This is a genomic window from Arsenophonus endosymbiont of Aleurodicus floccissimus (assembly GCF_900343025.1).
Lineage (GTDB): Bacteria > Pseudomonadota > Gammaproteobacteria > Enterobacterales > Enterobacteriaceae > Arsenophonus.
Genome location: NZ_OUND01000001.1, coordinates 230,687 through 288,357, shown reverse-complemented (window position 1 = coordinate 288,357; position 57,671 = coordinate 230,687). Strand labels below are relative to the sequence as shown.

Genomic DNA, 57,671 nt, shown 5'->3' with positions numbered 1-57,671 from the left:
ATACCCAGGAAAGTTCCGACCATCGCATTACCGATTAATATTCCCATCTCGCCGGCAGGTCTATCCGCAGAAGCAAGGGCATGCACCACCCCCATCACCGCGGCAACTATACCAAAAGCAGGTAATGAAATGAATCACCTAACATACTTAAACTAATCGCAGGTATTTCAGCCTCTTGTTCAAAAGTGGCAATTTCTTCATCCATCAATGCTTCAATCTCATGGGTATTCATATTGCTAGTAATCATTAATCGCATATAGTCAGTTAAAAATCTCATTAAATGCGGATCATTTAATAATTTAGGATATTGAAAAAAAATGTCACTCTGATGTGGATTTTCAATATCTCACTCCAACGATAAAACGCCTTTTTGGCGCGATTTTGTTAGTAGTAAAAATTGTAGCGCAATTAGATCCATGTAAATTATTTTATTATATCGCGAACTTGTTAGTAATTTTGGTAATACGTTCAATGTTGCTTTAATCACTTTGCCATTATTAGCTACAATAAAACCACCTATACTAGCCCCTAAAATAATCGAAAACTCGGCCGGTTGATAAAGAGCAGATAAATGCCCCACAACAAGTAAATAACCACCTAATACTGCTCCAATAACCATAAGATAACCTAAGAATACAAGCACTTGATATCCCCCTTTATTGATAATGATGAACTAAAGATCCGTATTCAAAGCTAACATACCGACCTATAAGAGAGCTATGGTAAACCTAAACCATAATTCTCTATTTTATAAGCTCAGTTGCCCCACTACTGAATTTTCCCCAATACTTGCGGATGAATATCGGCAAATTGACAGGAATGTTTACGTTTTTTGATCGACCTTGAAGGTGGTTGGCATAAACTACAAGCAAAACTGTTCAGCGGTTGGTGTGCATGGGGTAATAAAAGTTCCACCATAGCAGCAACAAGTTGATGGTTGCAACATGCCACTATCAACAAATCGAACTAGCGTCCACGTCCTTGTCAAAGCAAGTATAAGGTGGGTTTACTTGGTGCAATGCCGCATTGTTCTAGATACAAACGATAAGCCCGTACGACAGCATTTATTCCCCTATAATGACCACTGGTTAATAAAAAGCGATAAGCATTATAAAACATAGAAGAATGAATATTTTGTTCCAAGTCATAAACCAATCGGTTGAAAATGGCAACATACCTTTAGGTGATGGATTACCCCGTAATTCCTTATATAACTTAATTAATCGTCCTCGGCTGAGTTGAGTTTCACTTTCCAACATTTGAAGACGTGCACCTAAATTAATTAAATCTATAGCCAAATGGATGTCTTTTGCTTCTTGAACAATACTTTCACTCGCCATAATTATGCCCTTCTTTTTATCGATTTATCATTTTCCGATAATTGCTGGAACAAATGAGTTGATAATAAAATTCCAGTGTGAATTTGTTGTAGATCATCAACACGAGAATCTTTAGTTAATTGTTCAATTGTTTCGCTATTCTTAAATCTAAAATTACATATTAATTTATTAGTTTCTGCTAACTTAACTAACTATGGTAATGTCAAACTAATCAATGAATCTACCGTTTCCTCGGTGATACCCAGTCGAAACATAGCGGAAGCTTTTTCTTTCTTAATAAGACGTTGTGCAAGTAATAAATAAGAAAGATTAATATCGTAAATTTACTTCAATAAATCTGCTGTGTTCATATTTTTATACTCATTTATTCTATTTAGTTAAATTTGCTGGTGGTTGGCTAAGAGTACTTACCATTAATGACATATAATGGGTTAAATTCTTTTTATTCGGCCGCTAAAAATTGCTCTATAAATCTATCTTAAAAACTAGAGTGTTATGGTCATAACTTACTTCAATATTTGTAAATTGAATAAAAATTCACACTTAATAACTAGAATAAGCCGCATCTTTATAGATAGCTGATTCTTACAATTATTCAGTTGTACTTAAGATATTTAAATTTAACGTTATGTTATATCAAAAATAGCCGTCTTTTGTTATTAAACTCAATATTAATTTTTTATTAACATATTTACTCATAAAAAAGAATAATAACTAAGGTTATTTTATATATTTAATCAATTAATAAATATTAAAATAACCATTAATTAGCAATATTTGAAACAATAAATACAATATAACGACAACAAGCAGATTATAATGCTATTAAGTTAGCGGGATTCAATACACGACAAATAAGAAAACAAAAGTACGATATTTATCATTGTAAATTATTTTTTATAAATTTTATTTACGTTAAAAATGAATAATAATTCTGTTACCCATCCATGCATATAATTGATTGATAATAATATTTAAAAAAATACTTATACTTAAAAATTTTTATTAAATAAAAAGCTAATTTGATAAATTTTTAGGCTAAAAATAACATTGAAGATATTTTTATATAAAAAGTTACTTATTTTTCAATAAAAAATATATTATTCTTAATAGAGGTGTTTTTATTTATAATACATAATACATAATACAAATAATTAAATAAATATTTTAAAAATATAATGTAAAAATAATATTTTTTAGTAAGTAATACCTTATCTTATAGGCTTATAAACCATATTTAGTTATAAATTATTTATTAAAACAATTATCAATTTAATTAGCTTTAAAAGCCCTTTACCTATGGTAAAGATATTTAGTACAGAAATAATAATTCACTAAGTTTTAGGAAGATGTTAATTTATATTTAGTCACTCTCTTTTGGTATTACATAAATAGCCGTACCTGCTGTATTCTCATTAAAAAACCAAATACCAGCAGGATATTTCAGATAACTCAATTAAATACATTATCACCTCATTAAAAGGCTCTATTAATCTAATAATACCTTCACGCATCTGCTCGCCATCAGTCTTTACTAAAACGCTATAATTGATTTTTATCGGTTATGCCAAAAAATTAAATATTGTACCAGAAAACTTTACTACAAAATAATAAAGAAGCCTGCCTCCTTGCACGACAGGCTTCAAGAAATCCATTTATTTAACTAATCTTAAAGAGCAGTTACATTCGCTGCAGCTGGGCCTTTCGAACCATCTTCAATAGTAAATTCTACATTTTGCCCTTCAGCCAGGGTTTTGAATCCATTTCCTTGAATGGCAGAAAAGTGAACGAATACATCTTTGCTACCATCAGAAGGAGTGATGAAACCAAAGCCTTTAGATTCGTTAAACCACTTCACTTGACCCTTCATTTTGTCAGACATGTGCCTTTTCCTATATAACTAATAAACATTACTGCTTTCGGCAGGTATACAAAAGCCTAAATCACTATTTAACTCATGGAAGCACTCAGCAAGAAACGGTCGGAAGGCTATCAAGGATAACGCTACTCATAACACATTAACTTAAATGTCGTAAATAAAATAGATCTGTTTATTAGGCTTCTTCCCATTAACGCACGAGTAGTTAATAATATCAATAGTTTTATGCTTTTGTTTAAGAAAAAAGTCGAATTTTTTCAAGAATATTCTTCGTTAACCCAATAAATTAATAAAAAAATCAAAGTGATCTAAATAAATTCATAAATATAAATTTTTTTCTGTTTGGGACAATTCCTAATCAATAGAAATTTTGTTTAAAATAAGAGAAAAAAAAGATTAAGGGAAAAAAAGATATTTCGATAACTCAAGCAATTTAATATACTAGTCTCAGGGTTTAGATTCATCTATAAATCTAATCAATTAAGGTAAATATCATGAATATGATAAAAGTAATCCTAAATGAAAATCTCTGCCAAATAAATAAACAGCAAAACCGTAATAATAGCCCTTATCTAAATTGGCAGTTCATTCCTACCCATCCATACCTATGTATAGGAATGGTCATGACTTACTTGCTAACAGCGATTCTAATCTATCATACCTCATACTTTGGTTTGTACTGGACAATCGGTTTTACACTATCTTTCTTTTCTTTTGCTCGCCGCTGCATTACTGTTTGATATCAAACCAACATACCGCTTTAAGGATATTGGGATTCTGAATTTACGTGTATGTTACAATGGTGAATGATTTGTTACTGAAAAAGTATCGGATACTGCAATTAACAAAATACTTTCTGAGCCAACTATCAACAATGCAATCAAAACCGAGTTAAAACGTCTTATCAAGCAAAATAACATTTTATGATATATATCTACTTGCATACCCGCCTAATTCAATAAAAAAATCGCTCATAATTCGTATAAAACTCATATAATATCAGATAAATAGTTTATTTTTGATGCAATGTGGTTACAGTATAAACAAACAGTAAAAATATTATATTTTTAACGTTGACAGTGGTGCAGGACATCGTTAGTATGCAGCCAGCTTTTTTAGCTTGCTTAATTCCTCCATAGTTCAGTCGGTAGAACGGCGGACTGTTAATCCGTATGTCACTGGTTAGAGCCCAGTTGGAGGAGCCAAATACTAAAAGCCCGCAATCATCTTGCGGGCTTTTAGTATTTAATTAACACACCATTAATTATACGCCACCAAAATTTACTTGTTTTCATCCAATTCTTTTAGTTAATAAAAAATACAACTCTCGATTTGGTCAATTTTTTAAGCTTCTACGATATAAGACTCGGATTTTTAAATCTAAAATCTTGGTTCTTGATTACCTTATGACCAAACAGTGATTATTTTCATTTTTACACTTTACAACTAAGATAAGTCTCGCTATTATTCCGCTCGTTGTGAAGCGCGCGGGCAATTCCTCCATAGTTCAGTTGGTAGAACGGCGGACTGTTAATCCGTATGTCACTGGTTCGAGTCCAGTTGGAGGAGCCAAACAATCTTAACTTATACTTTTGTTATTACTTTTATAACTTATTAGTTTGATACATGTTAATCTGCTATTTAATATAGCTATTTTGCTTTATCATCTCTAGTTAACATACTCACAACTCATCTTTTTCATTATCTACTTTTAAGATGGAGTCAATTTAATGACCCAAATCACGACAACTATTAAAATTCGCCGCCCAGACGACTGGCATGTTCATTTTAGAGATGATGATATATTAAAACTTGTTATGCCAAACTTGGTACCCCCAATTACTGATATTGATCAAGCAAAATCTTATCGAGAAAGGATCCTTGACGCGACCCCTGCAGAACATTCATTTACACCATTAATGACCTGCTACCTAACTGATTCCACTGACTCCCAAATAGTAGAAGAAGGCTTTAATCAGGCGATATTTACTGCCTGTAAACTTTACCCAGCCAACGCAACGACTAACTCTAAGTATGGTGTATCAAAGATAGCCAATATTTATCCCGTTTTTGCCAAAATGGAAAAAATAGGTATGCCACTATTAGTTCACGGTGACGTCACAAACAATGATATTGATATTTTTGATCGCGAAGCCTATTTTATTGATCAAACGATGGAACCTATTAGAAAAGATTTCCCCAGCCTAAAAATTGTGTTTGAACACACATTACCACACTATAGAAGCCGTTGAATATGTATTTGCTGGTAATGAAAAGCTGGCTGCGACTATCACACCACAACATTTAATGTTTAATAGAAATCATATGTTAGTTGGTGGCATCAAACCTCATTTGTATTGTCTACCTGTTCTAAAGCGCGACATCCATCAAAAAGCATTACGTGAAGCAATAACAACAGGTTGTCAACGCTTTTTCCTTGGCACAGATACTACACCTCATACACAAAATAGAAAAGAGTCTGCCTGTGGTTGTGCCGGTATTTTTAATGCGCCTACTGCCCTTGCAGCTTATGCTACCGTTTTTGATGAAATGAATGCGATAAAAACTTTGAAGCGTTTTGTTCATTAAACGGCGCTAAATTTTATGGCTTACCTGTTAATGAAGGGTTTATTGAACTTAAACGTAAAAAAGTAATTATCCCTGACAAAATTTCCCAAGGTGAAAATCATTTAATTCCTTTTTTAGCAAATGAAGATGCTAATTGGGAAATCAATGTACTATAATTCTCTACTATAAAGTTACCATGGCAATGGTTGATTATTAATTTATCAACCACAGCCATCTTTTATCATATGATTTGTGCTTAAAAAACAGCTATTTCATTAAAAATAACCCTATTATCGAGGTTTATTTTACTAACAATATATTATTTATAATCAATATAAGATCATACATTAGTTAATCTGTTTAGCAAAAAATTCTATAAAATAAACAATAAAACTAATAAAAATCCAGAAAGATAATGGATATACTTTCTGAAAAGCGTTATTAATAAAGCTAAATTATATAAATAAACTAAATCAATTAATAAACAATATTAAGCTAATATGGGTATTCAATTAAAAACTTACTATGATATTTTAATTATATAACAGTAAGACATTTACAAAATTTTATCGTTATTTCTTATTTAAATTATAGCAAGAAATCAATAAGAAATTTATCGTTTATCTATTACTAGACAAGGATGTTTTGTAATGAAAGTTTTAATCATTGACGAATGTTATTATACAAGATTAGGCATCAGTGAATATTTATCAAAAATCAATAAACTACAGTTTATTAGTCAAGATAATATTAACTCTGCCATTAATCATATTAATAATTTTTCTCCTGATGTTGTTTTAGCCAATTTAACACATTATTGTCATCATGCAGAGTATTGTAATCAACTACAAACATTTATTGAAAAACTACATAATGTACGTTTCTATATTTATCTTGATTCTCCTTACCCTTTCACGAATCGGCACATCTTACTAAAAAATTAATGTCTTATTATGTCTAAAAAATATTAAATCATGTATTAGAACGTTTAATAGAAACTAATAGCATATTAAAAAATATCACTTATTTATCTAATGACAATGCATCTATTTTTAGTTATCAAGAGCAAAAAATTATCAAAAATTGGATGAATGCAGTACCTAATCACGTTGTTGCCAGAAAATTTGGAATTAGTAATAGCACTGTATATTCCCATAAAAGACACATTACTGAAAAAATTTTTGTTAATAATTGAATTGAACTTTTTTTGTTTATAATATTTTTAAATATATATATAATCAAATAATTAAAATATTTTCTATTTAAAAAAAGAATACAACTTAATCATATTATAAATAATATAATTAATTTTATTCTTAATTTATATCAATTTTCTTGCTTTGTATTTATTTAAAATAAGCACGACCAAGCATTCTCGTGCTCACTATCTTTTATTTCATTTATACCTGATATCATTGATAAAATACTTCAATATATGATCTTTAATAAGTTATACCAACTGCTAAAAAAGAAAGACCATATTAAATTACAGAATATCGCCCTCATCAACGGAAAAACGTATAGTAAACCCCTCTTAAAGCAAACCAATGTTAAGAAGTGAATGGCGATTAAATATACAATTATAGTTTTAGCTTTGCTAAAAAAGTGTCACAATAGATAATATTAATACTGACTAAACAAAACGCAGATGATAAAAGTAACTCCTTTTAAAATTTCATATTTACATCCCCAATATTGGCTAACATGGTTAGGAATTGTGCTCCTTTATTTACTGGTTTTACTGCCTTATCCTGTTATCTATTGGCTAGGAACTCACCTTGGACGGTTATCCAAATATTTTCTAAAAAAACGCCTACAGATTGCAGAGCGTAATTTAGAACTCTGCTTTCCGGCAATGAGTGCGCAGAAACGCCAGCAAATGATCGATAAAAATTTTGAATCGGTAGGTATGGGATTATTTGAGACAGGTATGGCCTGGTTCTGGTCTGATAAACGAATACAGCGCTGGTTTACAATTAAAGGGCAGAATAATATTGAAAAAATTCAGCAGACAGGGCAAGGGATCACCGTAGTAGGAATTCATTTTCTAACGCTCGAATTAGGTGCTCGTATCTTTGGTATATTAAATCCTGGTATTGGTGTTTATCGCCCAAACGACAATCCAGTAATGGATTGGTTGCAAACCCGAGGACGGTTACGCTCTAATAAATTTATGCTTGATCGCAAAGATATAAAGGGCATGATACGCAGCCTAAAACACGGAGAAATTTTGTGGTATGCGCCAGATCATGATTATGGACCAAGAAAAAGTGTTTTTGTGCCTTTTTTCGCTGTCAAACATACCTCTACCACTATCGGTACCCATATTCTGGCAAAACTTGCCGATCCAGCCATAATACCTTTTACCCCCAGGCGGTTAGCTAACGCAAAAGGTTATGAATTGCTTATCCAACCGGCAATAACCCACTTGCCACAGCAGGATGAAATTTCTACTGCAGCTTTTATGAATAAATTGATTGAGAAACAGATTATGCAAGCGCCCGAGCAATATATGTGGCTACATCGTCGATTTAAAACCAGACCCAAAGATATGCCATCGCTTTATGGTGGGCTTGATAACATACACGATTAATAAAACTATCAGTGACTGTGTTATCCGACCAGTCACTAGGCTTATCCAGACAATTTTTTGCTAATCCACTATCATTAAATTAACTATTGATTAAATGCTAAAATATTACCCTAATATGTGATTAAATAATAACTTTATCATTTTTTTACTTCAAATTAATTTTATTATAAACAATATAATAACAATCAGAAAATAAACATTTATCTTATTGATTTATATGTTTTTAAAATTTAACAACAATTAAATTCAAAAAATTATAATAACTATATTTTCTGTTTTTAATCTATCTAAGATAGGAAAAACAATATTTTTGTCGACTTTTTTATAAAAAATGGTTTAAATAAAAGTAGATATAGCTTTCTCATAATCAAACAGAAAATAATATTGCACGATATTGGATTAACAGCAATATTTGAACTGAAAAAGATAATATTTTACAACCTAAGGCTAATATTTTTTACTTTTATAATTTCACTGGTAGAGTATTGATGGGTAATATTTAGATGCAACGCATAGTAACTAAAACTTTCTTTAGTCATCCCTATCCTATGAGCTATCTCTTCTTAACTGAGATGTGGGAGCGTTTTTCATTTTACGGCGTGCGGCCACACTGTTGATCCTCTTTATGAGTGCAACCTTATTGCAAGAAGGAATGGGATTAACAATCGAGCAAGCATCAGCTATTATTGGTATTTTTGCCGGTGGAGTTTATATTACCTCACTCCCTGGTGGATGGTTAGCTGATAACTGGCTTGGGCAACGTAAAGCCGTTTGGTATGGATCACTAATTATTGCATTAGGCCATCTCTCCATCGCGTTTTCTGCAATTTGAGGTAATAGCCCATTTTTTATCGGATTACTCTTCATGTACTTGGACAAGTTTATTTAAAACCTGTGTTACTGTTATGGTTGGCACTCTGTATAGAAAAGATGATACACGCCGTGATGGCGGATTTTCACTGTTCTATATGGGAATTAACATGGGCTCATTTATTGCACCGTTAATTATTGGCCCACTTTATGAAAAATATGGTTGGCATATCGGCTTTGGCCTTGGTGGAATTGGGATGCTGGTTGCTCTACTTATCTTCCGATTTTCTGCTGTCCCTCAAATGCGTCGCTACAGTAAAAAAACAGGTATTGATGCTAGTTGGGAACAACCAACCGTCAAGCGTAAAAACATTGGTAAATGATCACATTTGTAATGGTATTATTGGCCGCTATCGTGATACTTATTGAGACCGATATCGTGCCATTTAATGCTACCATTATGGCCAAAAGTTTTGCTTATATCATTGCAACCTTTGTTAGCCTCTATTTTATTTATATGTTTTTCCTGGCAGGATTAAATAAAAATGAGCGGATGCGCTTATTGGTCTGCCTCATCCTACTTATTTCAGCGACATTTTTTTGGTCAGCTTTTGAGCAAAAACCGACCTCATTTAATATTTTTGCGCGTGACTATACTGATCGCCATCTTAATAATGGCTTTGAAATTCCAACTATTTGGTTTCAATCAATTAATGCGCTTTTCATCATCACACTTGCCCCGCTATTCAGTTGGCTATGGCCAACAATGGCTAAGCGCAGTATAAACCCGACTAGTACCACAAAATTTGTCATAGGTATCTTATTTGCTGCTGCTGGGTTTGCCGTTATGATGTTAGCCGCAAACATAGTTATCATGCATAATGTCAATGTTTCACCTATTTGGTTAATCAGCAGTATATTATTATTAACCTTAGGTGAATTATGTTTAAGTCCAATTGGACTAGCAACAATGACACTACTGGCGCCTAAAAAATACGTGGACAAGTCATGGGGCTTTGGTTCTGTGCTAGCGCGTTAGGTAATCTGGTAGCAGGAATTATGGGCGGAAATATCAATAAAGAACAGTTACAGTCTATGCCGGCCCTCTTTTCCCACGTTTCTATTGCCCTAATAATTTGCGCTGCGGTATTGGCAATCTTAATTATTCCTATCAGAAAAATGCTACAAAACTCCGATCAACAAACAATTTAGGCTAAATGATGAATTCCTTCCCCTCAATCGAAAAATTAAGGGGGCCATTAATAACGAATAAAAATCAAAATCTTGACTATTTTCAGCATCAAAACCATAAGCTAGCCACTTAGAATAGCTATCAACCTAAAACTATATTACAGTAATAAACTAGGTTCAGACGACTCATTTGATATGACAAAAATAACTATCATCTTTTTTGATAAATCGTATTAATTGATTCTAACTTTATTTACCAGCTTACAAGACAATGACTATTGAATATGCAGTAATTAGTGGGGATGTTTTTGGTGTACGGAAGCGATATTTAAACAGGTAATTGGTGTAAAATCGGTAGAAAGCGGATATACCGGCGGAACTGTAGAAAACACCACTTATGAACAGGTTTGCTCCGGTAATACAGGACATGCAGAAGCTATTCGCATCGCTTTTGATCCACAACAAGTAAATTATAATGAGTTGCTAGCTATCCACTTCGCTACCCATGATCCAACTCAGTTAAACCGACAAGGCAATGATATTGGTAGCCAATATCGTTTCGCTATTTTCTTCACCTCTGCGCAACAAAAACAGGCCGCCGAAATAGCAATAAACAACGCCCAACAAACCTATGCAGCATCGATAGTAACGACCTTAGCGTCTTTTAAAAAATGGTGTCCAGCAGAAAAATATCATCAAAATTTTTGACAGAATGAAGGTCAACAGAACAGTTATTGTTTAGCTATAATCCCCTTGCCAAATTACAAAAACTACGCTCCCTTTTTGCTAAGAATAACCGCTCACCATCGTAAGCAAACAGTGAACTTTTAACAAAAGAAATAATTAGCAAGGTATTGGGGATTTTTACTGCTATTTTAATATCGGCAATTATTAATCTTTTATAAATGCTTATTAAAATAACTGCTATTTAATCGCTATCGCATACTAATTATTATCTTTTAAGTGATAATTTCGCGATTCAGCTATGTTTGTTACTATACTTCGATGCAAGACTTTTAATTCGCCTACAGTTGTTACTTGTTTTTTTATATCATAATAATTAACGTCATTATGATTCATTTTATCAATTAGTTTATCTAAATCCTTTTTATTAACATTTATTTTATCAGAATTAGTAACCACTTCATAAAGCTTAGTTATTGCCATTCTCATTGTATGCTTACCATTATCTCGATTACTACGTCCATAGTTTTCCATGCATGAATTATCTGGTTGATAATTAGCAGCGACACTATTTTTTACACTAGCCAATTTATCCGATAATGCGTTAGTGTGGCTAATATCCTAACTGTAGCATTCATAAAACTGTCACTTGATAATCGAATATAACCATGTTTATTACCAATACCGAAATTATTCATACACTATTACTTAATATAAATTAATTATTAATAAATATATGGAAGCGTAAAATCTATACTATTTCATATTAGGCTAAAACCAAAATCCGCTTAATAGAACATTTAGCCTTTATTAATCAGCTTCTTTTTTTAAACAGTATTGACGTTTTCGACTAAATTAAAAATAAAGGTTCCGTCCAAATAAAACAGATAATCGATAAAATCAATAGCTGTTTACCATAAAATTGCTATCAGTTGCTTTGAACAAATTGAAGCAATCTTACTGGGATAAAACCAAAAAATTATTCTTAAAAGGATATTTTAATGATCAACTGTAAATATACAATTCTCTGGCGCAGTTTTTTCACAGGAATCATCAATAAGTCCAAAAGGCCCATCTGCTTTTTTCCATAGGTTCCCTACAGTTTGGATGGTAAACTCTTTTTCATTTTCATTCTTTAAAACAAACTTCATATCTAGGGTTTTATCATCACCAACTAAATAGGTACAATGCTGAAACTTGCTAGGAGCCGACTGACTTTCCTGTATTGCAAGTGCCATTTCAAAAGATTGTACCGCTGCTTTTTCTGCAATAATGCCTTGCAACACTACACGCCACTCTACATTTATTCCATCTGCGCGGAAAACACCGCTAGCACCTGCAATTTTATTTAATACCGGACAATTTTCAGTAGTCTGAGATGTTAGAAAAAAGCCAGTTAATGATGCTGCTATTATCAGAGTTACTATTTTTTTCATGTCAAATACACCTTATTTATACACTTGTAAAAATTACTATTTATATATTTAAGCAGATTATGATTTGTATACAAAAAATACATTAATACAAGATTATATTAACTAAAATATGGCTTGATTAATTTACAGTAACAACTGTTTTAGAAAATGTTCTGTGATATTAAAATAATTTAGTGTTATTAAATTATTTTATTCACTATTTTGTTAATAAAATAACTATCTATATCAGTTTTCAATTTTTTAATGTATATATTACCTGGTAAAATAATACTATTTTTTATGCTAATCGCTTGCTGATACTTTAAATCCTATAAATCCAGAAAAAATATGTTGTAAGCAGGAATGAGGTTTGACTACTAAATTATTGATTATTTAAGATTATACTTAACATCAAAACTGAATAGTAATAAATAAAAAAATCGAAGGGTATTTGGCTAAATATCGATATTAAAGTAAACATAAATTAATATTATCTTTAAATTACAATAAGTATTAATCTTTATAATTAGTTAAAATGGCTAGCAAAATATTTTCTTTCTTGGTGAATATTAAGAAAAGCAGCGTTAACCACGCTGCCTTCATTTTACTTAATCAAACATTAAATTTATCATCTTAATGCTTGTTGCATGCTCTTTTCAAAGTCGCCACAATTACATAAGCCACTTTCATCAATTTGGCAATTCTCAAGCGATAAAGTGACCTGTTTGGGGGGTATTTAATGTCAATGGCGTGCCATCGCGCAATTGATTTACTGACTGATAAATATATTCAACTTTTAGATAATCTTTATTAGTTTTCTTATTATGCCAGCGCTAAAACACTAATTTGCCACGAATGGGTGTGTTTTCATATTGTTCAGGCAACTGATAAGGGGCAAAATCCAGAGCAGACATGACTGATGCAATATTTGCATCATGACCAAACATAATCAGTAATTTTGATCCTTCATTCTTATTTTGTTCAACAAAACGCGAATTTATATAGTTTAATAAAGGCTTAGCTATATTTTTAGCAACAATTTTAGTTGTAAATGCAACTGCATGATAGCCATTTTTAATTTTATTAAGTGTTTTCCATTGCTCGGGTGTATTAATTGCTCCCCAAGCAACGTCTTTTGTAGCAAATCCTTGGTAATATTGCAGATCACATACATCTACTGCGGCTGTCGCTAATCCTAATGGTCCAAACACAAGTGGCTGTTTATCGGCACTAATAATCATCTTATTAGGGGTACTAATCAAATCACACAACTTGTCTTTTTTACATAGTGTTGAATTTTTAAAATCCAAAATAGTTGAAACTTGTTTATAAGCTTCAGCTAAATCCAAATGTGCTAATTTTTCTGTCATAGCGGTTATGGCTTGCCGTTTAAATTCGGCACTGTTGTCAGTAATAACTAAATCAAAAATAGGATCGAATTTTCCTTTAGCGATATCTGTTCGATAAAAAGCTTTGATCGAACAATCAAGAAAAGCGCCAGTAATAAAAGATTGGGCTGTGGCAATAGTGCGCTGTAGATTGTTCACATAAATATAAACATTATTTGAGTCTGGACATTGATCTGGCCGCAATAGCCCTACTCTATCAAACCAAGACCCAAAGTAGTTTCCCATATAAATCTCTAATTGACGGCCTTTATTGGTAAGATTTCCATCTTTAGTATGCCAAATAGGCCAAAGTTTATTTGTTGCACGGGTTAATATATCCTAATATATTATTGGTGCTCTTAAATTAAGCCTACTTAAAATTAATACCTGAGTCAATTCATAATCTTGAAATTTTTCTAACGAATAACTTACTGGCGATATTAAAGTTAAAAGAAGCCATATCATTAATCTTTTTTTCATGTTTTCAACGCTCTTTTAAAGTTCATTATAATTTATTTTATTAATAATAACTTTATTTAGATAAAGTCAATTAAAAATAAATTTCATTTACCATAAAATTTTGACTTTTCTTGTTTTTAAGAATATTTATTAATTTCCATTTCAATTACATGAAATATGATGGTATTTAGCAATACATTTTGTATGTAATAAATTTTTCTTATATTACAAGCAACATAATCATTAACATAATTAATATTTATTCAATATCAGATAATCCTTTACATGCCTTTAACAAGTTGACATCACAATCAGAATAATATACCAATTATGGCAATATGTTAGTAACAAAAAAAATAAAACACTACACCAATTACAACGTATTAATTACAATACTAATATTACAAAAATAATAATATATATAATATCTATTATTATATAAAATAAAAATTCTCGATTACTAAATTAATAAAATTTAATTTTCACATAATTGCAAAAAAAACCAACATCGCCAAAATGACTGGCTTTAAACACACAAGCAAAAAAATATTTTTTGATAAGATGACTTATCTTAATCTCATAAATGAGAGTAAAAAAAGCATTATTTTAAATAGTGTTTATTTTAATCAACATCTAAGCATATAATTCATTATTAATTAATAATGAATTATATGAGCGATAAATTAGCAATCAAAATTATTAAAAATTTATTAAGTGACTTAAAATTATCTTTTATATCTGTGCCTTAACCATTATTAAATTTTCACAAAAAACACTCATATTGCAAAAAATCATTATGTAAAAATAGTAATAATCCCTAAGTGTTGGCGCCAATCATGCCATAAAATAATGCTGGTTCAGACTAAAGCTATTTTTATTGTTTAATATGCTTTAGTAAAAATTATGCTAATAAAATATTTATCTATAACTTTTCTAATTATGGTAAACACAAAATACCGATAATCAGAAAAATCATAGCTCAGAACAGCTGACGATTTAACACTATTAACAATGTAGATACCATATTGCTTAAATGCGTTAGCGGTACATTTTTAATTGTCCTCAAGTTGAGTAAAATTTAATACATCAAGTAATAAACATAAAAAGAAAATATAAATCTTAGTTAATGTGATCATTATAAATAAAACCAAAAAAAAATTATCAAATAAATCATACCTAAAATAATTATATAAAAAATTGATATAAACGATCAATACTTTCATGTATGATAGACTTAAGCTATTGTAATGCAATTATTGATGGTTTATATCAATAACTTACGCTGAATTTATATTTAAATAGAAAATTTTTATGATAAATTTTTTATTTTTAAAACCCATGCTTCTATTTTACAACTCGATAACCATAAAAATATCAAAACTTACTTTAAAAGAGTAAGCGATTTTTAACTAAAAAAATACTAAATTAAACAAGTAAATTTTAACTTTACAATATCGTTTCTAAAACCATATTTGAATTTATAAAAAGCAAATATAACCCATTTGCCATTCTTACTGATATTCAATTACTAAATAATTTTTTTGTGTATTGCTGACACAATTTGCGTCGTGCCCCTTTGTCATTAAAATATCTATCAACGTAGCATTTTTTATCCTTTATGTCACAAAAAACTCCATTATCAAATGTAAAGGTGGTTTTATCAAATGATATCTTAAGACAATAAGCGCTTAGCTTGTATTTTGCCTAAATATTTTTCTGTTAAACTGGCTGATACTCCTTCAATTCTATCAGTACATATGTATTTATCACACAATACATTAGGGGCTGGTGAAGTAAGTAGTTTCGATGATATAGCTAAAGTAAAAGCTGAATAGAAATATAAAACCACATTTAGTAACAATAATATAAAATTTTTCATAAAAATATTCATCATTTAACCTCTAACTAAAAAATATAAATAAAGTATTTAATACAAAACAGATAAAGCTACACATAAATTTCTATTTTACCTTTTGCTGAGTACAAATAGAGCAATGGCACAACACAACAGATTATTTAACATTAATGTAATAATATGTTATTTACAATTAATCCATTAAGTTTATTTAATTAAATTATGTATTAAATATAAAATACCATACGATGATAAAATTATCGATTTAATCATTTTAGATAGCTATTATATTAAATATTTTAACAATTTTATATTCATTATCAATGAATTGCATGATGGTTATAATACTTGTCTAAATTTAGTAAAATGAGCATTAATTATGTACAAAATAGTGTTAACATCATCTCATTACAATCTTTATCTCTATTATTTTTATAATCATAAACAAATAATCACAAAATGTAGAAAATGATCCTATAAAAGCTACATTACGAAAAAATAAGAGGGAAAATCACTATAAAAAATACTACAATTAGTTAAAGTAAGCATAGTTAACACATTATGCTTTAGTGCCTTGGTTTAACAAAGTTATAACATTATATGCAGAACTGTTTTATTACAGATGACTAATTCCTAACGCTAAATTTTTTGGCAAAATAACATAAAAATTAGAATATTACGTCATTTATTTATTTTGTTAATTGAATAGCAAGTCAATTAACAAATGGGCTAATTATCAGGGTATATTATGAATACATCCATTATCTATACCGAATCTTCGATGAACTTTGGTGGCCAAGAAGCTCAAGCTTTACTACAAATGAAAAGCCTAATACATCGAGGCTTTAACCGTAACTTTAGCTTGCCATATTGCACATGAAGCAAAAAAAAACAACATTCCTATCTATCATGTTTCATTTACTAATAGTGCTCATCCTACGTCAATCATACGTCTACGCAAACTACTACGCCAGCAGCAAACAATTCTAGCAGTTTGTCACAGTGGCCATGATGCGAATAACCTTGCCATCGCAGTAAAAACTCTAACTAAGAAACAACGACCATGTGTACTGCGACAAAAAACCTATCTGTCAGGTAAAATAAAAGCCTTCAGTATGAGTTATTTATTCGATTACGTCATTGTACCCAGCAAACCAATACGGAAAACATTATTGCAATCTGGTTGTATGCTACAAAAGGTGAAGGTTGTTCATACTGGATTTGATTTTTCTAAAATGGTTGCCGAAAATCATACACCTGTCGCTGATAGTATTTTAACTTGGATAAACAATGGAACAGCGCCAATAATAATTCAAGTCGGTATGCTAAGAGAAGAAAAAGGACATGATATTATTTTAGTAGCACTCGCCCAATTAAAGCGTTAAGGCCTTTCATTTCGTTATTTAATTATTGGTGATGGCGCCTGTAAGGCTAAATTACAGAAAAAAATTATCGACTATGATTTAGAACCTGAAACACTCCTAGCCGGTATTGTTTTTCCTTCTTCTGCCGTATATTCATATGCATCTTTAACCGTAATTTCTTCTACTAAGGAAGCGTTTGGTATGGTAGCGGTTGAATCACTTTTCTTTGCTGTGCCCGTCTTTGCTAGTAATGTGGGTGGGCTACCTGATATTATCCAACATAAAAACAATGGACTATTACTACCACCATCTAATATCAACAATTGGGTAGCAGCTATTGATGATTTTCTGCAACAACCTAAAAAATATCAAGAAATGGCACAACGAGGACAACTTCAGGTAATCCAAAAATTCTCAATCGAGTCATGCTTATTCCGTCTATTACAAATTGGCAAAGTATCTGATATTAATTCTCATAATAAAGCCTCTCTGGAGCGAACAAATAATTAATTAAAATTATTTAAATTAAATAAAAATTCTGTACTGATAGCTAGTTTATAAACTGATGCTGGCAGCTAATCCTATTTGTCTTATAACTACAAAAATTACTAATATTCTCTTTTTTTTATAATTATTTGATCGATTAATTATATAACATTAACATTTATGCGATATTTAAATACTTGCTATTATGCTAACAATTGAGTAAAAATAGTTAATTACATATTAATCAATGATTTTATTAATATAATGAATGCAACAACTATTCCTATTCTTATGTATGATCATGTTAGCCCGTCTCCCGGGTTAGTTACTTTATCACCAAAAACTTTCACCCAACAGATGACATGTCTCACTAATAGCGGCTGAAAAACCCTTTCTGCACATGAATTAGAATAATTTTATCAGGGAAAACCTTTTCCCCGAAAGAGTGTCATGATCACGTTTGATGATGGTTATTTATACAATTGGGTTTACGCTTTTCCTGTATTAGAACGATTGCAGCTAAAAACCAGTATCTTTCTGATTACAAAAGATATATGCAATGGCCAGGTTAGAAAACTATCTAACATTGAATATTCACACCGTGAATGTGAAGCAAAAAATCCGTAACGGCCAAGCCGATGATGTTATGCTAAGGTGGTCAGAAATTGAACATATGTAAGCTATTGAATTAATTGAATTCCATAATCACACTCACTCACATTTACGTTGGGATCAATTAGAAACTAATATTGAAGGACGTCATGCAGCATTAATTACAAATATTGAAAAATGCCGTAATACCCTTATCCAACAACTTGGTTATTGCAGTCAGCATCTATGTTGGCCACAAGGATTTTATGCTCGAGACTACGCCCAAAATTGCAAAAGAATTGGGATTTAATTATCTCTATACAACAGAGCGCCGTATGAATAAAGCTTGCCAACCAGAAACTTCGCGATTAGGGCGAATTAGCACCAAAGAAAGAGAAGATACTCAGTGGCTAAAACGCCGTCTTTTCTATTACACTACGCCAGTTATATCATCACTTTATGCTTTACATAAAAGCCCCAGATATACTTAACTAAATAAGTTGTCCTTAACTTAAGAATAGACAGTTAGATAAAAGACTACCGTTTACCATTATTCTAAATAATTTTTATTTGCGGGTACGGGTTTCTAATTGAATAGTTAAGTTTTCAATGCGCTCGGCGATTTCTTTGGTTAATTTGGTTAACTCTGTATTTTGTTGAAGTAATACAAATAACTGTTCAGCGTTATATTCCGCAATAGATTATCTCTGTGCCATTGCTTCAGCTAAATCTTCTCTGTGTTGAGCATCTGCAATCGCATGTGCTTGATCACGTTCAGATTGACGAGTTTGAGCAAGTAATATTAACGGAGCTGCATAGGCTGCCTGCAAACTAAAAGCTAAATTCAGTAAAATAAATGGATAGGGATCAAATTTTGTTATCCCAGCTATATTAAGGTAGATCCATACAGCCACAACAACAGTTTGCCCAACTAAAAACCAGGGGTGCCAAAAAACACGCAAACGCTTCTGCCTTAAGAGCAAACCATTCATCACCAAATGTATGACTGAAGCCCTTTAGAGGCTGATAAAAGCGAAATTTTTTATGTTCCGACATAACTACCTACTCCTGTATGATGAAAACCACTCTAATTAGCTAACTGCAAACCGCGTTTAAAACTAAAAGCAATAAAGTGAGCAAATACAATATAAATAAAAAGTACAAACCAATTTTCTGGCATTACAGAAACAGTGCTAACTAATCTGATTATTATTTTATTAAGGTAATTTTATTTATCATCAATTTATTTTTAAATACTCATATATTTATTTCATAAGCTTTAATTTAATATCCACTTCAAGAAATGGCTTATCACAATCAACATAACATTATCTACTATCAAAGAAATAAACATCCAAATGTTAATTAAATGAAAAAAAAAGATTTATGTCGAAAAAATAAATTTATTAGATAATATAATTTCACCATATTGACAACATTTAGTAAATATATAAAAATATTATTTATTTTGTCTACATATAGAGTGAAAGTAGTTAATCTTTTTACAAAATAGTGGGGAAATTTATATGGATCAAAAAAATATGTGTCTAATTACTGAAAAATGAATCAAAGATGCTGTCTGAATAAAATGGAATAATACCGTTTTAAGCAAATAGTGATGCAAAGATACTGAGCTAGGATAGCCGAAACCAGATAAGGATAAATTTCCTTTGATAAAAAAAGATTGCTAATAGAGAATTGTAAAATAAATTTCAATAACCTGCTGTTTTTTATTATCTAAAAATAAACTATTTTTAATCTGATCTAATAGATAACAAATTACTGTAAATCAGCTATTAGATCAAAAGCAATTTATATTATTATATTAGCTTTACTATTTTAATTAAATAACTTTCATCATAATTAAAAATAGTATTCCATAAATTAATAGTGGAAATGTTATTCATATCATAAATAAAATAACTTTTTTAGTTTGGCAATTTTGGCCATTCGATATTAGGCGCAATTGATAAATTTATACGACTTAATAGTACATGATAGGTTTTCCATTCCATTAATTTCTTATATTCTTTATCGGTTGCTATATTTCAATCAATGGCATCTTGTAAGGGTGCGATGATCCCTGCTGCATTTTGCATTAATTCAATTTTTGTATTTTCTGCCTCTTTGATTAATTCATTGTTAGTTTTAGATGGAATATCAATCAAAATCGGTGCACCATTTTTATCTGCACCTAACATTTTTCCTTCCGGCGGCACGCAAAGTGCATACTCTTTATATATACTAAACGGAATTTTAGTCGCGTCATCATCCCAAGTCCCCGCACTGATATAACTATCTTTCAATGATTCAGATAACCAACATAATTTTGTTGCGCTAAAATAATAAACACTATTTTTTTCCATCCTTACCATCCTATTGTAATCCATCTCATATCAACTAATGGAGAAGCATTACTACCATTAATCACCTTAGTTTGGCGCATTGTAAATCCACTATTATTTGCATCGAATATATTAGGCGTATACAATTCGGTAAGATTTGAATTAGAATTGAAATTAACAACTCCCCTGCTGGCCAAAGTATTAGGGAAAGCGATAGGAAAGAAATTTCTTGCACTGTTTTTTCTAGCAACACATCCCCATTGAATAATTATGCCGGTGTAAGGCGCTTGCATCCAGCCATTTACTGCTTTTTTAGCGCTCCATTGAGTACCAACTAATTTAGCATCAATCTCCTGTTTATTATAATTATCCTCTTGCACAGCAAATGTTCCTTGCTTTTTTGGCAAATAAATAACTTGATGCGTGTTATTATTACGGATAAAAAATTTATGGTTACTCCTTGCACAAACTAAGTCATAGTCTCCTTTATCTGCTCCTAATCGGATAACAGCGTCGCTGGTAGGATGAATAGCGTTAAATCCATAAGCAGTTATATTATCTAAAGTATTGGTAGCAGCTAATTTACTTGAATAAGTGGGAAATATTATTGAATACTTAATGGCAGTTATTATTATTTTGAGCCACCAGAGTATAGGCACTATTACCAGAAACAGATAAAGATACACATTGGACATTATTTTTTATTGACATGCCAGCATAATTATCCGTTCTCACTAAATCTAATGTAGCAAATTGCACAGCTCTGCTATCTTTAACTTTAATAAATTGATTATCAATTTCTCCTTTTGTGTAGGAATTAACGATTGTTTGTATCCAGGCGCCAGCCTCTATCCCACCTGTCGACTCAGGGGTAGAATTTTCAGAAACCTGTTTTGGTAATTTACCTGTCCATAGGTAATAACTACCTTCTTTCTCATAATGCAATACATGATAACGGCTTGTTATTTCAAATCCGTTTTCGAATGAATCGACTAAAATATAGTCAATCACCCCCAATTCATTAAGCTCAAACAAGGCCGGTTGACCATCTTGATCAAAACCAAGCTGCTTATTTTTACGGCTTTCCACATCCGGTAATGCTGGCATATCAATGTCATTAACCCGTATCGATCTAATATCCATATCTTTTATAACAGATTGCAATAAAGCTAAGTTAACCGCATCATTATCAGGTTGACTAATGTTAGAAATGTGATAATTCTTAGCATTAAAATAATTTGCAAAACTACTGGGCTGCTGTAGTATTAGCGACATGTTTGCTAACACTTGTTGAACTAACATCGTGACATAATCAAATGCGTTTTAATGTTGTTTTGCGTTATATTGTTTGAAATTTTCAAATGAGACTTCTTGTTTTGCTAGTAAACATCTCTCTATCAATAAATGATTTCCATTGAATAAAGGTGATGACAAGATTATTTTGCCTCCTTTATCGTAATTAACACCTGTTACTGTATAGTCCTCATTTAATGTCAATCTTTCCTCGTGATCACCATTACCATCAGTCATAATGACAACTAAATGGTGCTCACTAAATATTTTAAATTCATAATCAAATTCAGTTGTAGCACAATCACCGATATATCGGTTGGCACTAACTTCAGTAACTACCGTCATTATTGCTATCCTCCCTTTAACTAATAATGCAATAGTGAGAATAAATTTTATACAGATATAACTAAATGAAGCTTAAAATTATCATTATCCTATTCCTTTAGTTAACCTCAGTGATATGATAATTACTACTATCTTTGTACTAGCCGATAAAGATAATAACCACAATAAATCTTTTAAGAAATAATCAAACCTAGGTATAATACTATTACTAATATCTTTACGTTAAATAGAGTAATTAGATTATTACCAATTTATCTTCAAATATATCTATTTTATCTGCCTTATAAATACTTATTATTAATATATCAATGTTAACTAACTCTTCTACTATAATTTATCGCTACTACCTGATAACGATAGAAAATTATTAACGTTTTTTTCTAGTTAAATTTATTTTATTTCCTTGCCTAAGGAATAAATAATAACGTAGATATCATAAGCACCACTATCAGATCTATACTTATGCTGATTAGTAATTATATACCCATGATATTTACCACTTTGAATAATATAGAATGAATTACCGTTTGTTATAAACTCTATATCATCAATAGTTACAGGTATATTATTAACAATATTAATTATCTTATTCCAAGTTATTTTATGTATTGCTGCCGATGTGGCCAAAGCGCTGGATAAGAAATAAATATCTTTATTTATCAAAAAAAAAACATCAACTTGTCTGATATTTTCAATATTTTTTTTGATATCTTTATTAGGCATTTCAGCTAAAATATTCACAACCCCACTCGGCGTTGCCAGCATTAAAAATGAACCTGCCACAATGTCAGCTGCAAAGACAATAGTTTGATTATCTAATATGCGAAAACTATTAATATTCAATTGTCTTTTCAATACTTTACTATCAATATAATTTAATGTTGATAGACTTAAATCATTTCCGTGTATGTGAAAACTTTCTTTATTCGACATTGAGCAACTCCGCCGCTAATTCAAAAAGTAGAAAATAATATCATTAATATAAAAACATAAAACTTTTCTTTCAGCCTATACCCTCTATTTATGCTTTTCCAATGTGTTCTAATGGTAATAAATAAAATAAATTGATAAAGTGAATGATATATATAAAACGCATTTGGTAATTATATTTTAATAATATAGGCTGTATAGTTGTTTAAACAACACTAAAAGAGATATACTTACTAATAACTTTATATGCAATTAGTAGCAAAAATAACTAACTTTAGATGTTAAAAGCGCCAAGCAATTCCTGCCATAAACATATCTTGGTCTTTATCATTAAACGAAACAACACGATTAAAACGAAAATTAGTACTTAAATGCCTAACTAATTGATAATTTATTTGTAAGCTAATAACACCGGCAAAATCATTCTTATTGTTTATCTCATGCCTATCATAAGTATAATAAGGCCCAGCTCCAGCACTAAACATCCAATAGGTTGATATCGGTATGACATACCAAATCTGTTCAACAACACTTTGCCTATTAACCTAACCATTATCCCCTTCATAAAGATAACTGACTGAATAGGCGGTAGCATCATTGATAAAATGCTTAAACTCTACTTGCTGACCTATTTTTAATGGTAATTTTGCTCAATTAGTTTGCGAAGTGCCTAACCCATAACTTATTTGCATATCTTTTTTAGCAGCAAACGAAAATCGCAGTTCATTTTGAAAGTTGTTACCAATACCAACCATGACTGAATCTGTTGTAAATGAATTAAACATTTACACATGATTATATTGGGCTTTCAAATAAAGTCTATCAGGAATAAGGTAATAAATAAACGCAACTGAACCGTAAATACCAACTCGTTTATCATTATGTACTTGTTTATTACGGCGAGTTGTATTCATACTAAAATAGGGGCCAAGTGAAAAATCTAACTTTATTCGTTGATTGAAATCAACTACTCCAGTGCCGATAACGGCAAAACCATCGCGGTAATTATTATTTGGATGTCCTTCATTTAAATAAGCTATTGAAGCAAAAAAATTATTGGCTATTTTTTCTCCAAAGCTTACTTGATAACTGCCACAATTCATTTCGCCGCCTTGACTAGCCCAACCATTTCCATAAGCCAAGTTGACAATAAATTGTCGCGATTTTATGTCGTTATTTTCATGGGAAATCGCAAAGGAAATAAAAATAAATAGATGACTAATTAAAACAACGGAAAAAAACATAGCTGTTTTTTATTTATCATTTTACCTATCTTATAATTCAAATAATTAATTATAGTCAAAATATCCTGGCTAACATTTTGCAGCACCAAGTGGCAAAATACTTGCTTTTATATTAACTGTGATCAACTGCCAATTAAGGTATTAATAGTATTTGTATTGCTCATTTTGATGTTAATGTTGCATCACAATTTTAATGCCAAACTGTGATATAAATAATTTATTATTAATAGTAAAAATTATAAAATGACTATTGATAGTCAGTAATTTAAAATATTAAAAACATCTAATTCTTCATGCATTCATATAGTTAACATATAAATACAAGGAATTTTACATATAATTAATTTTTTACTATCTTTTATTACTGCTAATTTAGCCGTACAAAAAACACATAAACAATTTAGCTAAGGTTATATATTATGAAAACGTTATCTAAGGTTTTATTGGTTACTATACTGTTCTCTTTTACTTTTTTTAATAGTTCAGCAGAAGCTGATAGTAACAATTATCGTAGCAGTTATATTGGTCATGGTGGTGATCATCCTGCTGCTCATATCCCAGCTCATGCTTCTGCTCATAATACTGGACATGGTGAACATAGCACCCGCGAACAACAAAGAACATGCAGGACTTAGTAGCCCAGATCCCTCTTTTTATTTGCAATTTAATAATGCCCTAGCTCCTTGCCATGATGATCAATATAATCTTTCGCATGGTAATTGTGAAGATAATTAGCAACAAAATCCTCTTATAATTAGCTGTCCTGGCGGCAGCTATCATCCGGTTTTGCTAAAAAAACTACTCCAACAAAAAATTGTCGCAAAAATCACACAACAAAATATTACTGAAAATAAAAAAATAAAATTATTATCGAATATGGTTTTCAACCAACCCAAGAGGACAAGTTATGAAACGACTAGTTAAAATATTTGCTATTACATCTGTTTTAGGTATCAGTTTTCTGGCTTTTACAAATAAAGAGAATTCATCAGATGAAAAAATAACCACAGAGGAGATGTGAGACACTCAGTTTGGCCCCGGACACAACCCACAAGGCTGTACAACTGAAAATGAACAAAAAATAAAGATTTGCCCTAGGTTCTGATAAAATTATGATAGTTGTTGAATTCATCCTAGCTGTTATGACAAAAAGGTTGTATCGAGGATAGAAATAAGAAGCAATATCCGAATGGAATAATGGTGAAAAATAATACTAATCAGCTAGTTTCATTGGTGGCTGATTAGTATTATTTTTGCCAACCAATCAATGATTTTTCAAACAGCTTTATAGATCGATGGGATAAAAAATGACAGTGAACAATTCAATATAATAAATTGTAGCAAGATATCAATAACCCATCGTCATCGTCAACAATGAAATTTACTAATTTGCTGGATTGATAACGATTTGTCTGTGTTTAAAAGACATGACTAAAACGAAAATGGCGGAGGAGGAGAGATTCGAACTCTCGGATGGTTTCCCATCGGCGGTTTTCAAGACCGCTGCCTTCAGCCGCTCGGCCACCCCTCCACAATGCCAAGAACTATAAACACAGCTTGAATGGTTGTAAAGCCTTATATAATTTAATCGCTAAATATTTATGCTATTAAGTGATTATTTACTTAATTTATCGGCATATTTACCTAATATACTTGGGTAAAGAGTTCAATTTTGTTAAATTAACCATACATTTTTTTAAGCTTAGAAATATCATATGTTTATATTTGAAGATCGTGAAATTAACACTGATGCCGATGGTTACCTTAAAAATAGCCAAGAATGGTGTGAATCCATGGTATATCTACTAGCCAAACAAGAGAATATTACATTAACAGAGCAACACTGGGAAATTATTCGCTTCATTCGTGAATTTTATCTCGAATTCAATACCTCGCCGTCTATTCGTATGTTAGTAAAGGCAATTGCTAAAAAATATGGTGAGGATATTGGTAATAGCCGCTATCTTTATCGCCTTTTTCCAAAAGGACCAGCGAAACAAGCAACAAAACTTGCAGGTTTACCTAAGCCAGCAAAATGTATTTGAGTTATCACAGCGAGTGTCTAATATGAAAATCTACTACCTCTTTTTCAACATGGCACTCTTCACTTTTATAATATTCAATTTTAGCACCCACTGGCACACCAGCTTTTAGCCAATACTCTAGCTGCTGAATTTGCTGTAATGTACCGAAAGCTTTGTAACGATTATAAACATAACCATATAGTCCATGTTCTTTCCCCTAATGCAAGGTATGATAACGAAACCCTACACGCTGAACTCGCCCATATATAGTAATTTCTACCTATCTTTCGCATTTTAGTGCTCTCTTATAATAAATAATAACCTTAACATATTGTTTTTTTGTGTAAACAACAGATGCTATCATAGTATAGAGTTTTTAATCTACATGGATTAGAGTTATTAAGAAACTAGCGTAACAGAGTGACCTGCTTGAATTTTATATTATTACCCACATATCATTACCTATAGAATATGCAAGGCTTCTAGGAGGTAGCGCTATGATGACTACCAGTAAATTTAGTATTGGGCAACAAGTAAGGCACAAACTCCTGGGTTATCTTGGAGTAATCGTCGATGTTGACGCTGAATACTCTCTGGATAAACCACAGGATGACGATATTGCAGCTAATGCAGCTCTACGCTCAGCTCCCTGGTACCATGTCGTTATGGAAGATGATAATGGTGAACCTATTCACACTTATCTGGCTGAAGCCCAGATTACTTATGAAACTTCTAATGAGCACCCAGAACAGTCATCATTAGATGAGCTATCGGAATCAATTAAAACTCAACTTAGAGCCCCACAATTACGTAATTAACTAATTTTAAATACAATCAATGGAGATGGTTAGTCTATCATCTTCCTTGATCTATTTCTCTAAGCCTAAGTGAGGTATCTCTATTTTAGGGCAAACGTTCATCACCACCGCTAATCCTGCTCGCTCAGCCATCTTTTAGCCTCTTCATTAATAACACCTAATTGTAGCCAAATTACTTTTGCATTAATTGCTATTGCCTGTTCGGTAACTTCAAAGGCAGCGGCTGAATTTATAAAAACATCAACCATATTAATTGGATATGGAATATCAACTAAATGGGCATAAACTTTTTGACCGAGTAATTCTTTGCCCGCGAGTTTTGGACTGGCGGGGGTCACATTATATCTTTGATTTATAAGGCATTTCATCACCTTATAACTCGGGCGATCAGCTTTATCACTAGCGCCAACTAATGCTATAAATTTTATTTTAGTTAAAATATCTGTCAGTTTCTGATCATCTATTTACGACAACTCCATAATTTAAAAAATAATTACTAAACTATGATATAAATCGCAATAAAGTGCTACTACACTTGTCGAATTTGTTGAGTTAACTCAATTAATATTGGCATAGTGCGTTAGTTGCTAAACTAGTAAATATCTATCAATGTAAGGAAATTTATGGAATCCGTTATTCGCAGATTGAAAAAAAATAAAAATATTGCTTTGGTTGCCCACGATCACCGTAAATTATCACTACTAACATGGGTGCAAAAACATATTTCTGTGCTAAAAACACACAAATTATTTGCCACTGGTATAACAGGTAACTTGATTTATCAACATACCGGATTAAAGATTATTAATATGCTTATTGGCCCAATGGGTGGAGATCAACAACTTGGCGCAATGATTGCCGAACAAAAAATCGATATTTTGATCTTCTTTTGGGATCCATTAAATGCAGTTCCACATGATCCGGATGTAAAAGCGCTGCTTCGACTTGCTAGTGTATGGAACATTCCTGTTGCCACGAATATAGCTAGTGCTGATTTTATTATCACATCTCCGGCTTTTGATCATGAAACTGAAATCCCCAATTATCCAATTATCCAATTATCCAATTATCCAATTATCCAATTATCCAATTATCCAATTATCCAATTATCCAATTATCCAATTATCCAATTATCCAATTATCCAATTATCCAATTATCCAATTATCCAATTATCCAATTATCCAATTATCCACAATACCTTGAAACCCGAATTGACAAATAACATTAAGTTATAATTAGCAAAATATATTTTTAATAGCAATAATCTAGTTAAATAATAAAAAAGTTACAATAAATAACAGTCATGCTCTTTTTTATTGCGATACACCTAATTTTTTAAATTGCTCAACAAAAATAGACGGTGTTAATTTATCATACAATAAATAAACTTGCTTTTTAGCTCTAGTAAAAGCAACGTATAATAAACGTCTATCTTGTAGGTTGGGGAAAATATTAAACTTTGGTAATAATGCTTTTTCTATTGCAGACTCAGATTCACATATAGGAAAACCATTTATTCCATGGTCTAATCCAAGGATGATAACATAATCGGCCTGACACCCTTTCGCGGCTTGAATAGGCATAAAATTAATCTTTAATTTAGGCCAACGGGTATTAGCTTTTTTAATCACAGCCGGTTGCAAATAAAAATAACGCGATAAAATAAGAATCATCTTTTTTTCAGTAACATAACCACTAATTTTATTAAGCAGATTTTCCAGTTGCTCTTCTGGTAATAAAACTATCGATTTTTTATTTGCTTTAACAAAACTTTTTAATGGTCTAATCTGCTGCTCAGGATCTATTTGTATAAATTGGCTAGCAATTTTAGCTATGTGATCATTAAAACGATAAGTAGTATCAAGTGTACAATAAACTCCCTGACCAAAATAATGTTCAAAAGAGGCAATTAAATTTAATTTTGCTAGCGGAAAACGATAAATTGCTTGCCCATCATCACCAACTGCAAACAAGTGAGTTTGTGTACTCTGTTCTCGTAATAACTGCAGTAACTGCATTTCTAATGGCGAAAGATCTTGGAATTCATCAATTAGAATGTATTTCAAGGGGCTAATAAATTTGCCTTTCTGTAATAAATTAATTGCCTGATGTATCAGCCCTAAGCTATCAACTGCCCCCTCGGCTTTTAGCATCGTTTTCCATCTTTTAATAATGGGTGCCACTAATCGCAGCTCCATTTGCAGTTGCTTGCTCTCTTCTGGCGTTGCTAATTCACTTATTGTTTTCTGACTGCCAACATGTATACGTAATAAATTAAGCCAATTATCTAAACGAACCACTAATCTTTTTGCTAATTGCTTGTCATGCCAAAACTCACCGCTAGCTATATTCCCAGCTAATTCTCGCGTTAAATACTCACGCCACCCTTTTGCCGGCGCTTTTCGCTCATGGCACTGCTTTTGCCATTCACCGATCAGAAAATTATGTCTTTTCGTTCATTTATTTCTAATTCACTAATAGCGACATTTTTATTACTGCAACTTTGAATAATATGCAGTACTAAGCTATTACAAGTTTTTGCCTGAAATACTGGCCACCCTAAATCAGTATGAACCAATTCATTCATTTTTTTGCTGTTTTCTCATCAAACGCAAGTAATAAAATCTGTTCAGCAATAGCCTGTTTGCCTGATTAAAAGCCAACCCATTTTCGCTATCAAAATAGACGTTTTACCGCTACCTGGTCCCCTACAATATTAAAATATTTTGTTCGCCATTGACCACACAATTGATTTGAGATTGGTTTAAAGGAGCAATAGTAAATTGCTAAAAAAATTCAGAGTACTGCTTAAACAAGCGAGCGACCCAATATTGATTAATATCACATAGTGCCTGATGGCTCAAATGGAGCCAATGCTGACAAACAGCATAATTTTGGCGACAACTTGTAAATTCATTTAAACGCGCAAGTGGCATTGGAAGGGCATTTAATCTGCTATTAATTTGATTTTGCAACTGAATAAGTTGCGCATGAGTAAACCAACTATCCTGAATTAAGTATTTCTCTATTTCTTGCACTTGTTCAGATAAAATATCTGAACAAATCGAACTCATCTCTTGACTCCATTTTTTCCATATATCAATAAGATAATGAAAAAAATGTTGTATTTCGTTCCATTCGGTACCGTGTAAACGAACTACCTGGTTGCTTGGTAATTCACATTCAAGCTCTCCCCAAACAATACCTCGTTTACAACGTATATCAACAAGTTGATTAAACGGAATGAGATACTGATGTTTTTCACCACTCACCTCCACACCCGCATTCAATAGACAAACTCGATTATAAGGATGTTGAGCGAAACGCTGACCTACATGTGTCGATTTCAATTCCATTACACACTACCTTAGCTAAAATGTCTTAGGCCATGGCAAGAAAAAGTTTTTTCTCTTTGCTAAACCTTATAGGCTATTATGGATGCTTTTATACTATTAATCAGTATGCTGACAAATTAGGGGTTATTGTGCTCACCATGTTCTCTAGCTTTCGCCATGTATTTTATAATAGCAACATCCTTTATTATATCCGAATACTAATTGCACTCTCAGGAACAACATTACTCCCTTGGATTTTAGGTGAACAACTTAAAATAACTATCCCTTTAACACTGGGTATCGTTGCCGCTGCATTAACTGATCTTGATGATCGAGTTATTGGTAAGCTTCGTAATATCGCCATCACGCTATTATCATTTCTGATTTCCTCGGTCACTGTTGGGCTACTATTTCCCTATCCGTGGCTATTTTTTATTGGATTAGCGTTATCAACTTTTAGCTTTACATTGCTTGGTGTTCTCGGGTTACCCTATGGAACAATCGCCTTTGGCGCACTTCTGGTCGCAATCTATACCATGCTTGGAACGATTTTTACAATTGGGTATCAACAACCGATACTGTTACTTATGGGGGCTATTTGGTACTATTTATTAACGCTTATCAGTCATATTTTTCTTCCTATCCAGCCCTTACATAATAAATTAGCCGAATGTTACCAACAACTTTCTATCTACCTAGCTAATAAAGCCAATTTATTTAAACCCGAGATTGAAGAAAATTATCAACAATCGATCTTTGATCTTGCAATGGCCAATAGCAAACTGGTCAATACGATGAACCAAATGAAAGTGACATTGCTTAGTCGCTTGAAAAAAAATAAAAACCAATCAAGGACTAACAATAGCCTACATTACTATTTTATTGTTCAAGATATCCATGAACGAGCAAGTTCAACACACATTAAATATCAAAATTTAAATTAGTATTTTCCGCATAGTGATATAGTGATATTCTTTTCCGATTCCAGAAATTATTATCAATGCAAGCTGAAGCATGCCAATTGGTTGCTCACTCCATTTTATCTCATACAAGGTATCAGCATAATGCAAAATTTAAATATGCATTTGCTAATCTGGAAAATTCATTGCAACACCTTACTCAACAATATTCCAACAACAAATAAATAAACGCACTTTATAACCTATTAGTTAATCTTAAAGAGATAGATACTCAACTTAATAGTATTGCTTTTGAGCAAATAGAAACTCCACATAGCTAATCATTGACAGAAACACCACTTTTTGACAATTCATTGTCTAACATCATTGACTTTTGGCTTACACTTACCAGTAACTTAACACTTAATTCAACACTGCTTCGCCATGCGATTAGAATGTCAGTAGTATTGTGTACCAGTTATATTATTGTTCAATGCTTTAATCTAGCTCAGGGTTATTGGATATTACTGACAAGTTTATTTGTATGCCAACCAAATTATTTTGCAACTAAGAATTACTTAATCTTGCGTATTATTGGAACCATCGTCGCTATTCTAATTGGGTTACCTCTGCTCTATTTCGTACCCTCTATCGAAGGACAACTCTTACTCATTATTATTAGTGGCGTCCTTTTCTTTACCTTCCGCAATAGTCAATATGCCCAAGCCGCCTTATTTATTACTCTGCTGGTTTTACTTAGTTTTAACTTATTGGATGAAGGTTTCAACGTTATGCTTCCCCGAGTAACTAATACAATCATTGGTTGTAGCATTGCTTGGATTGCAGTAAATTATATTTGGCCTGATTCGAAATTTCGACAACTGCCTAAAGCCCTGCAACAAACATTAAACAGTAATTGCCGTTATCTTGCCGCTATTTTATTTCAGTATCATCAAGGTAGAAATAACAGTGTCGATTATCGTATTGCCCGTCGCGATGCCCACATTAATGATGCAGAACTAGTTTCTGTAATATCTGATGTGCTTGCCATAACTAAAACTAACAATATCTTCCCAGAAAAAATTTTTAGATTACTCTGCCTTAATCACAGCATGTTAAGTTATATTTCCGCCTTGGGAGCACATCGCGAACAACTTAATAATCAAACTATTTTATCTATTCTTGATAGTATAATCGCCTATATTGAGTCGGCGTTGAATTTTGCCTTATTAAATAACCAAACAGTCAAAGAGTTTGACAATCCATTGATTCAACGCTTCCAAACCATACAATTAGGAGAAAATAACAAAGAACAACTCATTGTTGAGCAATTATTATTATTAATTAACCTGTTGCCAGAAATCACCTCTCTGATTATTTTTATTAACCAACAAGAGCCAGACTAAAATAGTTATAATTAGTAAATTTTATTAAATATAAAACTGGCCATAAAATCATTTTTTTTGATGTATTTCTTTACGTTAGGCTATTGTACCAAGTAATTAATTCAATTTTTATTGATTCAGGAAGTACTGCGATATGATAGCCTTCAATAGCCCCAGCTAATTCAAATAGTAATTTAATACTCAGATTGACTTTTTTCTGCCTTAATTTTAAATAACAAACTTTAGCACCTAACATTTTCAAATAGTCTACATCGCTAATTCCTACTTTACCTAATGCCCTTTCTATCGATATATTCATATTTGGTAAGTCTTTGATCCTGATATTTGAATGCTGTTTCTGAGATAACTCTTCCACGGCCGCTTTATAAGCTAGATCAATGTAATAACATAAAAGTAAATTATCATTCCAAAGCATTTCATTGATAAAAAAATACTTTAATATAAGAGGAACGCCTTTCTTGGTATAAATCAGTTTTTGCAATCCAGACACTTCAAATTGGAGTTCAGCAAATAAACAACCTCGCAAATAAAACTCGCCATCCAATACCTGCCCAATAATGACATGATTGACTAGAATACAATAACCCCCAAAATGCAGTTTTTTCTTTATGTGGCCATAATTTTCCATTATGCTTTGCAAACAAGAAAAACGAGAATCAAATAAAAGCATAATTGCCACTCTCCATGTGAACGCTCACAAATCTAATATTTTTATACTTCTCCATATTTTAATCAGTTAAAATAGTAAGAAAATTTATTAAGTTATTTCATCCATTTTAAAAACCTCCTTGATTATTGCAAAACCGTGTATATAAAAGGCCACAAATAAAACCTTAAGTATCGTTTAATATTAAATTAAATATAGCTAAATAAATATCTTACCAATTACAAAACATAATTTAACAGTTACCCTTTATATTTAATATTTATAATAAATAAACTGTCACATATATCCACTTAACTCATTAATAGTTAATAAAAATATTCTACTTAACAGGCAGAATAAAAAATACGTAATCTTATCCAAACTGTACCAATTAAATGTTCAATTAAGCAGAAAAGTTAATTTTTTGCGAAGCGCTTTGTAAAAATCGGCTTGATATTATATGAATATATAATTACTGTATATATGTACAGTAATGAGCTGGGGTCAATATGAATACCAACACATGGAATTACCCAATAAAAACAAAGAATCAACCTAGTAATGTCCAAAATTTACTATTGCCAAATTATAGAAATGCGCCAGTTTATTCAAACGGCGGAATTAATGAATGGGTATATAATAAAAATAATCCTATGGTTGAAGTACTTATGAATCATTATTACACCGGCTTTGCGATGAATCTCGTTGGCTATTATGGCTAAATCCTAACCGAAAATTAAGCCGTAGTTGGTTGATTAATTCAGAGCTACAATTAAATAAAACAGTACAAATAAATTCACTAAGCCCAGAAATGAGCGTTATTGCTATGATAAAAGCATTATCTAGCGGCAATTGTAATATTGTCTTAGGCTGGTTACCGACTTTATCACCATCATGTTTACAACATTTAGAGCATGCAGCACAGCTAGGAAACAGTATTGGCTTTGTTATGCGGCCTGAAAATATAAATTGTGCCCGCGGACATTCCTAATCAGCTAAAAATTCATTCTAATTATTATCACTAGCCTAGATTAGGATTATTCCTAACCTATTTAATGAGTTGTAAACGACAATAGACAAAAACAAAAAAATAATATAAATCATTTGGTTAATTCTTTAACCATGGCAATATAGTTATAAATTATATCTAAATTCACAGATTGCCTTTTAAAAAGTTAATGAGATTAATGTTTCCTCTACTTGTAACTTTTGAAGTTCGTTGTAGACTTTACAACGTTAAGATAGTGCTTTGATTCTACTTTTTATTTGAATAATTCAATAGGCAAATAAAGTAAAAACGAAGATAGTAGAGCGTAATAACTTAACCAGCATTTTAAACCATACGGCTTATAAAAAAGCTCAAGAAGCTGATGCCTATATTGGATGATAACGAGGCGTAAAATGAAAAAGATAGCTATCGCAGTAGCAGTGGCGGCTTTCGCAACTACAGCTCAGGCGGCACCCAAAGATAATACCTGGTATACCGGTGCTAAATTAGGTTGGTCACACTTTGAAGATACCGGCTTTCATCCTTACGATGAAAATGTTGGCAGTGGTAAAACTAAGCGCGATCAACTTGGCGCAGGTGCCTATGTTGGTTACCAACATAATCAATATCTCGGTTTCGAATTAGGTTATGACTGGTTTGGCAGAATGAGATATTCTGGTCAGCCAAATAATGGTAGCCTGAAATCGATGGGTGTTCAATTAACCGCTCGTCTAAGCTATCCACTGACAGACGAATTAGATGTTTACGGTCGTCTCGGTGGTATGGTATGGCGGACTGATGCAAAAGCAAACGTAGAAGGTCAATCCTCTTTTAAAGAGCATGACACTGGTGTTTCTCCAGTTTATGCGCTAGGGCTTGAATATGCTATTACCCCAAAATGGGCAACTCGTTTAGATTATCAATGGGTAAGTCATATTGGCGATAAAGATTCACTATCTGTTCGTCCAGATAGTGGGATGTTGAGCGTTAGTGTTGCATATCGATTCAATCAAGACGCAGCGACTGTGATTGTACCAGCGCCAGCACCAATCGAAAACAAACGTTTTACTTTACGTTCTTACGTTTTATTTGAGTTCAATAAACATACCTTGAAGCCAGCATGTAAAGCTGAACTTGATAAGTTGTATAGCGAACTAACGAATCTTGATCCAATTCAAGGTCGTGTGATGGTTCTTGGCTATACTGACCGTATTGGTTCACCATCCTACAACAAACCTTTATCTCAGAAACGCGCACATGAAGTGATGAGCTACCTGATTTCTAAAGGTATCCCAGCGAACGCAATTAGTTCACAAGGTCGCGGAGAACAAAATCCAGTAACAGGTAGTACTTGTAATAACGTAAAACCTCGCGCTGCATTAATTAATTGCTTAGCACCAGATCGTCGAGTAGAAATCGAGATCCAAGGTACTACAGAAGTAACTCCGTAACCGTAGTATCTGTTTAAAAAATTATTTATTTACAAAAAAATAACCCTTTTCTTCAAGGGTTATTTTTTTGCTTAAAATTTATTGCTATGGTGGCTAAAAAATCCATATTTAAGATACTATTTTTTACTCTAGTCACCCAGTATATTTTGCAAATCCTGCTTAAATGTCGACATTTGATTTGCATACTGGTCTTTTCTCTCTGCATCTTCAATAAGATGCACAATAGCGTCAGACAGCGTGCAGCCTTGTTTTCTTGCTAAAATAGATAGTCTTTGCCAAACAAGAAAATCTAAATCAATAGATTTTTTACATGAGTGCTGATGCTCGGCATTAAAATGTCGCTTTCTGCGGGCTCTAATCGTTTCCTTCATTCGATTGGATAAATCTGGCGACATATGATTTTTTATCCAGTTTATCACTTTTGTTGGGGTATTTTCTAATTTCAACAATTGCTCAATCACATCCTGAACGGCGCTTTTTTCTATATATTTAGTGATATTCTCACCATATCGATACTTTTTAACCAAGTAATCCCATTTCCAACCACATTCAAGATTTTCAAGCTATTGATATTTCATAATCATCTCTGTGACAACGTAACTTATGTAATTATAATAACATTTAAAAATAAAAACGTTTGGTTTTTTAGCCAACTTAATAAAATCTTAGTAAGAAATCGCGCTATATTGAAATGTTAGCAAAAAATATAATTTTTCCTATTATACAAGTCAATCGATAAAAAATCATAATTAGTGCGATAGAATATGATTATTCACATTTATAGCTAGTAATTTTCACTATGTTCTAAATTAAAATAATACATTGTATCTACTGTGTATTAGTGGTTTTTGTCATTAGTTTACTAGCTCGATACTAACCATTAGTTACTAATATGCAGTCCAAAATTATTTACATTGAATAGACTTTTACATTTTCTATTGCACTTATTACTACAGTTTATAAATAAAATTATATTTAAAATATATAAAATTAATAGTGGCATAAATTTAAACAAACGTTAATATAATGATTTCATCCTAAAAATTTTATAGTGCTGAAAATGGATATCTTGTTTTCATAGTAAAATGTACCTGTTTCTCCAAACACAATAGCGTATTTCTAAAATGTCTTCTATCTTGACTTCATACAATCAGGATATTGAGGATAATTTGTAAACTTTTTATCTAAATTATAAGTTGAAAAATAGCGTGATTAGTAACGAATTAATATGGCAGAATTTAGCACCTGATTATGAACCTTATCTTAATCTTTTTGCTGCGGCTGATAAACTAGATAATGCCACTTTGACCATCATTCAACCTAGATTATATAATAGTCTTGAAAGGTTTTTATTAACACCAACCTATTCTCCTTTTGCTGTCATTAAAGCATTAGAATGCCAAAGCTACTTATCTGAGTTAGCAAAATGCATTAAAAATATTAATCCATCATCAGTAACTATCACTGGAGATTATCAACAATCAAATGGAAGATTTCATTGGCAAGGCACTAAGGAATCATTTACGCCCTGTCATTCAGTCTATTACTGTAATTGGATAGAAATGCCTCAATTATTTGGCAGTGTTCATCAACATCAAAATAGTGTTCACTTAGAGCCCGGACTATTACACAAAATCAATGGCGGAGTATTATTACTTTCTGTTGGTACATTATTAGCGCAGCCATTAATGTGGCAGCGTTTAAAACAGATGGTGATGCAAAAACGGTTTGAATGGCTTCCAGCCAATGATAATCAATTTTTACCCTATCCAATTGATTCAATGCCACTTGATATTAAGCTTATATTGGTCGGCGATCATTTCAGCCTTGAGGAACTTGAAACAAAAGAACCAGAGCTTTTTTCTCAAGCTACCTATGGCGAATATGAATTTGAATTGAATTTTGAACATAGTGGTCAATTATCGCTATGGATGCAATTTGTTAAACAAATTATTACCGATTGCCAATTTCCTGCTTTAACGACTGATGCGTGGCCAACCTTCATTACGCAAGCAATTCGATATACGGAAGACAAATCTATCCTACCGCTAGATAGAATGTGGCTCATTCGTTATTTAGCTGAGGCAAATCAATTTCAACAAGATGACCAGTTAACTGCGAAATCGTTCCAAACAGCGACGCAACAGCGCCAGTGGCAACACGGTTACCTAGCCAAATGCAATCTGGATGATATTCTGCAAAAACAAGTTTTTATTAAAACTGAAGGTGAAATGATTGGCCAAATCAATGGATTATCAGTTATGCAGTACCCAGGACATCCAGAACTTATCGGTGAACCATCACGTATTACTTGTGTTGCTCACTTCGGTGATGGTGAGTTTACTGATGTAGAACGTAAAGTTGAGCTGGGCAGTAATATTCACGCTAAAGGCATGATGATTATGCAAGCCTATCTCAATTACGAATTAAAGCTTGAACAACCACAACCCTTTTCTGCCTCAATCGTATTTGAACAGTCTTACAATGAAGTTGATGGTGACAGCGCTTCATTAGCTGAGCTTTGTGCATTAATTAGTGCACTTTCTCTTCAGCCTATCAATCAGCAAATTGCGGTTACCGGTGCAGTAGATCAATTCGGTTATGTACAACCGATTGGTAGTATTAACCAAAAAATCGAAAGCTTTTTTAATGTCTGTTTCCAACGTGAATTAACTGGTCAGCAAGGCGTTATCATTCCTGCGGCTAATATTCGTCATTTATGCTTAAAAGCCGATCTTATTGCGGCAGTCAAATCTGGCGTATTTCACATTTGGCCGGTTGAACACGTTTCAGAAGCCATTTCAATTTTAACTAAACACGCTTATTATAAGCAACAATATGATACAAATAACTTACATCTGTTAGCTTTAATACAAGAACGAATTACTCAGGCTAATAACCAAGAAAGACCGAAATTCATGGGGCTGCTAAAGTGGCTAAATTAAATTTAAAAAAACAGCTGATCAGAGTTGCTCAGCTTACAAGCGTACGCTATTCTTTAGCCTTATTATTAATAATAAGGCTATTTAGTAATATGGTTGATAAACGCAACTCCTATAAAAAAGAAGATTTGGATGCTTCCGGCAGAGGTGAACTTTTTGGTGAAAATGGGCCGCCATTACCTTCCGGTAATATGTTGATGATGGATCGCATCACAAAAATGACCGAAACTGGCGGCAATTATGATAAAGGATCTATCGAAGCAGAATTTGATATCAAACCTGATTTATGGTTTTTTAGTTGCCACTTCACTAATGATCCCGTTATGCCTGGTTGTCTAGGTTTAGATGCAATGTGGCAACTCGTTGGTTTCTACCTGGGATGGCTCGGTGGTAAAGGTAAAGGCCGGGCACTGGGCGTAGGTGAGGTCAAATTTACTGGACAAGTTTTGCCAACCGCAAAAAAAGTAACCTACCGTATCCATTTAAAACGTGTTATTAATCGAAAATTAATTATGGGTGTGGCTGATGGTGAAGTTTTGGTTGATGGTAATTGTATTTACACAGCAAAAGATTTGAAAGTCGGTTTATTTCAAGATACAAGCAGCTTTTAAAGCCAGATTTTTTTGTCATAAACCCCTTCTGTTATCAAGCTGAAGGGGCGAATATTTTATACATTCAAGATAATTGGTTCGCTATAGATTGTCCAACCTGAGCCCAGCCTCTTGCTAACGTCCTAACTAATGCCGAATAGCCATTTTCATCTTGATCAAGCAGCAGACTAAAATCTCGATTGATAATGGCTTTATCACTTTTATAAATCCAGTTTCCCTGGATGATCACTTTACCATCATAACGGCCATGAAAAGCGGCCAAAAAAACATTAAGGCTATCAGGTCTGTTTTCCAGCGGTTGAACCGATACTAATCGATTAGGCAACATTATTGATAACTGATTGACTAAATTTTGCATCAATTGCTGTTCTAACGCGCTTACCCATAGATGATTGGTTGCATTAACATAATTAACATCGTTAGTTTGGTAAGTAATACCATTATCTGCCAATATTCCAGACAATTGCACTGTCTGTACCCAAAGCTGTTTTTGCGTTAGTAAATCACTTTTTTTAGTCACTAAGCTCGGCGTTGTTGGTAATTGATAATAAGATTTTTCAATACCACTACTACAACCGATAAGTAAAAAACACAAAATCCATGCCAAATATCTCATTATTTTGTCACCTTCTTCGGTTCTGGATCCTTCATCGATTTTGCTTCAAAAACAAGTGCATTACTCTTATTATTTAATATCTTGATAACGGGTTGAATATCTCTTAACACCTGATCAAGACGCTGCATATTATTGATCATTCTATTATAGGCAGGTGATCCTGGCTGCAAACCTTGCATGACCCGATTCAATTCAAGCAAAGTCTGTTGCAGATCAGCAGGGATCTTTTGAAAGTCTTTGCTAGTCATCAGTTTATTCAACTCAGATAAAGTACGCTGTGCTTCACGAATGGTTTTCTGACTTTCTGCTAGCGTATTTGTTGCTTGACTTATCATAGGCTCAATCGGCAAACGATTGATTTTATCTAATGCCTCAACTACTTTTTGTTGGATCTGTGATAATCCAGCACTAACCGTTTGAATAATATCGTAATTAGCAACTTTTAATGGCCCTTTTCTGGATAGAAATCCAAATCGACATATAATGCTCCGGTAATTAGGTTAGCCGATTTTAAAGCTGCTCTTAATCCTTGTCTTAGTGCTGCAGCAAACCCTTTTTCTAAATCAATATCGGTACTAACACGACCAGGCTCAATATGAATTAAAACCGGAATACGGAATTCATTATCCAATTTTTGACGTAATTTCTCAGAATCAAACGGAACCTCCATCACGGTTCCTAAGCGAATTCCTCTAAATTCAACCGGTGCTCCAGTTTGTAATCCGCGAACTGAATCAGAGAAAAACAAAATAAACTCTTTATATACAGTATATAAAGAGTTCTGAATGCTTCTTTGATCTTCATAAAGTCTGAATAGTCTTTTATCATCTACTCGTTTACCTGGTTGCCAACCCTCTACAACATCAAAACTAACCCCACCACTAAATAGTGTAGCCAAAGAGCCCATCTCTAAGCGAACACCTTGTGCCGATAGATCAAAAGCAATACCACTATCCCGCCAAAAACGAACATTTTCCGTTACTAGCCCATCATAAGGAGCATTAATAAAGAGTTGATAATGCATATTGTGGCTTTTAATATCAAACGAACTCGCTTCTACCGACCCGACTCGATAACCATGAAATAGCACTGGGGCGCCAGTATTTAATCTACCAGCCTGATCACTAGTCAAAATCACTCGAATACCTTTAGCATCAGGTGAAGCTAATGGCGGCGAACCCAATAAGTCAAATTTCTCAGCATGCTGTTCACTATTGCCAAGTTGTACTTCAATAAATACGCCAGAAAATAGCGTGCCTAAACCAGTTATTCCCTCTTTGCCAATAGCCGGTTTAACGATCCAGAATGCGGTATCTTTCTTTAACAAATCCCCCATGCAATCATTTAGACGTGCTTTAATAATTACACGCTTAAAGTTGTTATCAAGAGAAACTTTTTCCACCAAGCCTATATCAACACTACGATTTTAAAGTTTGGTTTTTCCCGCTTCAACACCTTCAGCATTATAGGTAATCAATGTCACTTCAGGGCCTAAATGGCTAAAATGGTAAATTAGGATCCAGGCACCAATAAAGATGGTGATAATTGGAATGATCCAAATCGGTGACCAACTTTTTAGTTTACTGATCTTTGCTTGCGCGTCAGTGTTATCTTTATTAGCCACCTTGCAACCCCTTTTCTAACCGAATTCTACTCTGCGATACAACATTACAGCGATCCCAAGTTAAACGCGGATCAAAAGTCATTGCCGCAAACATGGTTAAAATCACAACAGCGGCAAATAAAATCACCCCAAGTGCCGGTGAAACGCTCATTAATCGTCCCATTTGCACCAATGACGATAATACTACAATCATAAAAACATCAATCATTGACCAACGTCCAACCCATTCAACAAGTTCATAAATAAAATGCATCCTCGCCGGATCCCGATTGCCATAACCTTTAGCATCAAAACATAACCAGCCTACCGTCACTATTTTTAAGCTAGGTACCATAATGCTAGCAATAAAAATAATAATGGCGACTGGATACGAAGCATCACCCCATAACAAAATAACACCGGACATAATAGTAGAGTCTAGTCTACTACCTAATGTATTAGTGATCATAACAGGCAAAACGTTTGCTGGAATATAAAGGACTAATGAGGAGAGCAATAATGCCATGGTATTTTGTAAACTATTAGGCCGCCTAACATAGCCTTTGGTATGGCAACGAGGACAGTATTTACGTTCAGCTGGCAAAATCGCCATACAAAAATATGACATGATCTGACGTTTTGACTAATGCCACTTTTGCCTTCTTGCAGCGGGATCTCAAGCTTTGGCATTTCACCTATTTGCAGCCATAACCAATGTCTATCTAAACATTGAAATGCCCTGACCTACAACAAACAAACAAAACAATAAGGGACAAAACTGATACCCAAAGTCATTTCACCATAGGCCATTAGTTTTACAAAACTAACCAACACCCCAGCTAGAAAAATTTCTACCATGCACCAGGTTTTCATTTGAAATAACGTCCTGGCAAGATTTATTTTTAACCAAAGCGGGAAATTAACTCGTTGACATAATAAAGTAATGGCAACCATACAAAAAGCGGGTACTGCCACGATAAAAAGGAGAAAAAACCAGCCAAGACTAGCATAATTTACATCAAACATGGCATGAACAATATTAAACAGTGAAATTTGACTTTCAATGCCCATGACACTCATTTTTACGTAAGGAAATAAACAGACAATAAGCAACATCACTAATGCGCTAATCGCTATTGCAGTTGGTTGATTAGCTGGATACTTCCACTTAGCAGATAAAACAGTATGACAGCGTGGACAGCTGGCTTTAGTGCCTTGTTCTAAAACCGGTAATGCTACCAATAAATCACATTGCGGGCAGAGTATCTTATTATGACAACTTTCATTAAAATGATTATGAGAGCACAACTTTTCTCTCCTCTATACAGTTATAATGCCAAATTATTGGCTATCTTTAAGTGATTCTAATTCTTGCCAACGCTCAAATGTCATATTCATTTCTACTTCTTTCTCAGCTAATGCTTTTAATACTGATTCAGTAACGCTATGGGGCTGATTAAAAAATTCAGGTGCACTGACTTGAAATTGCAAGATGGCAATTTCAGCTTCTAACGCTTCTAACTGCAGCGGTAATTGTTCTAGTTCTCTTAATAAATGATAACTAATTTTATTACTTTTTCGTTTTGGCTGCTCTTTAGCTGTTTCCACTGCCGCAATATTGGCTTTACTAACAGTAGTATGCGATAAAGAAATTTTTTGTCTACGCTGCGCAGAGGCGTCATAAAAACCACCTACATACCGCTCAACTTTACCATGATCTTCAAACATCCAGCACTCAGTTACAGTATTATCAACAAATTGACGATCATGGCTAACCAATAATACTGTCCCTTTATAACTATCAACGAGCTCTTCCAATAGTTCAAGTGTTTCAATATCTAAATCATTAGTCGGTTCATCAAGGATCAACAAATTACTGGGTTTAAAAAACAAACGTGCCAATAATAATCGATTTTTCTCTCCACCTGAAAGAGCTCGCACCGATGTCATGGCTCGTTTAGGATGAAACAAGAAATCTTGTAAATAACCAAGCATATGACGCGACTGTCCATTAACCATTACTTCATGTTTACCTTCAGCTAAATTATCCATCACGGTTTTATCCGGATCTAGCGTCATTCTATGTTGATCAAAATAAGCAATCTCAAGTTTGGTACCGCGGTAAATATTACCACTATCCGCCTCAAGTTGTCCTAACATCAACTTGAGCAATGTTGTCTTTCCGCAGCCATTAGGCCCGATTAAGGCTATTTTGTCGCCACGTTGCACTTGGACACTAAAATTATTAATTAATCCTTTATTACCAATGCGATAATTAACATTTTCAAGCTCAAACACTAGCTTGCCTGAACGACTTGCATCGGAAACCTGCATCTTCGCCGTCCCCATTACCTCGAATCGCTTAGAATGTGCTAGGCGTAAGGATTTTAATGTTCTCACTCTGCCTTCATTACGAGTACGCCTGGCTTTTATTCCCTGGCGGATCCAAACTTCTTCCTGTGCCAATTTACGATCAAACTCAGCATTCTGCTGCTCTTCTACCCGTAATGCTTCTTCTTTATTGATCAGGTAATCGTCATAATTACCCGACCAGGAAGCTAATTTACCCCGATCAAGATCAATGATGCGAGTTGCCATATGGCGAATAAAAGAGCGATCATGGGAGACAAACACGATACTACCCTGAAAATCTTTTAGAAAATTTTCTAACCATAAGATGGTATCAATATCTAAATGGTTGGTCGGTTCATCAAGAAAAAGAACCCGGGGGCCACAGACTAAAGCACGCGACAATGCAGCCTTGCGTAACCAACCGCCGGACAATGCAGATAACGGACTGGCAGCTGGCAGCTGCAATTGCTTAATCACATCATTAATTTGTGTATCGAGTAACCACAAATTATCGCGATCTAATACCTCCTGCAATTCAGCTAACTTATTAAGATTCTTTTCACTGGGATCTTGTTCGACCATTTTTGCTATTTTATGAAAAGATTTAATATAATTTGCCTGCTCTTTAGCACCTTTAGCGACAAAATCAAAAACAGTACCACCGATATCACACGGTGGATCTTGCTGTAAACGAGCAACCTGCAGATCCTGCTGATAAACGACCTGACCATCATCAAGCGGTTGTTCTTTGGTCAATACGCGCATTAGGGTTGATTTGCCTGCACCATTACGGCCAACCAAACAAACCCTTTCATTATCTTCAATATGCAACTCTGTATTATCTAATAATGGCGCATCACTAAAAGCCAGATAGGCAGCTGACATATTAATTAATGACATAAATTACTTTTCCTTATCTGCATGACCAATCAACCCGCAGTTATGGATCTGGCGATTACGTGTAAAATCAAGTAAAATGGTTTGCTGAGTGATTTCCTTGGCAGTTAATCCTAATTGAGTAATGCTTAATATATCCATTTTAAAACCACGCTTATTATTAGAAAATACCACTGTACCACCGCGCCGGGACGCAGCAAGTGCTTAATCTGCATCATCAAGTTGATATGATCACGTTGCACATCAAAGGTGGCATTCATTCGTTTTGAATTGGAGAAAGTGGGTGGATCAATGAAAATCAAATCAAATTTTTCTGTCGTCTGCGCTGACCAAGCTAAACAATCAGCCTGAATAAGCTGATGCTGCTGACCGGTTAATTTATTGGTCTGTAAATTTTTTTCTGCTCATTCTAAATAGGTGCGCGACATATCAACACTGGTGGTTGAACGAGCACCACCAAGTCCCGCATGTACCGATGCCGACGCCGTGTAAGCAAACAGATTCAATAAATCTTTTCCTTTACTCATATTCGCTAACATTTTACGCACCAAACGATAATCTAAAAACAACCCTGTATCCAAATAATCAGTCAAATTTACCCATAATTGGGCATTATACTCATGTTGCTTATCGGCTTGGCGCTGGCGTGTTTTTAACACCAATTGGCTGGAAGTTAATGCCAATACCTGCATGGTTGCACCGATCACATCAAACAGACGTTGTTTAGCTTTATGGCTATCTATACTCTTGGGCGGCGGCGGCGCATACTCTTGAATAACAATATGTTCGCCATAACGATCAACTGCAACATTATATTCAGATAAGTCAGCATCATAAATGCGATAACAATCAATCCCCTGTTGTTTGGCCCATTTATTAAGTTTTTTCTCATTTTTTTCAGCCTGTTAGCACAGTCTTCGCTAACCATGCTATGGGTGGCCAACCGTTTTAGTGGATAAAAGATAATTTTTCTGAATGCAATTTAACGGTCCATTTTTGGCTTTAAACTCACGTTCAGCTCGCAGCCCTAAGCAGGCTAATAGTTCTGACGAACCACTAAATAGCGAAAAACGCCAGCATGGAAACTGATTTTTTAATACTCGGGCTAAGAGACTGTAAAGCGCGATTAAAGCAGGTTCACTTTCCAAACGCTCACCATAGGGTGGATTGCTGGTGATAAACCCCTGTTGAGCGAAGGTAAATGGATTCTCCAATTTAACCGCATCACCAGGTTGGAAATTTATTAAAGAGTGAATACCGGCTTGTTTAGCATTCTTTTTGGCTATTTACAAAATGTGGCGATCAATATCTAAGCCATAGAAAAGCGCAGTCGCTTGCTGAAGCCCCGTCTGAAACCGTTTTTCCGCTTCAGCAATTACAGCAGCCCAAACCGTTGGATTATAACCCGACCAGCATTGAAATCCCCAAAATTGACGCGCTAAACCAGGCGCACGATCACAAGCCATCATTGCTGCTTCAATTAATAATGTGCCGGAACCACACATAGGATCGACCATTGGTAAACCAAGCTGCCAACCTGAGCGTAAAACAATGGCAGCCGCTAAATTCTCTTTGATAGGTGCTTGTCCTGCGAAACTACGATATCCACGGATATGGAGCGGATCACCGCTTAAATCCAACGATATTGAGGCGTTATCTTTATATAAATGGACATTAACCCGTATATCGGGTTGCTGTTTGGCAATGTTGGGCCGTTTATTCATTTTACGCGTAAAGCTATCCACAATAGCGTCTTTCACCCGTAAAGCCCCATATTGGCTATTGCGGATAACTTGGTTAGTTCCATTAAAATAAACGGCAAAAGTATCATTAACGGTAAACAAATCCGGCCAATCAATTGTCTGTGCTACAAGGTAGAGATCCATATCATTAAAAACCTGGCAGCTAACTAAGGGTAATAAAATCCTCGATGCTAAACGACTCCATAACAGACTCAAATACATGCCACGTTCGTCAACTTGAAAATGCACACCACCCTGAGCAATATGACAATACTTTGCTCCTAATGCTTCTAGTTCACTTTTAAGTAATTCTTCCAGTCCAAATGCCGTTGTAGCACACAGAGTTCTCATATCGCTGTCACCTGAATAAAAAATTGCTGCACATTATAGCTAACCCTGCGCACATATCATAAAGTTACTAACAAAATTATCGTGCTTAAACAGGAGTTAAGAATGATCCGGTTATCTCGTCTTTATATCCATCCAGTTAAATCAATGAAAGGCATTCGTTTGTCACAAGCTTACGCAGAAAATAGTGGCCTGGTTTTCGATCGCTATTTTATGGTTACCAATGATCAAGTTGGGTTTATTACTGCGCGGCAATATCTACAAATGCTGTTATTTAAACCAATAATATTTGAAAATGGCATTCAAATACAGACACCTGATAAGCAAAAAGCAACTATTTTATATAAAGACTTTATTAACCATCGCTTACCAACTGAAGTGTGGGGCAATCATTTTACCGCGTTTGCTGTACCAGCAAAGATTAATCAAGCCTCATTTAAAGCGCTTCAAAAACAATGCCCATCTGATATTAAGTTAGAACAATTTAGAGGCAATTTGATCATAACCAGTGCCAAGGCTTTTGCTGAAGATAGCTGGCATACGATACAAATCGGTGAGGTTATTTTCGAGCTTGTTAAACCTTGTAGCAGCTGCATTTTGACGACAGTAAATATTGATGATGGCTCACAGCACCCGACTGGAGAACCGTTAACAATACTACAAAGTTTCCACACTGATGAGCATGGAGAAATTGATTTTGGCCAAAATGCCATCGCCAAAAATAGCGGTCTGATCTGCGTTGGAGATACGGTGAAAATTTTAACTAAAAAACAACCTAAGCAATATAAAACGGTAAAAACAACTAAGCGTCAGATAATTAATCTAAAAAAAGAAACCACATTATTAATCGATGTTAATGGCACAGAATATTTAGCCAATAACCAAATTGTTATCTTGGAACAATTGGAAAAGCATGGCTTAAAATTTCCCTATTCTTGCCGAGCGGGCATTTGTGGTTGTTGTAAAATGAAACTAATAGCAGGTGAAGTAATCCCATTGACAAAAACAGCAATCAAAGAAGATGGCGTGATCCAGAGTTGTAGTTGCATTCCCAAAACAAATATTAAATTACTATTAGGCTAATTCTTATCCATCATTCGTCATTAATGAATGATGGATATTATTGTTGGTTTAAAGATGCCGCACAAAATTTAGTTATTATATAAACTTTGAATATTGATTAATTCAGGTTATTTTTTTATGAAACAGCTCTTTCATATATTAAACTACTGGCTGGTGGTTGATAAATCATTAAGCGATTATTCATAATCTTAATCGGGTCACAAAATCTCATTACCCGATCTTTCAAAACTAATCTAGGCTCAATTAATAAACATAAGCTGGCATATTTTCCTGCCTCTGCCACTAAAAACAATGCTTTCTGTCCACTATCTTCAATATGAACCTGAACAACATCCCCCAACACCAAATCATCGTGGCAATTTACTGGCAAAAAATACCAGCTTCTAGGCATCTGCGGCTTTAAAAAACGAAAAGCAACTAATGCATTTAAAATTAATTCCGCACTATGCTCATCAGAAAGTAATAATTTTTGCAGTTGTTCTTCAATACAATGATATAACCCCGCATCATCGATATTAAAAGTCATTTCTCCATAAGCAGATGCCACCAACATTTTTGCTGGAAAACATGAACGAAATAACATTCCATTAGCCAAATCTAACATCATCCTTTCATGTTCATCATCGTAATACCAGCGCCACTGATTATTGGGTTTTATTTTCATTTATCACCCCTCAATCTGATCACACTATTTACAAGCTTAAAATCCATACTAATTAAAATTAAGATAAAAAGTACTTCTATAATAGAAATAATAGAAATAATAGAAATAATAGAAATAATAGAAATAATTTCGAGTTTTTACGTAAAGATATTCAAAGAAAATCCTGAATTTAATAAATTATCAAATTACAAAATAAATATTAATATATAAAAAATCAGTCAATTTTTTATAATCCTAAATTAAGATTAAATATAATTAACAATATTTTTAATTAATTTAGGCCGTGATAAATAAATCCGGAATAAACTTGTAACAATGATGCCCCCCTGCTGCCAATTTTTCTCTTGCTGCAACCAAAGAATCAATTCCACCAGCAGCTATGATTGGCAGCTGTCCTTTTAATTCTTTGGTCAACAACCGCACAATTTCAGTGCTTATCAATTGCACAGGTCGGCCGCTCAATCCACCAGCTTCTTCTGAATATCTTAATCCTTTCACTAAATTCCGATCCAAAGTTGTATTTGTGGCCACAACTCCATCAATCTGGTGGCAAATTAAACTATCGCTAATTTGGATAATCTCTTTTTCGGTTAAATCAGGCGCAATTTTTACCACCACAGGAACATACTTTTGGTATTGTTGTGCTAATTAAGTGTTATTTATTTTTAATTGACTGCAATAAATCATCCAATACTTCACCATATTGTAACAATCTTAAATCTGGCGTATTAGGTGAAGAAATATTGACAGCAATATAACCTGCATAGGAATAAATTTTTTCCATGCAAATTAAATAATCGTCTTTACCCTGTTCAATCGGTGTATCTTTATTTTTACCAATGTTAATACCGATAATACCGTCGTACTTCGCTTTTTTAACATTCTCAACCAAGTTATCAACACCTAGATTATTAAATCCCATGCAGTTGATAAGCCCTTCAGCTTCAACCAGGCGAAACAGCCGAGGTTTTTCATTACCAGGTTGTGGACGAGGTGTGACCGTCACTATTTCTACAAAACCAAATCCCATCGCGCCAAAAGCATCAATACATTCACCATCTTTATCAAGACCGGCCGCTAATCCCAATGGATTCTTAAATGTTACTCCCATACAAGTCGTTGTCTTAAAATTGACTGACTGCCGGATCAAAAACCTAAGCGGCGAATGCATGATATATTTAAGCTGCCGGAAGGTAATTTTATGAGCTTGCTCTGGATTTAAGCGAAATAGCGCCTTTCGGATAAGGGGATAAACCATTTGCCGTTTTTTATTCTAGAAAAACAGTCTATTGCTAAATTTATCAGCAAATCTCAATGGTATGTACAGATTATCATGATAATTTAAATATGCCTAATATAACACTGCTTTTTATTATTTAAGTTTTTAAAAATAATAGGTAAAAGCAAACTGATAGATATCCCCCAAGATAATCTTATAAAAGAAGGGATATCTTATTTAAGTAATCGTTTTTATGAAGGAAAACGCTGGTAACCTAGTGAAAAATAAAATGCTACTGGTTTTTCAACGCCCTAGTAATTTTTTCAAATAGATCAGCGGAAAGATTATCTAACTGCTTTAACTGTATTAACACCTGATGCATCAGATTTTGACGTGTTTCATCATAGCGTCTTAGACGAATCAACGGCTCGATCAAATGAGAAGCAACCTGCGGATTGCTGCTATTTAAAATAATTAACATTTCCACTAAAAACTGATAGCCAGTACCATCCTCAGCATGAAACGCTGTCGGATTCTGTGCAACAAAAGTTCCAATCAAGGCACATACTCGATTAGAATTCTCCATACTAAATGTCGGATGAGTAAATAAAGTACGTACTGTTGACAAAACATTTTTAGCTGGACTGGTGGCTTGCAGCATAAACTATTTATCTATTATCAAACCGTAATGACGCCAACGCTGTTCAAACTCTGCCATTAGCTGTTGACAACCCGGTAATTGGGCCGCCATCGTGTCAGTCATATTATTGGCCTGATAATATTGCTCGGTGACATACTTATCCGCTTGTTGCTTATCATGGCCAAAAGCCAGATAAAATAAGCATCTATTTCGCAAAGAACGTTTGGCAATATCCCCATGATCAATTCGATACTTGGTCATTTTATTGGCATGATAAACGGCAACAAATTCAGCCGCCATTTCAGTGGCAAATTTTTAGATAATAAAGTTAAATAACATTATGGATAACTATCGGATCGATGATAGCAAACCACTCAGCGACTTCATTTTCTGAAGGTAAAGTAAATAGTTGTGCTTTTAAAACCGGATCACAGGCTTCATCAAGTAAAACAGATTTGAATGCGTCAATAATATGCTGCGGTAATATTAAATCTTCCTGCTGCTGTTGGTGTATGACATTCTTTTTAATATAAATTGATAGTAGTGATTGCGCAGCATCCCAACGAGCAAAATTATTACTGGCATATTGCATCAATAATGCTAACTGCTCATCAGTGTATGAATAATCCAATTTCACCGGCGCGGAAAATTCACGCAGTAATGAAGGTATTGGCTGTGAATCAACCTGATCAAAAACAAAAGTTTGCTCGGCCTTAACCACATTAAGCACGGAATGCACAGCACGAACATTGTGCTGTAATGGAATTACATTACCTTGCGTATCATACAGCTCAATATCTAGCGGTATATGTAATGGTAATTTTTCTGCTTGATCTGCCGTTGGTGCTGTGATTTGACTAATATGCAATAAATATTGCTGTTTTTCCGCTAAATATTCATCTTTGACCGTCACTAAAGGTGTACCCGATTGGCTATACCAACGACGAAAGAGGGTCAAATCAATATCAGAGGCATCTTGCATAGCTTGCACGAAATCATCACAGGTTGCGGCACTACCACCATGGCGGGCGATATATAGTTTCATACCCGCCTAAAACTGTTTTTCGCCTAATAGCGTGTGCAACATCCGAATAACTTCCACTCCTTTTTCATAAACAGTCAAAGTGTAGAAGTTATTCATTTCTATTACTTTTTCCGGCCGAATAGGATGCGCCATCGGGCTAGCATCCTCTGCAAATTGATACGCGCGCATCAGCCTGACATTTTCAATCCGATTTACCGAACAAGAACCCAAATCAGAACTAAACTCTTGATCGCGAAAAACGGTTAATCCTTCCTTCAGGCTTAATTGAAACCAATCACGGCAAGTAATACGATTACCCGTCCAATTATGAAAATATTCATGGCCAATCACCGCTTCAATATTCAGATAATCCTTATCTGTTGCCGTTTCTGTTTTGGCCAACACATATTTGGCATTGAAAATATTGAGTCCTTTATTTTCCATCGCCCCCATATTAAAGAAATCAACGGCCACTATCATATAGATATCTAAATCATATTCGTAACCAAAACGTATCTCATCCCAACGCATGGCATTTTTCAAAGAGACCATTGCCCAGTCAGCCCGAGATCAAGGTTACCCTTATCAACAAAAAGTGCTAACGTTACATTACGGCCACTTTGGCTAACATAATTATAATAAAGAACATCAAAATCACCCGCTACCAGTGCGAAAAGATAACTTGGCTTAGGGAAAGGATCTTGCCATTTTACCCAATGACGGCCATCGTTTGTTTCTCCTTTGTCAATCTGATTACCATTGGAGAGCAAATAAGGATAACGTGATTTATCGGCAGTAATACAAGTTGTAAAACGTGCTAATACATCCTGCCTATCTAAATAATAGGTAATATGACGGAAACCTTCTGCCTCACACTGAGTGCAAAGAATATCAGCTGACACATAAAGCCCTTCTAATGCAGTATTTTTAGCGGATTTATTTAATTAACAACCTTAAGAACAAAAGTATCAGGCACTGACTCAATAATCAATTTCCCTGCCTTTTCACGATAGTCTGTCCACGGTTTATTATCAATATGAATAGCATGAAAATCAGGTTCTTACCATCGAGTACCAATACATTAGCCTGTGAATTTAATCGTTTTACTCGGCTAATTAGCAGTAACAATGTTAGTTGCAGGATCAAGCACAAAATCCAATTCAATATCGGTAATAGTGTAATCAGGCGCCTGATAATCCTGACGATATTTCTCTTGTCGCTGTTGCGTCATAGTAAATTTTTACCTGTATCAATTATTGTTATGTTTCAATGTGGTCAATTATTTGGCAATAATGATATCTTAAAACCTCTTTCTTTTGATCATAAATCATACCTATGATTAATATTCAATCGGTTTGGTTTTTTATTAACATGTTATTTATTGCTCCAAAAAACTCTGCCGATATAAAAATAATTTGATAATATCAAATAGATGATTAGAATTTTTTATAACTACGCCAGAAATATATATGAAACGGCCTTCACTCTTACTAGCATCAACAGGTATACTCTGGCATATTTTATCTTTAAGTCGAGAGTAATGCTTCCGCGAGGATAGCTAACGCATTATGAATTTAGATGCACCACCTATCATTACATCACTGCTAGATACTGATGCTTATAAACCGCATATGCAACAAGCCGTCTTTCATCACTATAACCAAGTATCGGTTGTGGCAGAATTTCGTTGCCGTAGTGATGAACGACTTGGTAACTATGCTCAGGCTGTACGCCAACAAATAGATTTAATGGCAAATATTGCATTAACGCCAACTGAATACCACTATCTGCGTGGTCTGCCTTTTTTTAAAGCTGATTATCTCGATTGGTTAAAGAATTTTCGCTTCAATCCCACGCAGGTTAATGTTTATACCACACAAGAAAATCAGTTAGCTCTAAGAATTAGTGGTCCATGGCGTGAGATTATTCTTTGGGAAATACCTCTATTAGCCTTAATCAGCGAACTGGTTCATCACGATCGCTCTCCCAATGTAACAACCGAAGATACCATTGAACAGTTACATAAATTGATTAAGTATTTTTATCAAGACGCAAAAACACAAAATATTGATTTAGCTAATTTCAAATTAATGGATTTTGGTACTCGCCGACGTTTTTCTCATGCGGTGCAATACGCTATTATCAATGAACTCAAAAACCATTTCCCTTATTTTACTGGCACAAGTAATTATAAGTTGGCCCAACAACTCCAGCTCAAACCTGTTGGCACCCAAGCCCATGAGTGGTTTCAAGCTCACCAGCAAATTAGTACTGATCTCGCTAATAGCCAACGCGTGGCGCTGCAAAGTTGGCTGGATGAATATCCCAATCAATTAGGCATTGCACTAACAGACTGTATTACGATGGATGCTTTCCTGCGCGACTTCGATATCACCTTTGCCAATCGTTATCAAGGATTACGTCATGACTCGGGTGATCCGTTAGAATGGGGTGAAAAAGCAATTAGTCATTATAAAAAACTGGCTATCGATCCAATGAGTAAAACGCTGGTTTTTTCAGATAACCTTGACCTACAAAAAGCATTGATCCTTTATAAACATTTTTATAAACGTATCAATCTTATTTTTGGTATTGGCACCCGTTTAACCTGCAATATCCATCAGGTTAAACCACTTAATATTGTAATTAAATTAGTTGAATGTAATGGTAAACCCGTCGCTAAATTGTCTGATAGCCCAGGAAAAACCATCTGTGATGACGATGAATTTATCGTTCGCTTAAAGAAAGCTTTTGATATCCCAAGTACAACGAAGCGGATTGATAACAAACCTAACTGATTATTATGGCAAGCTATTTTATCGATTGTTGCACAGGATAAATTAAATTCTTATTACAAAGCCCTTTTCATCTGGTTATTCCCATTTTAAACTTGCTATTTTTACTTGTTTCTTACGCGAGGACAAGTAACATAAGGCCTTCACCAATCGGTGACCAACTTTAAACAACTAAATATCAAAAGAGAGTATTTTATGAATATAGCGCCTATAGTCGAAGTACTACAAGGCCGTGTAGCGGTAGGCGAAGAAGTAACCGTTCGTGGCTGGGTACGTACAAGGAGAGATTCAAAAGCCGGTTTCTCGTTCCTCGCCGTCTATGACGGTTCCTGCTTTAATCCATTACAGGCTATTGTAAATCATGAACGAGATAATTATGAAACCGAAGTTTTATATCTGACCACTGGTTGCTCGGTTGAAGTAACCGGGATCGTGAAATCATCAGAAGGTCAAGGGCAAAATTTTGAATTATCTGCCACTCAGGTTGTTGTGGTCGGTATGGTGGAAAATCCTGATAGTTATCCAATGGCTGCCAAACGTCATAGTGTCGAATATTTACGTGAAGTGGCACATCTGCGTCCACGCACTAATCTTATCGGCGCCGTTGCCCGTGTTCGCAATACGCTAGCCCAAGCGATTCATCGTTTTTTTTATGAAGAAGGCTATATTTGGATCTCAACCCCCATTATCACCGCCTCCGATACCGAAGGTGCCGGTGAAATGTTCCGCGTCTCAACATTAGATTTACAGAATATTCCGCGTACAGAAAAAGGGGATATTAATTTTAATAAAGACTTTTTTGGTCGGGAAGCATTTCTAACCGTATCCGGTCAGCTAAATGGCGAAGCTTATGCCTGTGCATTAAGCAAAATTTATACCTTTGGGCCAACGTTTCGCGCAGAAAATTCTAACACCAGCCGCCATTTGGCTGAATTCTGGATGGTTGAGCCTGAAGTCGCTTTTGCCAACTTGGACGATATCGCTAGGCTGGCCGAAAAAATGTTAAAATATGTCTTCAAAGCGGTTTTGCAAGAACGCCATGATGACTTAACCTTCTTTGCCGAGCGGATCGATAAAGACGTTATCAACCGGTTGGAAAAATTTGCTGCTTCGGATTTTGCTCAAATTGACTATAGCTATGCTATTAAAGTGCTTGAGCGGTCAGGTCAATCCTTCGAAAACCCAGTAACTTGGGGTATTGATCTCTCTTCTGAGCATGAACGTTATTTAGCTGAGCAACACTTCAAAGCACCCGTTGTGGTCAAAAATTACCCAAAAGATATCAAAGCCTTTTATATGCGTCTGAATGATGACAATAAAACTGTTGCTGCTATGGATGTATTAGCACCAGCTATTGGCGAAATTATTGGTGGTTCTCAGCGTGAAGAGCGACTGAATAAATTGGATGCCCGGATGGAAGAAATGGGACTGAACCAACAAGATTACAGCTGGTATCGCGATCTGCGCCGTTATGGTACCGTGCCTCACGCCGGATTTGGACTCGGATTTGAGCGCCTGGTCGCTTATGTCACTAGCGTACAAAATATTCGTGAAACCATTCCATTTCCTCGTACTCCACGTAACGCAAGCTTTTAAATCTTTAATCTTAAAAAACGAATAAATATTATAATGATAACTGGCTAGTATATCGCTGGCCTTTTTATTTTTAATTATGATAAATAGCAAAAAGTTCCCTTTTATTTACATTTTAAAACATATTATTTCCTTTTGTTACATATATTGTATTTTTGTATCATTTTCAGGGTAGATAAAAATATTTACCAATGGAACACTGAATGCAGAAACAAGACGATACTAAACTCTTAAAGATAGTTCCCAATGGTTGGGAATTTATTTTTGGCAGTGGCAGGTGTCCGAATAACACCAATGAGGGTAATAATAATGATGAAGCGCAATATTCTTGCAATAGTTATCCCGGCGGCGTTGTTAGCTGGTACAGCAAACGCAGCTGAAATCTTTAATAAAGACGGCAACAAACTCGATCTATATGGTAAAGTTGACGTTCGTCACTTCTTTGGCAAGAGCAGTGGTGGCGATGAAGGCGATGATTCTCGTGTTCGTCTTGGTATAAAAGGTGATACTCAAATCTCTGATCAGCTGACTGGTTTTGGTCGTTTCGAATGGGAAACTAAAACCAACAGAAGTGAAGCTGATAACGAAAATACAAACCGTCTGGCTTATGCCGGTTTGAACATTGCTGGCGTTGGCTCATTGGACTATGGTCGCAACTATGGCGTTCTGTATGATGTTAACGCTTGGACTGACATTCTGCCTCTTTATGGTGCAGACTCTATGTCTCAGGCTGACAGCTACTTGACTGGCCGTAACCGTAACCTGCTAACTTACCGTAGTACTGATTTCTTTGGTCTAGTAGATGGCTTGAACTTCGCCCTACAGTATCAAGGCAAAAATACTTCGAGTAACAAATCAGGTAGTTCAGATTACCTGAAAAATAACGGTGATGGCTTCGGTCTATCAGCCAGCTATGATATTGGCTGGGCCGTTGCGCTGGGTGCTAGTTATGCCAAATCTAATCGTGGTCTGACTGATACGCAAAAAACTGCAAGCGGTGCTGGTGGTAATGGTGCGGAAGCCTGGAACGCCGGTATCAAATATGATGCCAACAACCTGTATCTGGCAGCGATGTACGGCGAAACCTTTAATATGACTCGGTTTGGTAAAAAAACAACTCTTAATCCTAATGGAACACAGATTGCTAACAAAACTGAGAACTTTGAATTGGTTGGTCAGTATCTGTTTGATGAA

34 protein-coding genes, 3 tRNA genes and 22 pseudogenes (2 of these 59 running past the window's edge) are annotated in these 57,671 nt (G+C 34.0%); 27 read left to right on the top strand and 32 right to left on the bottom strand.

Translation table 11 applies throughout. The annotated features are described in order from the left end of the window. From motA to cspE, 5 genes and pseudogenes are all read right to left on the bottom strand, one after another. Window positions 1-643 (bottom strand): annotated as a pseudogene (motA, locus tag ARADI_RS01480) (flagellar motor stator protein MotA) (it extends 256 nt beyond the left edge of the window). A gap of 125 nt (window positions 644-768) precedes the next feature. After that, window positions 769-1,340: pseudogene (flhC, locus tag ARADI_RS01475) on the bottom strand (flagellar transcriptional regulator FlhC). Between the two features lie 2 nt (window positions 1,341-1,342). Next, a pseudogene (gene flhD, locus ARADI_RS01470) lies at window positions 1,343-1,663 on the bottom strand (flagellar transcriptional regulator FlhD). A 1,040-nt stretch (window positions 1,664-2,703) separates the two neighbouring features. Then, a pseudogene (locus ARADI_RS01465) lies at window positions 2,704-2,899 on the bottom strand (protein DsrB). A gap of 110 nt (window positions 2,900-3,009) precedes the next feature. Then, entirely contained in the window at window positions 3,010-3,222 is a 213-nt protein-coding gene (cspE, locus tag ARADI_RS01460; protein ID WP_026823671.1) for a transcription antiterminator/RNA stability regulator CspE, read from the bottom strand. 491 nt (window positions 3,223-3,713) lie between these two features. Between cspE and ARADI_RS17025 the strand changes: the two genes are divergently transcribed. The 10 genes and pseudogenes from ARADI_RS17025 to msrA all read left to right on the top strand — a co-directional run bounded on the left by ARADI_RS17025 (window position 3,714) and on the right by msrA (window position 11,193). Further along, entirely contained in the window at window positions 3,714-3,959 is a 246-nt protein-coding gene (locus tag ARADI_RS17025; protein WP_369406912.1) for a YlaC family protein, read from the top strand. Then, window positions 3,934-4,029, top strand: coding sequence for a YlaC family protein (locus ARADI_RS17020; protein WP_238149061.1), 96 nt, complete (start codon window positions 3,934-3,936; stop codon window positions 4,027-4,029). Before ARADI_RS17025 ends, ARADI_RS17020 begins: the two co-directional genes overlap by 26 nt. A gap of 319 nt (window positions 4,030-4,348) precedes the next feature. Continuing rightward, window positions 4,349-4,424: transfer RNA gene (locus tag ARADI_RS01450), tRNA-Asn, on the top strand. Window positions 4,425-4,715: 291 nt separating this feature from the next. Continuing rightward, window positions 4,716-4,791, top strand: a tRNA-Asn gene (locus ARADI_RS01445). Between the two features lie 158 nt (window positions 4,792-4,949). After that, window positions 4,950-5,963 (top strand): annotated as a pseudogene (gene pyrC / locus ARADI_RS01440) (dihydroorotase). Between the two features lie 474 nt (window positions 5,964-6,437). Then, a complete protein-coding gene (locus tag ARADI_RS20480) occupies window positions 6,438-6,731 on the top strand; it encodes a hypothetical protein (RefSeq protein ID WP_119710917.1) in 294 nt (97 codons plus the stop codon). 143 nt (window positions 6,732-6,874) lie between these two features. Continuing rightward, a complete protein-coding gene (locus tag ARADI_RS20475) occupies window positions 6,875-6,982 on the top strand; it encodes a LuxR C-terminal-related transcriptional regulator (RefSeq protein ID WP_369406911.1) in 108 nt (35 codons plus the stop codon). Window positions 6,983-7,435: 453 nt separating this feature from the next. Beyond that, window positions 7,436-8,380 (top strand): Kdo(2)-lipid IV(A) acyltransferase, encoded by a 945-nt coding sequence (locus tag ARADI_RS01430; RefSeq protein WP_119710916.1) that lies wholly within the window; start codon window positions 7,436-7,438, stop codon window positions 8,378-8,380. A gap of 503 nt (window positions 8,381-8,883) precedes the next feature. After that, window positions 8,884-10,402: pseudogene (locus tag ARADI_RS01425) on the top strand (peptide MFS transporter). A 250-nt stretch (window positions 10,403-10,652) separates the two neighbouring features. After that, a pseudogene (gene msrA / locus ARADI_RS01420) lies at window positions 10,653-11,193 on the top strand (peptide-methionine (S)-S-oxide reductase MsrA). A gap of 133 nt (window positions 11,194-11,326) precedes the next feature. Here the strand turns inward: msrA and ARADI_RS01415 are convergent. From ARADI_RS01415 to ARADI_RS17005, 5 genes are all read right to left on the bottom strand, one after another. After that, on the bottom strand, window positions 11,327-11,653 hold the full coding sequence (locus tag ARADI_RS01415) for a hypothetical protein (protein ID WP_119710915.1): 327 nt from the start codon (window positions 11,651-11,653) through the stop codon (window positions 11,327-11,329). A gap of 410 nt (window positions 11,654-12,063) precedes the next feature. Then, window positions 12,064-12,501, bottom strand: coding sequence for a DUF3757 domain-containing protein (locus ARADI_RS01410; protein ID WP_119710914.1), 438 nt, complete (start codon window positions 12,499-12,501; stop codon window positions 12,064-12,066). A gap of 812 nt (window positions 12,502-13,313) precedes the next feature. Next, complete coding sequence (locus tag ARADI_RS17015) at window positions 13,314-14,114, bottom strand: histidine-type phosphatase (RefSeq protein ID WP_238149060.1); 801 nt, start codon at window positions 14,112-14,114, stop codon at window positions 13,314-13,316. 1,734 nt (window positions 14,115-15,848) lie between these two features. Continuing rightward, window positions 15,849-15,947 carry a hypothetical protein gene (locus tag ARADI_RS17010; RefSeq protein WP_238149216.1) on the bottom strand — a complete coding sequence of 33 codons (99 nt, stop codon included), beginning with the start codon at window positions 15,945-15,947 and terminating at the stop codon, window positions 15,849-15,851. 52 nt (window positions 15,948-15,999) lie between these two features. Then, complete coding sequence (locus ARADI_RS17005; RefSeq protein WP_238149214.1) at window positions 16,000-16,206, bottom strand: YcgJ family protein; 207 nt, start codon at window positions 16,204-16,206, stop codon at window positions 16,000-16,002. Window positions 16,207-17,297: 1,091 nt separating this feature from the next. Between ARADI_RS17005 and ARADI_RS01395 the strand changes: the two genes are divergently transcribed. The 3 genes and pseudogenes from ARADI_RS01395 (at window position 17,298) to ARADI_RS01385 (ending at window position 19,114) form a co-directional block, all read left to right on the top strand. Next, window positions 17,298-17,567: a glycosyltransferase family protein gene (locus ARADI_RS01395; protein WP_119710913.1), complete on the top strand. Its 270-nt coding sequence runs from the start codon at window positions 17,298-17,300 to the stop codon at window positions 17,565-17,567. A 21-nt stretch (window positions 17,568-17,588) separates the two neighbouring features. After that, the gene (locus tag ARADI_RS01390) at window positions 17,589-18,056 is read left to right on the top strand and encodes a glycosyltransferase (protein ID WP_119710912.1); all 468 of its coding nucleotides are present in this window, start codon (window positions 17,589-17,591) and stop codon (window positions 18,054-18,056) included. 237 nt (window positions 18,057-18,293) lie between these two features. Continuing rightward, window positions 18,294-19,114, top strand: a pseudogene (locus tag ARADI_RS01385) (polysaccharide deacetylase family protein). A 75-nt stretch (window positions 19,115-19,189) separates the two neighbouring features. On the opposite strand, the pseudogene ARADI_RS01380 reads toward ARADI_RS01385, so the two are convergent. From ARADI_RS01380 to ARADI_RS01345, 8 genes and pseudogenes are all read right to left on the bottom strand, one after another. Then, window positions 19,190-19,679 (bottom strand): annotated as a pseudogene (locus tag ARADI_RS01380) (DUF1003 domain-containing protein). Between the two features lie 872 nt (window positions 19,680-20,551). After that, window positions 20,552-20,989, bottom strand: a pseudogene (locus tag ARADI_RS01375) (tail fiber assembly protein). Window positions 20,990-20,991: 2 nt separating this feature from the next. Continuing rightward, on the bottom strand, window positions 20,992-21,627 hold the full coding sequence (locus ARADI_RS01370) for a gp53-like domain-containing protein (RefSeq protein ID WP_119710911.1): 636 nt from the start codon (window positions 21,625-21,627) through the stop codon (window positions 20,992-20,994). Beyond that, the gene (locus ARADI_RS01365; protein ID WP_119710910.1) at window positions 21,584-22,270 is read right to left on the bottom strand and encodes a tail fiber/spike domain-containing protein; all 687 of its coding nucleotides are present in this window, start codon (window positions 22,268-22,270) and stop codon (window positions 21,584-21,586) included. Before ARADI_RS01365 ends, ARADI_RS01370 begins: the two co-directional genes overlap by 44 nt. Window positions 22,271-22,291: 21 nt before the next feature. Further along, the gene (locus tag ARADI_RS01360) at window positions 22,292-22,606 is read right to left on the bottom strand and encodes a hypothetical protein (protein ID WP_119710909.1); all 315 of its coding nucleotides are present in this window, start codon (window positions 22,604-22,606) and stop codon (window positions 22,292-22,294) included. Between the two features lie 390 nt (window positions 22,607-22,996). After that, on the bottom strand, window positions 22,997-23,539 hold the full coding sequence (locus ARADI_RS01355; RefSeq protein ID WP_119710908.1) for a hypothetical protein: 543 nt from the start codon (window positions 23,537-23,539) through the stop codon (window positions 22,997-22,999). 278 nt (window positions 23,540-23,817) lie between these two features. Continuing rightward, window positions 23,818-24,021: a hypothetical protein gene (locus ARADI_RS01350; RefSeq protein ID WP_119710907.1), complete on the bottom strand. Its 204-nt coding sequence runs from the start codon at window positions 24,019-24,021 to the stop codon at window positions 23,818-23,820. Window positions 24,022-24,321: 300 nt separating this feature from the next. Further along, window positions 24,322-24,780, bottom strand: coding sequence for a hypothetical protein (locus ARADI_RS01345; RefSeq protein WP_119710906.1), 459 nt, complete (start codon window positions 24,778-24,780; stop codon window positions 24,322-24,324). 419 nt (window positions 24,781-25,199) lie between these two features. On the opposite strand from ARADI_RS01345, the gene ARADI_RS01340 reads away from it, so the two are divergent. Further along, a complete protein-coding gene (locus tag ARADI_RS01340; RefSeq protein ID WP_119710905.1) occupies window positions 25,200-25,415 on the top strand; it encodes a hypothetical protein in 216 nt (71 codons plus the stop codon). Between the two features lie 808 nt (window positions 25,416-26,223). Here ARADI_RS01340 and ARADI_RS01335 read toward each other — a convergent pair. After that, window positions 26,224-26,311 (bottom strand) — tRNA-Ser (locus tag ARADI_RS01335). Between the two features lie 184 nt (window positions 26,312-26,495). Here ARADI_RS01335 and ARADI_RS01330 point away from each other — a divergent pair. After that, window positions 26,496-26,825, top strand: a complete 330-nt coding sequence (locus tag ARADI_RS01330; RefSeq protein WP_119710904.1) for a TusE/DsrC/DsvC family sulfur relay protein — start codon at window positions 26,496-26,498, stop codon at window positions 26,823-26,825. Between the two features lie 196 nt (window positions 26,826-27,021). On the opposite strand, the pseudogene ARADI_RS17000 reads toward ARADI_RS01330, so the two are convergent. Then, window positions 27,022-27,084 (bottom strand): annotated as a pseudogene (locus ARADI_RS17000) (acylphosphatase); the annotation flags it as partial. 217 nt (window positions 27,085-27,301) lie between these two features. On the opposite strand from ARADI_RS17000, the gene hspQ reads away from it, so the two are divergent. Then, a complete protein-coding gene (hspQ, locus tag ARADI_RS01320) occupies window positions 27,302-27,622 on the top strand; it encodes a heat shock protein HspQ (protein ID WP_182853020.1) in 321 nt (106 codons plus the stop codon). Window positions 27,623-27,673: 51 nt separating this feature from the next. Here hspQ and ARADI_RS01315 read toward each other — a convergent pair. Continuing rightward, window positions 27,674-28,086 (bottom strand): annotated as a pseudogene (locus ARADI_RS01315) (CoA-binding protein). Window positions 28,087-28,245: 159 nt separating this feature from the next. On the opposite strand from ARADI_RS01315, the pseudogene ARADI_RS01310 reads away from it, so the two are divergent. Then, window positions 28,246-28,668 (top strand): annotated as a pseudogene (locus ARADI_RS01310) (methylglyoxal synthase); the annotation flags it as partial. A gap of 268 nt (window positions 28,669-28,936) precedes the next feature. On the opposite strand, the pseudogene helD reads toward ARADI_RS01310, so the two are convergent. Beyond that, window positions 28,937-30,979 (bottom strand): annotated as a pseudogene (gene helD, locus ARADI_RS01305) (DNA helicase IV). Window positions 30,980-31,107: 128 nt separating this feature from the next. On the opposite strand from helD, the pseudogene yccS reads away from it, so the two are divergent. Next, window positions 31,108-33,263 (top strand): annotated as a pseudogene (gene yccS, locus ARADI_RS01300) (YccS family putative transporter). Between the two features lie 70 nt (window positions 33,264-33,333). Here the strand turns inward: yccS and ARADI_RS01295 are convergent. Next, window positions 33,334-33,933 (bottom strand): TfoX/Sxy family DNA transformation protein, encoded by a 600-nt coding sequence (locus ARADI_RS01295; RefSeq protein WP_119710902.1) that lies wholly within the window; start codon window positions 33,931-33,933, stop codon window positions 33,334-33,336. Window positions 33,934-34,418: 485 nt separating this feature from the next. Here ARADI_RS01295 and ARADI_RS01290 point away from each other — a divergent pair, with 485 nt between their 5' ends. The 3 genes and pseudogenes from ARADI_RS01290 to ompA all read left to right on the top strand — a co-directional run bounded on the left by ARADI_RS01290 (window position 34,419) and on the right by ompA (window position 36,348). Continuing rightward, on the top strand, window positions 34,419-34,631 hold the full coding sequence (locus ARADI_RS01290) for a hypothetical protein (protein ID WP_119710901.1): 213 nt from the start codon (window positions 34,419-34,421) through the stop codon (window positions 34,629-34,631). A gap of 14 nt (window positions 34,632-34,645) precedes the next feature. Further along, window positions 34,646-34,900, top strand: a pseudogene (locus tag ARADI_RS01285) (SulA-like leucine-rich domain-containing protein); the annotation flags it as partial. 410 nt (window positions 34,901-35,310) lie between these two features. After that, window positions 35,311-36,348 carry a porin OmpA gene (gene ompA, locus ARADI_RS01280; RefSeq protein ID WP_119710899.1) on the top strand — a complete coding sequence of 346 codons (1,038 nt, stop codon included), beginning with the start codon at window positions 35,311-35,313 and terminating at the stop codon, window positions 36,346-36,348. Between the two features lie 128 nt (window positions 36,349-36,476). Here the strand turns inward: ompA and matP are convergent. Continuing rightward, a pseudogene (gene matP, locus ARADI_RS01275) lies at window positions 36,477-36,926 on the bottom strand (macrodomain Ter protein MatP). Between the two features lie 630 nt (window positions 36,927-37,556). On the opposite strand from matP, the gene ARADI_RS01270 reads away from it, so the two are divergent. Then, window positions 37,557-39,293 (top strand): AAA family ATPase, encoded by a 1,737-nt coding sequence (locus ARADI_RS01270; protein ID WP_119711604.1) that lies wholly within the window; start codon window positions 37,557-37,559, stop codon window positions 39,291-39,293. Window positions 39,294-39,382: 89 nt separating this feature from the next. Next, window positions 39,383-39,901 (top strand): bifunctional 3-hydroxydecanoyl-ACP dehydratase/trans-2-decenoyl-ACP isomerase, encoded by a 519-nt coding sequence (fabA, locus tag ARADI_RS01265; RefSeq protein WP_147392387.1) that lies wholly within the window; start codon window positions 39,383-39,385, stop codon window positions 39,899-39,901. 64 nt (window positions 39,902-39,965) lie between these two features. On the opposite strand, the gene pqiC is transcribed toward fabA, so the two are convergent. The 5 genes and pseudogenes from pqiC to rlmKL form a co-directional block, all read right to left on the bottom strand. Further along, a complete protein-coding gene (pqiC, locus tag ARADI_RS01260; RefSeq protein ID WP_119710898.1) occupies window positions 39,966-40,517 on the bottom strand; it encodes a membrane integrity-associated transporter subunit PqiC in 552 nt (183 codons plus the stop codon). Beyond that, a pseudogene (gene pqiB, locus ARADI_RS01255) lies at window positions 40,517-42,141 on the bottom strand (intermembrane transport protein PqiB). Before pqiB ends, pqiC begins: the two are co-directional and overlap by 1 nt. Next, window positions 42,134-43,428, bottom strand: a pseudogene (pqiA, locus tag ARADI_RS01250) (membrane integrity-associated transporter subunit PqiA). The pseudogenes pqiB and pqiA overlap by 8 nt, the downstream one beginning before the upstream one ends. 33 nt (window positions 43,429-43,461) lie before the next feature. Next, entirely contained in the window at window positions 43,462-45,372 is a 1,911-nt protein-coding gene (locus ARADI_RS01245; RefSeq protein ID WP_119710897.1) for an ABC transporter ATP-binding protein, read from the bottom strand. Window positions 45,373-45,375: 3 nt separating this feature from the next. Beyond that, window positions 45,376-47,462: pseudogene (rlmKL, locus tag ARADI_RS01240) on the bottom strand (bifunctional 23S rRNA (guanine(2069)-N(7))-methyltransferase RlmK/23S rRNA (guanine(2445)-N(2))-methyltransferase RlmL). Window positions 47,463-47,564: 102 nt separating this feature from the next. Here rlmKL and ARADI_RS01235 point away from each other — a divergent pair. Next, on the top strand, window positions 47,565-48,542 hold the full coding sequence (locus tag ARADI_RS01235) for a YcbX family protein (RefSeq protein ID WP_119710896.1): 978 nt from the start codon (window positions 47,565-47,567) through the stop codon (window positions 48,540-48,542). A gap of 115 nt (window positions 48,543-48,657) precedes the next feature. Here the strand turns inward: ARADI_RS01235 and ARADI_RS01230 are convergent, their stop codons facing one another. From ARADI_RS01230 to pepN, 3 genes and pseudogenes are all read right to left on the bottom strand, one after another. After that, window positions 48,658-49,206 (bottom strand): cell division protein ZapC, encoded by a 549-nt coding sequence (locus ARADI_RS01230; RefSeq protein WP_119710895.1) that lies wholly within the window; start codon window positions 49,204-49,206, stop codon window positions 48,658-48,660. 245 nt (window positions 49,207-49,451) lie between these two features. After that, a pseudogene (pyrD, locus tag ARADI_RS01225) lies at window positions 49,452-50,464 on the bottom strand (quinone-dependent dihydroorotate dehydrogenase). A 253-nt stretch (window positions 50,465-50,717) separates the two neighbouring features. Continuing rightward, window positions 50,718-53,320 (bottom strand): annotated as a pseudogene (pepN, locus tag ARADI_RS01220) (aminopeptidase N). Between the two features lie 337 nt (window positions 53,321-53,657). On the opposite strand from pepN, the gene pncB reads away from it, so the two are divergent. The 3 genes from pncB to ARADI_RS01205 all read left to right on the top strand — a co-directional run. Next, a complete protein-coding gene (pncB, locus tag ARADI_RS01215) occupies window positions 53,658-54,887 on the top strand; it encodes a nicotinate phosphoribosyltransferase (protein WP_119710894.1) in 1,230 nt (409 codons plus the stop codon). A 192-nt stretch (window positions 54,888-55,079) separates the two neighbouring features. Continuing rightward, window positions 55,080-56,480: an asparagine--tRNA ligase gene (gene asnS, locus ARADI_RS01210; RefSeq protein WP_119710893.1), complete on the top strand. Its 1,401-nt coding sequence runs from the start codon at window positions 55,080-55,082 to the stop codon at window positions 56,478-56,480. 306 nt (window positions 56,481-56,786) lie between these two features. After that, window positions 56,787-57,671, top strand: partial view of a porin gene (locus tag ARADI_RS01205; RefSeq protein WP_500781987.1) — the 5' portion only. Its footprint extends 237 nt past the window's final position; only the first 885 of its 1,122 coding nucleotides appear in the window; its start codon is at window positions 56,787-56,789; its stop codon lies off the right edge, out of view.

What these genes read in the sequence shown, in the direction of transcription:
- ARADI_RS01360 (WP_119710909.1), bottom strand. Translation starts at nt 22,606, where the DNA reads ATGACGGTAGTTACTGAAGTTAGTGCCAACCGATATATCGGTGATTGT.
- ARADI_RS01290 (WP_119710901.1), top strand. Translation starts at nt 34,419, where the DNA reads ATGAATACCAACACATGGAATTACCCAATAAAAACAAAGAATCAACCT.
- asnS (WP_119710893.1), top strand. Translation starts at nt 55,080, where the DNA reads ATGAATATAGCGCCTATAGTCGAAGTACTACAAGGCCGTGTAGCGGTA.
- ARADI_RS01355 (WP_119710908.1), bottom strand. Translation starts at nt 23,539, where the DNA reads ATGTCGAATAAAGAAAGTTTTCACATACACGGAAATGATTTAAGTCTA.
- ARADI_RS01245 (WP_119710897.1), bottom strand. Translation starts at nt 45,372, where the DNA reads ATGTCATTAATTAATATGTCAGCTGCCTATCTGGCTTTTAGTGATGCG.
- ARADI_RS17015 (WP_238149060.1), bottom strand. Translation starts at nt 14,114, where the DNA reads ATGGGAAACTACTTTGGGTCTTGGTTTGATAGAGTAGGGCTATTGCGG.
- ARADI_RS01430 (WP_119710916.1), top strand. Translation starts at nt 7,436, where the DNA reads ATGATAAAAGTAACTCCTTTTAAAATTTCATATTTACATCCCCAATAT.
- pqiC (WP_119710898.1), bottom strand. Translation starts at nt 40,517, where the DNA reads ATGAGATATTTGGCATGGATTTTGTGTTTTTTACTTATCGGTTGTAGT.
- ARADI_RS01410 (WP_119710914.1), bottom strand. Translation starts at nt 12,501, where the DNA reads ATGAAAAAAATAGTAACTCTGATAATAGCAGCATCATTAACTGGCTTT.
- ARADI_RS17025 (WP_369406912.1), top strand. Translation starts at nt 3,714, where the DNA reads ATGAATATGATAAAAGTAATCCTAAATGAAAATCTCTGCCAAATAAAT.
- ARADI_RS01235 (WP_119710896.1), top strand. Translation starts at nt 47,565, where the DNA reads ATGATCCGGTTATCTCGTCTTTATATCCATCCAGTTAAATCAATGAAA.
- hspQ (WP_182853020.1), top strand. Translation starts at nt 27,302, where the DNA reads ATGATGACTACCAGTAAATTTAGTATTGGGCAACAAGTAAGGCACAAA.
- ARADI_RS01340 (WP_119710905.1), top strand. Translation starts at nt 25,200, where the DNA reads ATGAAAACGTTATCTAAGGTTTTATTGGTTACTATACTGTTCTCTTTT.
- ARADI_RS01350 (WP_119710907.1), bottom strand. Translation starts at nt 24,021, where the DNA reads ATGTTTAGTGCTGGAGCTGGGCCTTATTATACTTATGATAGGCATGAG.
- pncB (WP_119710894.1), top strand. Translation starts at nt 53,658, where the DNA reads ATGAATTTAGATGCACCACCTATCATTACATCACTGCTAGATACTGAT.
- ARADI_RS20475 (WP_369406911.1), top strand. Translation starts at nt 6,875, where the DNA reads ATGAATGCAGTACCTAATCACGTTGTTGCCAGAAAATTTGGAATTAGT.
- ompA (WP_119710899.1), top strand. Translation starts at nt 35,311, where the DNA reads ATGAAAAAGATAGCTATCGCAGTAGCAGTGGCGGCTTTCGCAACTACA.
- cspE (WP_026823671.1), bottom strand. Translation starts at nt 3,222, where the DNA reads ATGTCTGACAAAATGAAGGGTCAAGTGAAGTGGTTTAACGAATCTAAA.
- ARADI_RS01230 (WP_119710895.1), bottom strand. Translation starts at nt 49,206, where the DNA reads ATGAAAATAAAACCCAATAATCAGTGGCGCTGGTATTACGATGATGAA.
- ARADI_RS01330 (WP_119710904.1), top strand. Translation starts at nt 26,496, where the DNA reads ATGTTTATATTTGAAGATCGTGAAATTAACACTGATGCCGATGGTTAC.
- ARADI_RS01345 (WP_119710906.1), bottom strand. Translation starts at nt 24,780, where the DNA reads ATGTTTTTTTCCGTTGTTTTAATTAGTCATCTATTTATTTTTATTTCC.
- ARADI_RS20480 (WP_119710917.1), top strand. Translation starts at nt 6,438, where the DNA reads ATGAAAGTTTTAATCATTGACGAATGTTATTATACAAGATTAGGCATC.
- fabA (WP_147392387.1), top strand. Translation starts at nt 39,383, where the DNA reads ATGGTTGATAAACGCAACTCCTATAAAAAAGAAGATTTGGATGCTTCC.
- ARADI_RS01365 (WP_119710910.1), bottom strand. Translation starts at nt 22,270, where the DNA reads ATGTTAGTTCAACAAGTGTTAGCAAACATGTCGCTAATACTACAGCAG.
- ARADI_RS01395 (WP_119710913.1), top strand. Translation starts at nt 17,298, where the DNA reads ATGAGTTATTTATTCGATTACGTCATTGTACCCAGCAAACCAATACGG.
- ARADI_RS17005 (WP_238149214.1), bottom strand. Translation starts at nt 16,206, where the DNA reads ATGAAAAATTTTATATTATTGTTACTAAATGTGGTTTTATATTTCTAT.
- ARADI_RS01295 (WP_119710902.1), bottom strand. Translation starts at nt 33,933, where the DNA reads ATGCTTTTATTTGATTCTCGTTTTTCTTGTTTGCAAAGCATAATGGAA.